This is a genomic window from Paeniglutamicibacter sp. ORCA_105, from assembly GCF_045798545.1.
In the GTDB taxonomy this organism is placed as follows: domain Bacteria; phylum Actinomycetota; class Actinomycetes; order Actinomycetales; family Micrococcaceae; genus Paeniglutamicibacter; species Paeniglutamicibacter sulfureus.
In genome coordinates, this window is sequence record NZ_JBIXLM010000023.1 from 1 (window position 1) to 57,262 (window position 57,262).

General features: G+C 65.1%; 48 protein-coding genes and 1 pseudogene. 23 read left to right on the forward strand and 26 right to left on the reverse strand.

The genetic code is table 11. The features are described from left to right. Nucleotides 1-27: 27 nt before the first annotated feature. Entirely contained in the window at nucleotides 28-1,551 is a 1,524-nt protein-coding gene (gene adh / locus ACIPUB_RS12325; RefSeq protein WP_407607641.1) for an aldehyde dehydrogenase, read from the reverse strand. A 256-nt stretch (nucleotides 1,552-1,807) separates the two neighbouring features. On the opposite strand from adh, the gene ACIPUB_RS12330 reads away from it, so the two are divergent. Both ACIPUB_RS12330 and ACIPUB_RS12335 read left to right on the forward strand, forming a co-directional pair. Next, a complete protein-coding gene (locus tag ACIPUB_RS12330) occupies nucleotides 1,808-3,508 on the forward strand; it encodes a DUF222 domain-containing protein (protein ID WP_407607642.1) in 1,701 nt (566 codons plus the stop codon). Nucleotides 3,509-3,519: 11 nt separating this feature from the next. After that, a complete protein-coding gene (locus ACIPUB_RS12335; protein ID WP_407607643.1) occupies nucleotides 3,520-3,645 on the forward strand; it encodes a hypothetical protein in 126 nt (41 codons plus the stop codon). On the opposite strand, the gene ACIPUB_RS12340 is transcribed toward ACIPUB_RS12335, so the two are convergent. Beyond that, complete coding sequence (locus ACIPUB_RS12340; protein ID WP_407607644.1) at nucleotides 3,642-4,952, reverse strand: GAF domain-containing protein; 1,311 nt, start codon at nucleotides 4,950-4,952, stop codon at nucleotides 3,642-3,644. The genes ACIPUB_RS12335 and ACIPUB_RS12340 overlap by 4 nt on opposite strands. Nucleotides 4,953-5,218: 266 nt before the next feature. On the opposite strand from ACIPUB_RS12340, the gene ACIPUB_RS12345 reads away from it, so the two are divergent. Then, nucleotides 5,219-5,635, forward strand: coding sequence for a VOC family protein (locus tag ACIPUB_RS12345; RefSeq protein WP_407607645.1), 417 nt, complete (start codon nucleotides 5,219-5,221; stop codon nucleotides 5,633-5,635). A 91-nt stretch (nucleotides 5,636-5,726) separates the two neighbouring features. On the opposite strand, the gene ACIPUB_RS12350 is transcribed toward ACIPUB_RS12345, so the two are convergent. Both ACIPUB_RS12350 and ACIPUB_RS12355 read right to left on the reverse strand, forming a co-directional pair. Beyond that, on the reverse strand, nucleotides 5,727-5,894 hold the full coding sequence (locus ACIPUB_RS12350; protein ID WP_407607646.1) for a hypothetical protein: 168 nt from the start codon (nucleotides 5,892-5,894) through the stop codon (nucleotides 5,727-5,729). Between the two features lie 66 nt (nucleotides 5,895-5,960). Continuing rightward, nucleotides 5,961-7,229, reverse strand: a complete 1,269-nt coding sequence (locus ACIPUB_RS12355; protein ID WP_407607647.1) for a carbamoyl-phosphate synthase — start codon at nucleotides 7,227-7,229, stop codon at nucleotides 5,961-5,963. An 83-nt stretch (nucleotides 7,230-7,312) separates the two neighbouring features. Between ACIPUB_RS12355 and ACIPUB_RS12360 the strand changes: the two genes are divergently transcribed. The 3 genes from ACIPUB_RS12360 to ACIPUB_RS12370 all read left to right on the forward strand — a co-directional run bounded on the left by ACIPUB_RS12360 (nucleotide 7,313) and on the right by ACIPUB_RS12370 (nucleotide 10,385). Then, nucleotides 7,313-7,642, forward strand: coding sequence for a metal-sensitive transcriptional regulator (locus ACIPUB_RS12360; protein ID WP_407607648.1), 330 nt, complete (start codon nucleotides 7,313-7,315; stop codon nucleotides 7,640-7,642). 154 nt (nucleotides 7,643-7,796) lie between these two features. After that, entirely contained in the window at nucleotides 7,797-8,027 is a 231-nt protein-coding gene (locus ACIPUB_RS12365) for a heavy-metal-associated domain-containing protein (RefSeq protein WP_407607649.1), read from the forward strand. A 75-nt stretch (nucleotides 8,028-8,102) separates the two neighbouring features. Further along, nucleotides 8,103-10,385 (forward strand): heavy metal translocating P-type ATPase, encoded by a 2,283-nt coding sequence (locus tag ACIPUB_RS12370; protein ID WP_407607650.1) that lies wholly within the window; start codon nucleotides 8,103-8,105, stop codon nucleotides 10,383-10,385. 96 nt (nucleotides 10,386-10,481) lie between these two features. On the opposite strand, the gene ACIPUB_RS12375 is transcribed toward ACIPUB_RS12370, so the two are convergent. Beyond that, nucleotides 10,482-11,456, reverse strand: a complete 975-nt coding sequence (locus tag ACIPUB_RS12375) for an EamA family transporter (RefSeq protein WP_407607651.1) — start codon at nucleotides 11,454-11,456, stop codon at nucleotides 10,482-10,484. Nucleotides 11,457-11,602: 146 nt separating this feature from the next. Here ACIPUB_RS12375 and ACIPUB_RS12380 point away from each other — a divergent pair, with 146 nt between their 5' ends. Further along, on the forward strand, nucleotides 11,603-12,157 hold the full coding sequence (locus ACIPUB_RS12380) for a CGNR zinc finger domain-containing protein (protein WP_407607652.1): 555 nt from the start codon (nucleotides 11,603-11,605) through the stop codon (nucleotides 12,155-12,157). Between the two features lie 57 nt (nucleotides 12,158-12,214). After that, entirely contained in the window at nucleotides 12,215-12,544 is a 330-nt protein-coding gene (locus ACIPUB_RS12385) for a hypothetical protein (protein WP_264271335.1), read from the forward strand. Between the two features lie 300 nt (nucleotides 12,545-12,844). Here ACIPUB_RS12385 and ACIPUB_RS12390 read toward each other — a convergent pair whose 3' ends face one another. The 4 genes from ACIPUB_RS12390 to ACIPUB_RS12405 all read right to left on the reverse strand — a co-directional run bounded on the left by ACIPUB_RS12390 (nucleotide 12,845) and on the right by ACIPUB_RS12405 (nucleotide 16,416). Next, nucleotides 12,845-13,147, reverse strand: coding sequence for a hypothetical protein (locus tag ACIPUB_RS12390; RefSeq protein WP_264271336.1), 303 nt, complete (start codon nucleotides 13,145-13,147; stop codon nucleotides 12,845-12,847). Between the two features lie 38 nt (nucleotides 13,148-13,185). Further along, nucleotides 13,186-13,758 carry a DUF308 domain-containing protein gene (locus ACIPUB_RS12395; RefSeq protein ID WP_407607653.1) on the reverse strand — a complete coding sequence of 191 codons (573 nt, stop codon included), beginning with the start codon at nucleotides 13,756-13,758 and terminating at the stop codon, nucleotides 13,186-13,188. A 34-nt stretch (nucleotides 13,759-13,792) separates the two neighbouring features. Further along, nucleotides 13,793-15,013, reverse strand: a complete 1,221-nt coding sequence (locus tag ACIPUB_RS12400; protein WP_407607654.1) for an alpha-hydroxy acid oxidase — start codon at nucleotides 15,011-15,013, stop codon at nucleotides 13,793-13,795. A gap of 68 nt (nucleotides 15,014-15,081) precedes the next feature. After that, a complete protein-coding gene (locus ACIPUB_RS12405) occupies nucleotides 15,082-16,416 on the reverse strand; it encodes an MFS transporter (RefSeq protein ID WP_407607655.1) in 1,335 nt (444 codons plus the stop codon). Nucleotides 16,417-16,561: 145 nt separating this feature from the next. On the opposite strand from ACIPUB_RS12405, the gene ACIPUB_RS12410 reads away from it, so the two are divergent. Further along, nucleotides 16,562-17,221 carry a GntR family transcriptional regulator gene (locus ACIPUB_RS12410; protein WP_407607656.1) on the forward strand — a complete coding sequence of 220 codons (660 nt, stop codon included), beginning with the start codon at nucleotides 16,562-16,564 and terminating at the stop codon, nucleotides 17,219-17,221. An 11-nt stretch (nucleotides 17,222-17,232) separates the two neighbouring features. Here the strand turns inward: ACIPUB_RS12410 and ACIPUB_RS12415 are convergent, their stop codons facing one another. After that, a complete protein-coding gene (locus tag ACIPUB_RS12415) occupies nucleotides 17,233-18,537 on the reverse strand; it encodes an MATE family efflux transporter (protein ID WP_407607657.1) in 1,305 nt (434 codons plus the stop codon). A 193-nt stretch (nucleotides 18,538-18,730) separates the two neighbouring features. Here ACIPUB_RS12415 and ACIPUB_RS12420 point away from each other — a divergent pair, with 193 nt between their 5' ends. Further along, nucleotides 18,731-19,387, forward strand: coding sequence for a hypothetical protein (locus tag ACIPUB_RS12420; protein WP_407607658.1), 657 nt, complete (start codon nucleotides 18,731-18,733; stop codon nucleotides 19,385-19,387). Between the two features lie 2 nt (nucleotides 19,388-19,389). Next, nucleotides 19,390-19,674: a transcriptional regulator gene (locus tag ACIPUB_RS12425; RefSeq protein ID WP_407607659.1), complete on the forward strand. Its 285-nt coding sequence runs from the start codon at nucleotides 19,390-19,392 to the stop codon at nucleotides 19,672-19,674. A 408-nt stretch (nucleotides 19,675-20,082) separates the two neighbouring features. On the opposite strand, the gene ACIPUB_RS12430 is transcribed toward ACIPUB_RS12425, so the two are convergent. The 6 genes from ACIPUB_RS12430 to ACIPUB_RS12455 form a co-directional block, all read right to left on the reverse strand. Next, nucleotides 20,083-21,234, reverse strand: a complete 1,152-nt coding sequence (locus tag ACIPUB_RS12430; protein ID WP_407607695.1) for an MFS transporter — start codon at nucleotides 21,232-21,234, stop codon at nucleotides 20,083-20,085. A 93-nt stretch (nucleotides 21,235-21,327) separates the two neighbouring features. Continuing rightward, entirely contained in the window at nucleotides 21,328-22,092 is a 765-nt protein-coding gene (locus ACIPUB_RS12435) for a CPBP family intramembrane glutamic endopeptidase (RefSeq protein ID WP_407607660.1), read from the reverse strand. 60 nt (nucleotides 22,093-22,152) lie between these two features. Continuing rightward, nucleotides 22,153-22,809 carry a pentapeptide repeat-containing protein gene (locus tag ACIPUB_RS12440; protein WP_302263759.1) on the reverse strand — a complete coding sequence of 219 codons (657 nt, stop codon included), beginning with the start codon at nucleotides 22,807-22,809 and terminating at the stop codon, nucleotides 22,153-22,155. 145 nt (nucleotides 22,810-22,954) lie between these two features. Next, a complete protein-coding gene (locus ACIPUB_RS12445; RefSeq protein ID WP_407607661.1) occupies nucleotides 22,955-25,150 on the reverse strand; it encodes an acyltransferase family protein in 2,196 nt (731 codons plus the stop codon). A 165-nt stretch (nucleotides 25,151-25,315) separates the two neighbouring features. Next, nucleotides 25,316-27,304 carry an ABC transporter ATP-binding protein gene (locus ACIPUB_RS12450; protein ID WP_407607696.1) on the reverse strand — a complete coding sequence of 663 codons (1,989 nt, stop codon included), beginning with the start codon at nucleotides 27,302-27,304 and terminating at the stop codon, nucleotides 25,316-25,318. Between the two features lie 87 nt (nucleotides 27,305-27,391). Then, nucleotides 27,392-29,125 (reverse strand): ABC transporter ATP-binding protein, encoded by a 1,734-nt coding sequence (locus ACIPUB_RS12455; RefSeq protein WP_407607662.1) that lies wholly within the window; start codon nucleotides 29,123-29,125, stop codon nucleotides 27,392-27,394. A 304-nt stretch (nucleotides 29,126-29,429) separates the two neighbouring features. Here ACIPUB_RS12455 and bcp point away from each other — a divergent pair, with 304 nt between their 5' ends. Next, complete coding sequence (gene bcp, locus ACIPUB_RS12460) at nucleotides 29,430-29,906, forward strand: thioredoxin-dependent thiol peroxidase (RefSeq protein ID WP_407607663.1); 477 nt, start codon at nucleotides 29,430-29,432, stop codon at nucleotides 29,904-29,906. A 105-nt stretch (nucleotides 29,907-30,011) separates the two neighbouring features. On the opposite strand, the gene ACIPUB_RS12465 is transcribed toward bcp, so the two are convergent. The 4 genes from ACIPUB_RS12465 to ACIPUB_RS12480 all read right to left on the reverse strand — a co-directional run bounded on the left by ACIPUB_RS12465 (nucleotide 30,012) and on the right by ACIPUB_RS12480 (nucleotide 34,826). After that, entirely contained in the window at nucleotides 30,012-31,541 is a 1,530-nt protein-coding gene (locus tag ACIPUB_RS12465) for an amino acid permease (RefSeq protein WP_407607664.1), read from the reverse strand. Nucleotides 31,542-31,619: 78 nt separating this feature from the next. Beyond that, complete coding sequence (locus ACIPUB_RS12470) at nucleotides 31,620-33,053, reverse strand: aspartate ammonia-lyase (RefSeq protein WP_407607665.1); 1,434 nt, start codon at nucleotides 33,051-33,053, stop codon at nucleotides 31,620-31,622. Between the two features lie 103 nt (nucleotides 33,054-33,156). Beyond that, entirely contained in the window at nucleotides 33,157-34,122 is a 966-nt protein-coding gene (locus tag ACIPUB_RS12475) for an asparaginase (protein WP_407607666.1), read from the reverse strand. Further along, nucleotides 34,119-34,826, reverse strand: coding sequence for a FadR/GntR family transcriptional regulator (locus ACIPUB_RS12480; RefSeq protein WP_407607667.1), 708 nt, complete (start codon nucleotides 34,824-34,826; stop codon nucleotides 34,119-34,121). Before ACIPUB_RS12480 ends, ACIPUB_RS12475 begins: the two co-directional genes overlap by 4 nt. A 434-nt stretch (nucleotides 34,827-35,260) precedes the next feature. Here ACIPUB_RS12480 and ACIPUB_RS12485 point away from each other — a divergent pair, with 434 nt between their 5' ends. Next, nucleotides 35,261-36,505, forward strand: a complete 1,245-nt coding sequence (locus ACIPUB_RS12485) for an amidohydrolase (RefSeq protein WP_407607668.1) — start codon at nucleotides 35,261-35,263, stop codon at nucleotides 36,503-36,505. A 3-nt stretch (nucleotides 36,506-36,508) separates the two neighbouring features. After that, complete coding sequence (locus ACIPUB_RS12490; protein WP_407607669.1) at nucleotides 36,509-38,047, forward strand: MFS transporter; 1,539 nt, start codon at nucleotides 36,509-36,511, stop codon at nucleotides 38,045-38,047. Between the two features lie 265 nt (nucleotides 38,048-38,312). Here the strand turns inward: ACIPUB_RS12490 and ACIPUB_RS12495 are convergent, their stop codons facing one another. From ACIPUB_RS12495 to ACIPUB_RS12520, 6 genes are read right to left on the reverse strand one after another with little or no spacing between them, the layout of a single operon-like run. Continuing rightward, a complete protein-coding gene (locus tag ACIPUB_RS12495) occupies nucleotides 38,313-39,521 on the reverse strand; it encodes a sensor histidine kinase (protein WP_407607670.1) in 1,209 nt (402 codons plus the stop codon). Beyond that, nucleotides 39,512-41,029: a cation acetate symporter gene (locus ACIPUB_RS12500; RefSeq protein WP_407607671.1), complete on the reverse strand. Its 1,518-nt coding sequence runs from the start codon at nucleotides 41,027-41,029 to the stop codon at nucleotides 39,512-39,514. The genes ACIPUB_RS12495 and ACIPUB_RS12500 overlap by 10 nt, the downstream gene beginning before the upstream one ends. A 9-nt stretch (nucleotides 41,030-41,038) precedes the next feature. After that, nucleotides 41,039-41,764, reverse strand: coding sequence for a LytR/AlgR family response regulator transcription factor (locus tag ACIPUB_RS12505; RefSeq protein WP_407607672.1), 726 nt, complete (start codon nucleotides 41,762-41,764; stop codon nucleotides 41,039-41,041). Next, nucleotides 41,764-43,284 (reverse strand): amidase, encoded by a 1,521-nt coding sequence (locus ACIPUB_RS12510; RefSeq protein WP_407607673.1) that lies wholly within the window; start codon nucleotides 43,282-43,284, stop codon nucleotides 41,764-41,766. The genes ACIPUB_RS12505 and ACIPUB_RS12510 overlap by 1 nt, the downstream gene beginning before the upstream one ends. Before the next feature lie 13 nt (nucleotides 43,285-43,297). Continuing rightward, nucleotides 43,298-44,920 (reverse strand): cation acetate symporter, encoded by a 1,623-nt coding sequence (locus ACIPUB_RS12515; protein ID WP_407607674.1) that lies wholly within the window; start codon nucleotides 44,918-44,920, stop codon nucleotides 43,298-43,300. Then, on the reverse strand, nucleotides 44,917-45,321 hold the full coding sequence (locus ACIPUB_RS12520) for a DUF485 domain-containing protein (RefSeq protein WP_407607675.1): 405 nt from the start codon (nucleotides 45,319-45,321) through the stop codon (nucleotides 44,917-44,919). The genes ACIPUB_RS12515 and ACIPUB_RS12520 overlap by 4 nt, the downstream gene beginning before the upstream one ends. Before the next feature lie 638 nt (nucleotides 45,322-45,959). Here ACIPUB_RS12520 and ACIPUB_RS12525 point away from each other — a divergent pair. From ACIPUB_RS12525 to ACIPUB_RS12565, 9 genes and pseudogenes are all read left to right on the forward strand, one after another. Continuing rightward, nucleotides 45,960-47,588 (forward strand): MDR family MFS transporter, encoded by a 1,629-nt coding sequence (locus tag ACIPUB_RS12525; RefSeq protein WP_407607697.1) that lies wholly within the window; start codon nucleotides 45,960-45,962, stop codon nucleotides 47,586-47,588. A gap of 1 nt (nucleotide 47,589) precedes the next feature. After that, nucleotides 47,590-48,078 carry a MarR family winged helix-turn-helix transcriptional regulator gene (locus ACIPUB_RS12530; RefSeq protein ID WP_407607676.1) on the forward strand — a complete coding sequence of 163 codons (489 nt, stop codon included), beginning with the start codon at nucleotides 47,590-47,592 and terminating at the stop codon, nucleotides 48,076-48,078. Nucleotides 48,079-48,213: 135 nt separating this feature from the next. Beyond that, nucleotides 48,214-49,308, forward strand: a complete 1,095-nt coding sequence (locus ACIPUB_RS12535) for a maleylacetate reductase (protein WP_407607677.1) — start codon at nucleotides 48,214-48,216, stop codon at nucleotides 49,306-49,308. 229 nt (nucleotides 49,309-49,537) lie between these two features. Continuing rightward, nucleotides 49,538-52,012, forward strand: coding sequence for a 7,8-didemethyl-8-hydroxy-5-deazariboflavin synthase CofG (cofG, locus tag ACIPUB_RS12540; RefSeq protein ID WP_407607678.1), 2,475 nt, complete (start codon nucleotides 49,538-49,540; stop codon nucleotides 52,010-52,012). Nucleotides 52,013-52,017: 5 nt separating this feature from the next. Further along, complete coding sequence (locus ACIPUB_RS12545) at nucleotides 52,018-52,752, forward strand: alpha/beta fold hydrolase (protein ID WP_407607679.1); 735 nt, start codon at nucleotides 52,018-52,020, stop codon at nucleotides 52,750-52,752. After that, complete coding sequence (locus ACIPUB_RS12550) at nucleotides 52,749-54,302, forward strand: flavin-containing monooxygenase (protein WP_407607680.1); 1,554 nt, start codon at nucleotides 52,749-52,751, stop codon at nucleotides 54,300-54,302. The genes ACIPUB_RS12545 and ACIPUB_RS12550 overlap by 4 nt, the downstream gene beginning before the upstream one ends. 207 nt (nucleotides 54,303-54,509) lie before the next feature. Next, nucleotides 54,510-55,529 (forward strand): 2-phospho-L-lactate transferase, encoded by a 1,020-nt coding sequence (cofD, locus tag ACIPUB_RS12555; RefSeq protein ID WP_407607681.1) that lies wholly within the window; start codon nucleotides 54,510-54,512, stop codon nucleotides 55,527-55,529. A gap of 123 nt (nucleotides 55,530-55,652) precedes the next feature. Next, nucleotides 55,653-56,237 (forward strand): annotated as a pseudogene (gene cofC, locus ACIPUB_RS12560) (2-phospho-L-lactate guanylyltransferase); the annotation flags it as partial. Between the two features lie 150 nt (nucleotides 56,238-56,387). Next, on the forward strand, nucleotides 56,388-57,206 hold the full coding sequence (locus tag ACIPUB_RS12565; RefSeq protein WP_407607698.1) for a coenzyme F420-0:L-glutamate ligase: 819 nt from the start codon (nucleotides 56,388-56,390) through the stop codon (nucleotides 57,204-57,206). Nucleotides 57,207-57,262: the final 56 nt, after the last annotated feature.

Sequence of the window (57,262 nt, forward strand, 5' to 3'; positions counted from 1 at the left end):
CCCCCCCCCCCCCCCCCCCAGGGCGGTTTAGAAGAAGCCGAGCTTGTCCTCCGAGTAGGACACCAGCAGGTTCTTGGTCTGCTGGTAGTGGTCCAGCATCATCTTGTGGTTTTCGCGCCCGATGCCGGAGGACTTGTAGCCGCCGAACGCCGAGTGCGCCGGGTAGGCGTGGTACTGGTTGACCCAGACGCGGCCGGCCTGGATGTCACGCCCGGCGCGGTAGGCGGTGTTGCCGTTGCGGCTCCACACCCCCGAGCCCAGCCCGTAGAGGGTGTCGTTGGCGATCTCGATGGCGTCCTCGTAGCCGGAGAACTTCGCGACCGAGACGACGGGGCCGAAGATCTCCTCCTGGAAGATGCGCATCTTGTTGTGGCCCTCGAAGATGGTCGGCTGCACGTAGTAGCCGCCGGACAGGTCGCCCTCGAGCTCCGCGCGCCCGCCGCCGGTGAGCACCTTGGCGCCCTCGGCCTTGCCGATGTCCAGGTAGGAGAGGATCTTCTCCAGCTGGTCGTTGGAAGCCTGCGCGCCCATCATGGTCTCGGTGTCCAGCGGGTTGCCCTGCTTGATGGCCTTCGTGCGCTCCACGACGTCGGCCATGAAGGAGTCGTAGATGGATTCCTGGACCAAGGCGCGCGAGGGGCAGGTGCAGACCTCGCCCTGGTTCAGCGCGAACATGGTGAAGCCTTCCTTGGCCTTGTCGTAGAACGCGTCGTCCTTGGCCGCGACATCCTCGAAGAAGATGTTCGGGGACTTGCCGCCCAATTCCAGGGTGACCGGGATCAGGTTTTCCGAGGCGTACTGCATGATCAGCCGGCCGGTGGTGGTTTCGCCGGTGAACGCGATCTTGCGGATGCGCTTGTTGCTCGCCAGCGGCTTGCCGGCCTCGACGCCGAAGCCGTTGACCACGTTCAGCACGCCGGCCGGGAGCAGGTCGCCGATGAGTTCCATGAGCACCAGGATCGAGACCGGGGTCTGCTCGGCGGGCTTGAGCACGATGGCGTTGCCCGCCGCCAAGGCCGGGGCCAGCTTCCACACGGCCATGAGGATCGGGAAGTTCCAGGGGATGATCTGCCCGACCACACCGAGCGGCTCGTGGAAGTGGTAGGCGGTGGTGTGCTCGTCGATCTGCGAGAGGCCGCCCTCCTGGGCGCGGATGGCGCCGGCGAAGTAGCGGAAGTGGTCGACGGCTAGCGGCAGGTCGGCGTTGATGGTCTCGCGCACCGCCTTGCCGTTGTCCCAGGTCTCGGCGACCGCAAGCATCTCGAGGTTTTCCTCGATGCGGTCCGCGATCTTGTTCAGGATCACGGCGCGTGCCGCCGGGCTGGTCTTGCCCCAGGGGCCGGCTGCGGCCTCGGCCGCGTCGAGTGCCGCCTCGATGTCCTCGGCGGTGCCGCGGCCGACCTCGCAGAAGCCCTTGCCGGTGACCGGGGTGATGTTCTCGAAGTACTCGCCCTTGATCGGGGCGACCCACTGGCCTCCGATGTAGTGCTCGTAGCGGGACTTGAACTGGACCAGTGAACCTTCGGTGTTGGGGTTGGCGTAGACCGTCATGACGACTCCTTGCAATCGGTGGTGTGGCGCTGTTCTGAATGTGAGCCTACTCACACCAACGTTGCGGCAACGTTGCATTCAACCCTTTCCACGCTGCCGGGCACCTCCGACCTGTCCCCGGCACCCGTCATGTGCCAGCAATCCACTTTGCACCATGACCCGTTTCGCCCCCCGCCACACTTGACCGCGTCCACTTTCCCCCACTTTTCCCCGTTCCGGCACCGGCCCGGGTCGTGGGAGGAGCACACTCGAGCGCATGAGGACTCCCGCCGCACCGATCCCCCCGAGGGGGCATGCACGCACCGACACCGCGATCCGCCACCTGGCCGACGCGGTGGCCCGGTTGCGTGCCGCGCAGCGGGAGCTCGACGGGCTGGAGCCGGACGCGGCCTCGGCCGCACTGCTGCTGGGCCTGCTGGAACAGGGGAACCGGGCCATCGCCTACGAGCAGCTGCGCACCGCCTTCCGGGCCGATGTGAACCAGGTGCACCGGCTGGACCCGGACACCGCGGCCGCCATCGACGCGCTGGCCACCGACCCCCGCTCCCTGGCCGAGGGAACCGCGGAGGTTCCCCCGGAGCGGATATGCCCGGGGATGGCACCGCACCGCGACACCGCTTCCTGGCTGCAGGCGCACCTGCACATCTCGGCCACCGAAGCCCGCCGCCGGATCACCGGCGGCCGCTTGCTCGTCGCACCGGCACCCACCCCGTCGGAGTCTCCCGACCATGGACAGGACCTCCGGTCGCCCGACGAACCCGCAGCCCGGATGTCGGCGCCCCTGTTTCCGCTGCTGGCCGGGGCCGCGGCCGACGGGTCCGCAGACGTAGGCACCCTTGCGCAGCTGGCCGGGCGGCTGGAGTCGTTACAGCCGCGCATCGCCGAACGCCCCGACGCGGCGAACCTGAACACCGCCATCGAGGAATCCCTGGTTCACGAGGCCCGCACCCGGGAACCGAGGCACTCCCACAAGGCCCTCGCCGACTGGGGCACCTATCTGGCGGAGAACGGCGCCCCAATCACCGACGAGGAGATCCTGGCCAAGCGCGGCATGGTCTACCGCGGTTACCGCGAGGGCTGCGACGAGTACCTGTTGCGCTGCGACCCCATCGACTCCGAAACGATCCTCGCCTTCGCCGAGGCCTGGACCAACCCGCGCTCCGACAAGCTCCCGCCCGCCTCCGCCTCGACCGGCGGTCTCGTCATAGATCCCGGCACCGGCACCGGCACCGGAAAAGACTCCGCCCCCGCCCCCGGCACCGGCACCACAGGCGTCAGCGGCCCGGGTCCCGACGCGGCGGAGTTTTCCGACGCCGCCGCACCGGTCGGCCTGCCCGCGCCCGAGTGGGCGGTGGCCCCGGGCACGAGCCCGGACCAGGTCCCGCGAAGCGAATGGGTGTGCGGGCCCCCCGCCACCGCCGACGGCACGAATACCGCGAACCCCACCGCCACACGCTGGGACACCTCGACTTGGTGGGAAGCCCGCGACCCGCGCACCACCTCCCAACTGCTGTTGGACGGGGTCATCGCCGCCATCAACGGCGCCCTGAACGGCACCGGGGTCCCCGAATCCGGGGGCCTGCGCGTGAAGGTCGGGGTGCTGATCGGCTACCGCGCCCTGCTGGGCCAGTGCGAGGACGCCGGGATCACCGACCACGGCCGCCCGGTCTCCGCCGCGAACATCCGTCGGCTAGCCTGCAACGGCGACATCCTGCCGGCGGTGCTGGGCACCGAGGGGGAGATCCTGGATCTTGGCCGCGAGGTCCGCGGCTTCTCACCGGCCCAGCGCAAGGCCCTGGCCATCCGCGACCGCGGCTGCGTGATCCCCGGCTGCCATCGTCCCGCCGCAACCACCGAGGCCCACCACGTGAAGCCCTGGCAGGAGGGCGGGCCAACCAGCGTGGACAATGGTTGCCTGACCTGCGCTTTCATCATCTGCAGGTCCATTCCGGGCTGATCACCCTAAGAATGGTCAACGGGATCCCGTACGTCATTGCCCGGGCCGGGCAGCCCCGCGGAGATCCGGAACGAAACCTGTACTGGCATCCCGAACTGCGCACCGCCGGCTACACCCCGCCGATGTTCACCGACTAAGAACGGGTTTCGAGCCGTTCAAGTGCGGCAACCACCATGGCCCGGCGTGGCGAGCGGGCGGGCAACACCTGCAACGTGGTCCCGAGGACCTCCTCGTCGTCCTGCACCTCGGGCAGCTCCAGGAAGCGAAGAAGCTGCGCGTCGCTCCCATCCTGCAGCATCCCCTGCCTCAGAGCGGCAAAGACCTCGTCTCGGATCACCTCGATGCCCGGGGCCTGCGAGCGCGGGAGGATCGGACCCGCAAAATGGGCCAACGCTGCGTCGAGGTCACCGCCTTCGATGGCAAGCAGCACCTCCCGGGCGTCACTTCGCGGCATACTCCCGAGCCGATACGGGCGAGAAAGGGGAACCAGCAGTGGATCGAATTCCGCCAGGACCTTACGCAACCTGACCATTTCCGCCCGGAGCGTTCCCACATCGGCGTCATCGGGATTGAGATGTAGCAACTCGACCAATTCCTCGCCGGTTAGCCCACGGGGATGCCAACTCAGCAACGCGAGCAGTTCCGCGTGCCGGGTGCTTAGCTCAATGATCCGGTCGCCGCGGTGCAGTTCCGCTCCGGTGCCGGAGGTCAGTCGAAGCATTGACCTCGAGACCGGCTCGGATTTCACCCGGGAGGCCGAAGAGACGATAAAAGACCTTTGCGACGGTTCGACTTTTTCCTGGTGCCAGCGCAGCTCGGACTCGGCCGCCGCCACCGCCGCTTTCAGGAGTGCCAGTGAATGTGCGGCGACGGCGTCCTCGCCGCCGGTGATGTCCACGACGCCGAGTATTTCCCCGGTGTCCGGTGCATGGATGGGAACGGCTGTGCAGCTCCAGCGTTGGGCGATGGGGTCGAAGTGTTCCGCACCGGAAACCTGCACTCCGCCTCGGGTGGCAAGCGCCGTGCCCGGCGCCGAGGTTCCCACGGTGCGTTCGGACCAATCGGCACCTGGAACAAAGGCCATGGATTCGGCATCCCGCAAGGCCTGGCTGTCTCCCTTGACCCAGAGCAGGCGTCCCGCGTGATCCCCGATGGCCAGGATCAACCCCGTCTCCCGTGCCGGTTCGAGCAGGAGCCGGTCGAAGACCGGAAGAACCAGCCGCAACGGCGAGGCGCTCCGCAATTCACGCAGGGCATCGTCGCCGAGCACCGTATGTGCGTTGGATTCGGCTGTGTCCTTGTATTCCAGGGACCGCAACCATGATTCGCGAACCACGTCGCGCAATTTCCAGGCCACGTGGTCGAGCGCCCCGATGCCCAGCGTCTCGTGGGCCGCCAGCGCACTGCGCTGCAACGCCATGGAGGCGGGAGAAATGAGAGGCATTTTTCACCTTCCGCGGGGCAAGGAGCCAAGGAGCCAAGGAGCGGAGTCTTGAACTGACACCACGGCGTGATCCCGTTCACGATTTGCTCCCAAGCTTAGGGGAGATTCCCGGTCAAATGAAGCCCACCGGCTGCCGCCACCACCATGGAGGCCACCGGATCCACCGCGCGTCCTGCCCTTGCACTGATCCCGACGCCCGAGCATCATGGGTGCGGGATGTCTTCCCGTTTCACCAAACGTCTCTTCCCAAGAAAAGGAGCGGCCCCATGGCCCGCATGATTTTCGTCAATCTTCCCACCAAGGATCTCGCCGCCTCGGATGCATTTTATGCCGGGCTGGGATTTGAAAAGAACACGGACTTCTCCAATGAGGTGGCCACCGCGTGGATGATCACCGAGACCATCTGGGTCATGGTGCTCACCGAGGAGTTCTACTCCTCGTTCCTGCGCAACGGAGACAAGCCCACTTACGGTGCCGGCCCGCGCGAGGTGCTCAATGCCATCAGCGGGGAAACCCGTGAGGAAGTCGACGAGTACTCACGCCGCGCACTTGAACATGGCGGGACCATCTACCGCGAGGCGGCGGAGGAGTTCCCGGGCATGTATTCGGTGGCATTCCTTGATCCGGACGGCCACGAGTGGGAAGTGGGCTGGATGGACATGTCATCGGCCCCCGGGGCCTAAGGAAAATATAAGGAAGAGGCAGTCGTTCCTTGCGCCCCATTGGTCGCAGGGAACGACTGCCTCGTGGTTTCCGGTGCCGGGGTCTTCAGGGTCACCCCGTGCAGGCCTCGTTGGAACAACCTGCATCGCGTGGCGCCCAATGGGCCTCGTTCTCGCCCTTGTCCTCCCACACGATATGGCGATGCTGCCCGCATCGTTCGCAGGAAGGCGCCAGGAAGGTGGCGCGCTCGGCATCCGTGTACAACTTGTAGTCACCCATGTTTTTCTCCCTTGAACCTTGCGGAACTAAAGTGCAATCACTCTACGCCCGGAGGGGAGGGGAACTCTAGGATGCCGGGTGGTGGCGCTTGAACTTGCGGTAGTGGTTTACCGTGCTCACCAGGATGTAGAACCAGCGGCGGGGATTGGTTTCCTTCTTGTAGTACAGCGGGTGGCTGTAGCGCTTGGCCGAAATGAGTTCCTCGACCCCGTTCTTCATGTCACCCGGAAGGTAGCGTCGCAAAAGCCGCAGCGGGAGGATGTTGTAGAGGTGGCGGTTGCCCGCGACCTCTAGTTCCGCTCCCCCGGACAATCCGCCGCGCAGGTACTCCTCGACGTAGAAGCGCGTGACGTTGTGGCCGGCAGCGGTGATATAGAAGTGGTTGCGGCCCAGGCGCGGGTTCAGTTCGAAGAACTTGTAGGTCCCGTCGCGCGGGTCCAGCTTCATGTCGAACATGGAGAAGCCGGTCCAGCCGAGGGCGTCGAGCAACCGGGAGCCTTCGGCAACCGCCGTCTCGTTGGGCTGGGTGACAATGGCAGCGGAGTTTCCCAGCGCGCCGGGGGCATGTTCCTCGACGATGACCCGCCCGCAGGAGACAAATCGGACCTTGCCGCTTCGGTCGCTGAAGAACGTGGCCAGGTGCATGCCGCTGTCATCGCCCGGGATCAGGTCCTGGATGACCAAGGTGCCGGCATACCCGGCGTTGGAGGCGTTGGAGATGAGCTCGGTCAGCTCCGCCAGCGAGGAGACGGTGTGGACCTTCTTCTTGCCCGCGAACTCCAGTGCACCCCAGGCCACTCCGTCCGAGGGCTTTACGATGGCCGGGAACGGCACCCCCTCGGCGGCAAGCTCCGCCTCAAGAGCCGCGGGATCCGCTGATGCCCCGGCACAGTCGTGGACCACAGTGGCCGGGTAGCTGACGCCAAGCTCGCGGCAAAGTTCGTAGAAAGCATCCTTTTCCGTGGCCCGGTCCAACTCCGCATTGCCCACATAGGGGATGGTGAACCATTCGGAGAGCTCTTGGGCATGGGTGGCGATGAAGCGGATGTGCTGGTCGGCGGCACCCAAGAGCAACAGCGGCCGCTTGGCACCGTTGTTGCCGCCGAATTCGCGTCCCAGCCCGGACACGAAGGCGGCGAACGCCGCCGGATCGTCCTGCCGGGCGAAGGGCCGCGGCACCAGGACCCGCGAGTGCTCGGTGATGCCGGTCATCACCGAGGGGACGACCACCGAAAGCACGTCGTACTGCTCGTGGAACTCACGCGCCAACGAGTACGCGCCGATGTCACCGCCCAAAATGACAGGGACGAAGGGCTGGTTCTCGTTGATCTGCATGATCCAAAACTATCAACCCGGCACAAATCGAATACCCCCTGGGGGTACTTGACTTTATACCCTCAGGGGGTATTATTTGGGGTATGGAAAACATCGCCCTTCCGATCGACGAGCATGTCGGCCACGGATACACAGCCAACAAGGAAGCGCTGCTGAAGCGTCTCAACCGCATCGAGGGCCAGGTCCGCGGCGTCAATCGGATGGTCAATGAGGACAAGTACTGCATTGACATCCTCACGCAGATCTCCGCCATCAACGCTGCCCTGCACAAGGTCAGCCTCGGCCTGGTCGAAGAGCACGTCTCCCATTGCGTCGTGAATGCCGCAGCGCAGAGCATCGAAACCGGCGACCAGTCCTTTGTGGACGAGAAGGTCGCCGAGGTCACCACGGCCGTTGGCCGACTGCTGCGCTAGGGGGGGCACACACGCTCCCTGAATCCCACACACCCAAGAAACCACTCCCTCAGGAGAAAACATGAGCGATACATCAAACGGCGGTTGCTGCGGCGGAAGCTGCGGATGCAACTCGAATGAAGGACTCACCATCACCATGCGACCGGAGGACACTATGAGCCAGAGCAACATCACCCTAAAGATCGACGGCATGACCTGCGGCCACTGCGTCGCCTCCGTCACCGAGGAACTGCGCGAAGTTGAAGGCGTCACCGATGTCGAGGTCTTCCTCTCCGCAGGAGGCACCTCAACCGCCAACGTCACCACCAACTCACCGGTGGATAACGCAGTGCTGACCCAGGCAGTCCAGGAGGCCGGCTACACCGTCGTCTCCACAGACGCCTAGGCCCACGCCCGATTGCCAACGCACGGGGCGAGCACCCAGCTGCACGGACCATCGCCCGCCCCAGGAACGGAAATGATGAGCAACGAAACCACCTTCCCCGCAAACCAACGCATCATTGAGCTGGACATCCAGGGCATGACCTGCGCGTCGTGCGTGGGACGGGTTGAGCGCAAGCTCGGCAAGATCGACGGCGTCGAAGCCCTGGTGAACCTGCCGCTGGAGTCGGCACGGATCACGGTCCCGGATTCGATCAGCGACGAACAGATCATTGCCACCGTGGAGTCAGCCGGATACCAGGCCAGCCTGAAGGCCGACAGCTATGCCGCCGCGCCTTCCCAGGCGCAGCCTGCTTCCACCGGCACTGCCGAACCACCCAACGCCCCGCGCACGGACCACACCACCGGGCACGGCGGAAACGACCTGAAGAAGCGACTGATTGGTGCCGCGATCTTCGCGGTTCCGCTGTTCATCATTTCCATGATCCCTGCGGCGCAGTTCCCCCACTGGGGTTGGGTCGCGCTGGTCCTGGCCACGCCAGTGGTCTTCTGGTCGGCCTGGCCGTTCCACCGCGCCGCCGCGATCAATGCGCGGCACCTGGCCTCCACGATGGACACACTGGTGTCGATCGGAGTGCTCGCCGCATACTTCTTCTCCGTGTGGCAATTGACGGCTGACCCGATGCTGACCGCCCACATCGGCATGCCGATGAGCGAACACCCCCTGTACTTCGAGACCGCAGGCGTCGTGGCTACGTTCCTGCTTTTGGGACGCTTTCTGGAGGCGCGCGCCAAGTCGAAGGCCGGGGACGCACTGAAGACGCTGCTGGACCTCGGCGCGAAGGAAGCCGTCGTGCTGCGCGATGGCGTCGAAACGAAGATCCCCGCCGCCGAGCTGGTGCCCGGCGACGAGTTCGTGGTGCGCCCGGGTGAAAAGATCGCCACCGACGGCTTCGTGGTCACCGGCCACTCCGCCGTGGACACGGCACTGGTCACCGGCGAATCGGTGCCCGTCGAGGTAGGCCCGGAAGACACCGTCACCGGCGCCACCATCAACACCTCCGGCCGCCTCCTGGTGCGCGCGACCCGCGTCGGAAAGGACACTACCCTGGCCCAGATGGGCCGCCTGGTTTCCCAGGCGCAGACCGGCAAGGCCCCCATCGCCCGGCTCGCCGACAGGATCTCCGCCGTCTTCGTTCCGATCGTGCTGGCCATTGCGCTGCTGACCTTCGTGTTGTGGCTGGTATTCACCGGGGACATGAACTCCGCGGTTGCCGCCTCCGTCGCGGTGCTGGTCATCGCCTGCCCCTGCGCGCTGGGCCTGGCTACCCCCATCGGCCTGCTGGTGGGTTCCGGACGCGGGGCCCAACTCGGCATCCTGATCCGCGGACCACAGGTCCTGGAGGACACCCGCAAGATCGACACCGTGCTGCTGGACAAGACCGGAACCATCACCGAGGGCAACCTCGCGGTCACTTCCACCATCCCGGCCGCCGGTTTCGATGCCGCCACGCTGCTGGCCCTGGCCGGCGCCGCGGAATCGGGTTCAGAGCACCCCATTGCCCACGCCATCGTTGCGGCGGCGCGTGCAGAGGCACCGTTGGCAGAGGCCACAGCGTTCACCTCTGCCCCCGGTGGCGGAGTCAAGGCCCGCATCGGAGACCGGACCGTGGTTGCGGGCCGGTCGAGCTGGATGCGGGAGAACGGAGTCAAGCTCAGCGAGTCAGACCACCTGATGCTGCGCGAGGCCCAGGAAAGCGGTGCCACCGCCATCATGATCGGCGTCGACGGCGCCTTCGCCGGACTGGTCAACCTCTCCGACACCATCAAGGAGTCCTCCGCGGCGGCGATTGCCCGGCTGAAGGAACTGGGACTTCGCCCGGTGCTGTTGACCGGCGACAATGCCGCGGTGGCCGCGCAGGTTGCATCCCGGGTCGGCATTGCCGAGGCCGATGTCTTTGCCGATGTCTTCCCCGAGGGCAAGGCCCAGGCCGTGCGCAAGCTGCAGGCCGAGGGCCGCGTGGTGGCCATGGTCGGCGACGGGGTCAACGACGCACCGGCACTCGCCCAGGCGGACCTCGGGATCGCCATGGGGTCGGGCACCGACGTCGCCATCGAGGCGGCGGACCTGACCATCATGGGCAACGACCTGTCCCAGGTGGCCCAGTCCATCGAGCTGTCCCGCAAGACTCTGGGCACCATCAAGATGAACCTGTTCTGGGCTTTTGCCTACAACACCGCCGGCATCCCGATCGCCGCACTCGGGTTCCTGAACCCGATGATCGCTGGAGCCGCCATGGCCGCCAGCTCCGTGCTGGTGGTCGCCAACTCACTGCGACTGCGCAGCTTCGGGCGCAAGTAGCAACGCCCGAGCCACGACGAGGCCGGTGTGTGGCGGCGGTGCTTCCCATCTGGGGCACCGCGGCTGCACACCGGCCTTGCGTGTTGGCCGCGCTGGCTACCGGCTGCGCAATTCGTCGGCCCGCACCAGCAGCACGCCGCCGACGATCAACAGCCCTCCGAGCAACTGGACTCCTGCAGGCAGCTCACCCAGCAGAAGCCACGCCCACAGCACGGCGAAAAGCACCTCGGTGAGCGAGATGAAGGAAGCAAGCTTCGAACCCAGCTTCCGGGCTGCCATAATGCCGGTGACATAGGCGATGACCGTGGAGAACAGCACGAGTCCGCCCAGTGCCACCCACCACTGGGTTTCCCAGCTGGCCAGCTTCACGGGCACGAACCTCACCTGCATGTCCAGCAGGCCGACCACCCCCAGAATCCCCATGGCCGCTGCCCCCACAAGCAGCCCGCCGGTGGCCAGCACGATCGGCGGCAGTGCGCCATCGGCTCGGGCGCTGACGAAGAAGTAGACCGTCAAACCTACGGCAGCACCCAGTCCCCAGAGCACCCCAATCGGGTCAACGCGCGTCTCTCCCGCCAGATCCAGGACGGCGACCAGGCCGGCGAGGGCCAGGAGCGCGCCACCGATCGTCATGGCCTTGGGAGTCCTGCGGTGGCGAACCCACAGAAAGAGCACGATCAGCACGGGGGCCAGGTACTCCAGCAGCAGGGCCACTCCCACATCGAGTCTTTCGACGGCCAGGAAATAGCAGAATTGGCAGGCGCCGACGCCGAACAACCCAAAGAGCAGGATCGACTTCCAGTTGCGGGCCAGCAGCGACCACTTGCCACGCATGACCAGAAGCGTGGGAACCAGCAACACCAGTGCTGCGCCTGCCATGCGCAACGTCACCGCCGCGGCGGGACTCCAGCCCGCCTCCAGCAGCGACTTGGCGAACGAACCGGACAGGCCGAAGACGGCCGACGAAAACAACGCAATGCCGACGCCGCCCAGGCGTGGGCGCGAGGACGACACCGGGACTGCCGGGGGTGACAGCTGTGCCAACTGTGTGGGGATTTCTTCTCTTGGCACGGCGATACGCTCCTAGGCAAAGTTGGCCCGACGCGCGAAGGGGGGCTTGTGGCCGCAACGACTGTCAGGAGTAAAGTTATGTATGATCATGACACTAGATCCACGGGGGTTTCCCCGTCAATCCACAGTGCACCACAGGAGTCACATTGATCTTTGCCCCTGACACAGAGGTTGCCCTGGGCACTGTCGTTGCCCTCATCAACTCATCAGACCAGGCCTCCGACGGCCTGCTCACGCGTGCCGACCTCAACGAGTTCCTCAATGAGCAGGGGTTCACCGGCTCACGGACCCACAATGACGCGGAGCTGCGCTCGGTACGCCAACTGCGCTCCCAGCTGCGCGAGCTGTGGTCCGCTTCCGAGGAGGAAGCCGTGGACAGGGTCAACAACATCCTGCGCAACGCCCGCGCCCTGCCGCAATTGGTCAAGCACGACGGGTGGGAATACCACATCCACGCCACCACGCCGGAGGCGCCCCTGAGCGAGCGCATGGCGGTGGAAGCCGCCATGGCCCTGGTGGACGTGTTGCGTTCGGGCGAATTGTCGCGCCTGCGGGCCTGTGCGTCCGAGGACTGCGAAGCGGTGCTGTTGGACCTTTCAAGGAATCGTTCGAAGCGCTATTGCGACACCGGAAACTGTGCCAACCGGGAGCACGTGAGGGCATACCGCCAGCGAAAATCCGAGCAAAAACCCGGGCTGTGAACATACACTGGAGCCAGGGCCGAAAGTGTATTTGGCCCGCCGATCGGAGGAGCCACCGTGAACAGCGAAGAAGCCCCGCAACCACACGCCGCTGACGAGTACGAAGTCGACCTGGAGAAGTCCCATGACGGCCCGGCAAGAGCCGCCGCCCGCTGGGCCGCCGCGCTGGTCAACGGGTTCTTCGGCGGAGCCGGATCCGACGCAGTCGGTGCTGCCGTCGTCGTCCACCGGATCGACAACAACGCCGAGGTGCTGCGCATCAATGCAGGCAGCATCGAGGATGCCGAGTCAATGGTGGCGATGGTCCGCTCGGACCTCGAGGAGCTGGACCACGACGAATTCCTGGATCGCTGGGGCGGGCGCGACGGCGCCGAGCCCGCGCACTAGCCCGTCAGCAGCACATCTATCCTGCGGGAAAGCCTTGCCGGCGCCTGAACCTTTGCTCGGAGCACTTGTTCATCGGGACAAGCACCAAGAGACCAAGCGCGGAAATGAAGGCGCCCGTCAGCGCCGCTGTGCGGTAGCGATGTACGTCCGGTCGCCGTGACGGACTGGGAAGAAGCCTTGTTGCGACAAGGGTTGCCAAGGAATCGACGCCCGCACTTTCTTCACCGCCACCGCTAACGCCGGTTAACCGACGATGCCGCCCGGGATTCCCGGGCGGCATCGTCCAAAAGCGTGGTTTATCTAGTTCTTCTTCTTGGGCTTCGCGTCCGGGGTTTCCGACGAGCGGTTGACTCCGGATCCGGTTCCCATTTCCTCGGGGTTTTCCTTGCCCGCCATGGTCATCACGGAAATAATCAGCAGGCACGCGACGAAGGCGACACCAAAGGCCACAAGCCCGATGTCGATACGCAACGGGTTATCCGAGCCACCGGTTGACGAAATGGTGGCAATGACGCCGGCAACGATGCCCATGACCAAGGAGAAGGAAAGGGGTGCCTTGATGCTCTGCTGCCAAGATTTTTTCTCGGCTGGGGTGTTGCCCACGAAAGGCCCTCCTACAGGTATTTGGTTCAACATTTATTCTAGCTCCAAAGCCCGGTCTCGGGTTCCTTCGCGGCATGGCGCAGGCCGAAGGCAGAGATCAGTACGAACACCGCCAGGATAATGGCGCCACCACCTGCCAGGCCGAGCAATCCGTGGGCGTCCAGGTGCAGGCCCATCAGCAGCGACGCCCCCGCGCCCAGGGACACGAAGCCGGTGACCAGCTGATCCTTGAACGGGACGAACTCGGTGCGGTGCCGAATGAAGACCACGATTTCCAGGGCGCCGGCGAGGATCCACGCGGCGGCCCCGGCGATCGCCACCACAAGGGTCTCGGGACGGAACGCCATGACCAGGCCCGCGAGGATCATGGCCACCGCGGCACCCGCATAGAGCCCGCGCACGGACTTCGGGGCGCTCGGGGCGCTGGCATAGTCCCAGAGGAACTTTGCGCTGATCACCATGAAGGCAGCCAACGAGTAGGCCAGCACCTGGTTGTTGGCGGCGGGCCAGAAGATGGACACGAGCGCAAAACCGGCGGCCGTCGCGGCGCGCCCCATCACTGGGGTGGCTACTTCGGCGGCAATGGTTGCGGGAATTTTTACTGCAGGCACGTCCACAAGTCTACCGGCGATGGAACCTCCGGCCTCATTCGCGCCCGGGCCGCCGACGGATCAGCTCCGGGCCGAGGTCGGCGATCGTGGCCGCCCCCATGAGCTGCATGTTGACCTCGATTTCCTTGGCCAGCAGTTCGATGGCCCGCGCGACGCCTTGCTCGCCACCTGCCATCAGCCCGTAGAGGTAGGCGCGGCCAATGAGGACGAAGTCGGCCCCGGCGCAGATCGAGGCGACGATGTCGGCACCGGACATGATGCCCGAGTCCAGGATGATCTCCACCCCCGCACCGACTTCGGCACGCACCTCGGCCAGCGCCTCGAAGGAGATCGGGGCACGGTCAAGCTGGCGACCGCCGTGGTTGGACACGACCAGGCCATCCGCCCCGGCGTCGACCGACTTGCGTGCATCCTCTGCGGTGAGCACGCCCTTGACGAAGAGCTTGCCGTCCCAGATGGAGCGGATCCATTCCAGGTCGGCGAAGGAGAGCGTCGGGTCGAACATCGAGTTGATCAGCGTGGGCAGGTCGGTGGCGCTGTTGGACAGCGAGGCGAACTTCAACGAGTCGGTTGTCAGGAAGTTGAACCACCATTCGGGGCGGTAGGAGGCATCCAGCACCGTCTTGAGGTTCAGCTTGGGCGGGATTACCATGCCGTTGCGGGCATCGCGCAGGCGCTGGCCGGCCACGGGGGTGTCGACGGTGACCAGCAAGGTGTCATAGCCCGCGGCCTTGGCACGCTCCAGCAGCTGGCGCGACTTCTCCCTGTCCTTCCACAGGTAGAGCTGGAACCAGCGGCGGGACTCCGGTGCCGCCTCGGCGACCTCCTCCAGCGAGCGGGTGCCCATGGTGGACAGGGAAAACGGGATGCCGGCGGCCGCGGCGGCACGCACCGCGCCGGTCTCCCCCTCGGCATGCATGAACCGGGTGAACCCGGTCGGGGCGATGCCGAAGGGCAGTGCCGAGGACGCACCGGCAATGGTGGTGGACAAATCCGCCTTCGCGGTGCCGTGCAGGATGCGCGGAACCAGCTCGATCGAGTCGAAGACCTCGCGGGAACGGCGGTAGGTCAGTTCGCGCTGGGCCGCTCCATCGACGTAGTCGAAGGCCGGTGTGGGGGTGCGCCGCTTGGCGATGGCGCGCAGGTCCCACACGTCGGCGGCCTTGGCCAGGCGGGCCGCCCTCCTGTCCAGGGTGACGGGCTCGAACTTCATTAGCGAGCGAAGTTCGGAAATCTGCGGAACGCGGCGCTTCATGTGGGGTGTCCGGCTTTCTGTGGATCGTGCGTGGGGGGGATGGTGCGTGGGGCCCGGGGAAGGGCGGGTCAGTGGTTGGCGGGCAGGCGCATGGAGATCAGCACTGCAAACGCCGAGACCAGGCAGCAGGCCAGCAGGTAGCCGGCGGCCAGGTAGGTCGCCCCGTCAGCGGCGTTGACCAGGGCCGCTGCCACCAGCGGGCTGAGCCCGGCAACCACGGCCCCGTTGGTTTCGCGCGCCACGCCGATTCCGCTGAGCCGGCGTTGGGGCGGGAAGAGGTTGGTGAGGAACGCGCCCTGAGCGCCGCTGGTGGCCGGGATGACCAGCCCGTAGCCCAGCGCGATCGCCGTGAAGGCCAGGGCGAAGCTTCCGGCGGTCAGCAGGCCGAAGATCGGGTATGCCAGCGCCGCGCCCGTGACGGAGCCAAAGAGCAGCACTTTCGGTGCCCCGAACCTGTCCGAGAGCCAGCCGCCCACCGGGGTCAACGCGACTGAAACCAGCGAACCCAGGGTGACGGCCAGCAGGGCGTCGGGCTTGGCCAGGCCGACCAGCGGGGAGGTCATGAGGCTCAGCGCGTAGACGGCCAGGATGTAGTTCATGGCGTTGTGTCCGGTGATGGAGAAGAAACCGATGAGCACCTGGCGCCAGTCGCGGGACAGCACGTCGCGCAGCGGCAGGCGCGCCTTGCTCCGCTCCCCTGCCGCCTTCTCGATGGCCCGGGAATATTCGGGTGTTTCCTCGAGCCGGTTGCGGATGTACAGGGCAAGCAGGAAGAGTACGGCGGACACCAGGAACGGGACACGCCAGGCCCAACCCAACAGCACATCTGTGCCCAGCGAGGAGACGGCAAAGAAGGCGAAGGTCGCCAGGGCGATGCCGGCCGGCGGGGTGGAGAGCACCAGCGAGGTGTAGAAGCCCCGGCGCTTGGGCGGTGCGAACTCGGCCACCAGGGTCATCGCGCCAGCCAGCTCGGCTCCCGCGCCAAAGCCCTGCAGCAGCCGCAGGATGACCAACAGCAGCGGGGCGGCGGCTCCGATCGCGGCGCTGGTGGGCAGCAGGCCCACACCCACCGTGGCCACGCCCATGAGGATGATGGTCAACATCATCGCGGGACGGCGGCCGTATTTGTCGCCGATGTGCCCCACGATGACCCCGCCCAGCGGGCGGGCAACGAAGCCCACCGCGAAGGTGGCAAATGCCATCATGGCGGCGGCCGAGGACACCGCGTCGGAAAAGAAGAGCGGGGCGATGACCAGTCCGGCCGCTGCGCCGTAAAGCGCATAGTCGTACCATTCGATGACCGTGCCGAGCACTGCGGCGAAGAGCGCGCGGCGTCCGGCCGGGGTAAGCCGCTGGCCGGCGGTGGACTGCTCGTCGAAGCCCACCTTGGGGTTTGTGGTCATCGTTGACACCCATCCATTCAAAATTCCATGAAAAATCCCTGAAAGATATTTCTAACAGGCAGGTAGTATCTTTCACAAGGGCAGGGGACGCACCGGCCCAATGTGACACGGGCGAATTGCCCGCAGCCTTCAGGGAGATTCACCGATGAGTCCATCGCTTGCCGATCGCCTGGCCGTCCAGCTGCGCGCCGCCATCCTCACCGGGCAGATCGCCCCCGGCAGCATCGTGGTCGAACCACGGCTGGCCGAGGAATACGCCGTTTCCAAGACCCCCGTTCGCGAGGCCCTGCGCCTGCTGACCTCACAGGGTCTGCTCACCGTGCTGCCGAAGAAGGGCTATCTGGTGCGCACCATGGGGCTCAACGACATCCAGGAAACCCTGGACCTGCGCATGCTCCTTGAACCCCACGCCGCGGCAGCCGCAGCCGGCTTCCTGCCCCAGCACCTCATCGTGGAGCTGCGCCAGCTGCTCGATACCCAGTCCGCGCTCTCCTCCGCCGATCCGCTGGGTGCCATGAATGCGGCCCAGCACTTCCACCAGGCCATTGCCGACGCTTCCCGCAATACACGCCTGGCCGATACGCTGCGGCACTGCTTCGACGAAACCGCGCGCGCCCACCACGTGCTGCCGGGCCTGCAACGCTACATGGGCGTCCCCACCGAGCTGGAAGAGCACGAGGCCATCTACGCCGCCATCTCCGCGGCAGATGCGCGGGCCGCGGAGGAAGCCATGCGCGTTCACCTGCGTTCGATCCGGGCCGCCATGGCCCAGCAGTTCACCGATCCCGGCAGCCTCTGGGCCTGAGTTTCCCTGGTTCAGTCGCCCAGGCGCATCCATTTGTCGTTGCGCACCCGCCAAGTGAGGGTCGCGGCACGGGCGAGCATGAAGCCCAGCCCGAACGCCACCCAGATCCAGGCGACGGCCGAGACCCCGGGGTGCTCGAAAAGCGTGACGACAAACAACATCGGCAGGTAGGCGGCCAGATTGATCATGCCGGCGAGCGCCAAATAGCGTGCGTCACCGGCACCGATGAGTACCCCGTCCAGCACGAACACCAGTCCGCAAACCGGCTGGGATGCGGCGAGGATCCAGACCCCGACCATGGTGGCCTGCCGCACCGAGTCATCCGAGGTGAACAGCGAGCCGACGAAGGGTGCAATCAGGGCCAGCACGGCGCCGGTCACCACCCCGAAGTACACGCCCCACCGGCACATCATCTTGGTGAGCAGGTTGGTCCGCCTCGCGTTCCCGGCACCCAGTTCCTTGCCGATCAACGCCTGCGCGGCAATGGCCAGCGCATCCAGGGCGAAGGCCATGAACGTGAAGATGGTGAAGACCAGCTGGTGGGCGGCGAGCGTGAGCGCGCCCTGGCCGGTGGCCACCCAGACGGTGGCCAGCAGGGCCAGGCGCAGCGACAGCGTGCGCAGCATCAGCCAGGATCCGACCTGCCCGGTGCTCAGTACTCCGCGGCCATGCGGAGCCAAGGACTGTCCTGCCCGGCGGATCCGCGGAACAAGCATCCATAGGTAAACCGCCGCCATCCCCCACTGGGCGATCGAGGTGCCCAGCGCGGCGCCTGCAACCGACATGCCCAACGGGTAGACCAGGATGAAGTTCAGCGCGATGTTGGCGGCAAAGCCGATTCCGGCCACGTACAGCGGGGTCTTGGTGTCCTGCATGCCGCGCAGTACGCCGGTCGCCGCGAGCACCAGCAACATCGCAGGTATGCCAAAGGTGGAATATTGGATGTAATCCACCGCGAACCCGCGTACTTCGCCCTCGGCGCCCATGGCCGTTGCCAACATTGGCGCACCGAAGAACCCGAGTAAGCCCAGGACCACGCCCAGGCCGAGGGCAAGCCAGATCCCGTCCCGCCCGGCGGCCATGGCCCTGCCCATGTTCCCCGCCCCGATGGCCCTCGCTACGGCGGGGGTGGTGGAATATGCCAGGAAGACCATGAGTCCCACCGCGGTCTGCAGGACAGTGGTGCCCAGGCCGGCGCCGGCAAGTTCGTTGATGCCCAGGTGTCCGATGATGGCCATGTCGGCCAGCAGGAAGAGCGGCTCCGCGATGAGCGCACCCAGCGCGGGAACCGCCAACGCCAGAATAGTTCGACCCATCCCGCGAGAGGCCTCGGGGGTGGCAACCTGTTTCCTGCCTGCTTCTTTCACCCCACCAGACTACCGGGGACGATCGCGGCCAAGATTTCCCCAGAAACCCATTGACACAAACAAGTTTGTTATGCAAACTTGTTTGCAGATCGTCTGTCATTTCACTCCATTCCCCCAGGCACCGCGAAAGAAAGGCAACACCATGAACACGAACCCGGCCCCTGACTCCGGCCAACAGCTTGATCCGCGCGCTGCACTGGCGGCAATCAACCAGACTGCCGCGGCAACGCGCGCTTCCATTGAACCCAACGTCGCGCTCATCTACTTCGTGTGGGCCGTCGCCTACCTGGCCGGATACGGACTACTGCACGGCGCGACATTCGGCTGGCTTCCGCTGGCCTACACAACCGCGCTGGTCATCGGCGGGATAATCCTGCTTGCCGCCGTGGCCTACACCGCGGTTCTCGGCATCCGTTCCGGGTCCCAGGTGCGTGGTGATTCAAAGTTCGCGGGCATGGCCTACGGAATGAGCTGGATGGGCGGCTTCGCCACCACAGCCGTATTCAGCATCGCCTTCGCCAGGCTCATGCCGGACTCCGCGCAGCTGGCGACCGGCTGGCTGATCAACGCGGTGGCCATCCTCGTCGTGTCCCTGATGTACATGGCCGGGGCCGCAATCTTCCAGGAACGCGACATGTTCATCCTCGGAGCCTGCTTCACCGCGCTGAACATCGCCGGGCTTGTCGCCGGACCCGGGACCTTCATTTCCATCTTCGCCGTCGGCGGCCCGATCCTCTTCATCGCCGCCGGCATCATTACTCTGGTTCGCCGCCGCGCTTCCTCCCTGGCGGCGAAGTAGCCATGGCCGAGTTGGATCCACTCATCCACGCCGACGCCCGGTTGCGGATCATGTCGGCGCTGAACACCCTGGGGCCAAAGGAATCCATGGCGTTCCCCAAGCTTCGCGAAATCCTGTCGATGACCGCGGGCAACCTGTCGACGCACCTGCGCAAGCTGGAGGACGCCGGGTATGTCTCGCAGGACAAGGTCATCGAGGGCAGAAGCCCGGCCACCTATGTCGGCATCACCGCCCGGGGCGTCGCGGCCTTCGAAACGTACAAGGCCCAGCTCATCCAACTGCTCTAGCCGCGCGCAACCCGGCCGGCCGCGGGCGGCACGTCACGAATCCCCGCCCCTGCACCGATCGCGCCCCGGGACGTGCCCCGAAGTGCGGAGGCAGCCCATGCGCTTTCCCCCTGCAATGCAGCAAGTCCCGTCCATTGCTGGACGGGACTTGCCGTTAACTACTCAGAGACGATGCCCTAGATCGCAGAAGCGATCCAGATTACCAAGGCAACGGCGACGAGAACGCCTACGATTGTCCATACAAGGTTGCTTCCACGCATGTGGCCCACTTCCAATCTCTTCGTTGTTACTTCTCAATATGGGTATAAAGAGAACTTCTTTAGCATAACGGGTGGCGGCGCCGGAGCCATCAAGATTTGCACGGACTCGCCGGGAAACCCGTCGTCGGGCCTGCTTTCCCCGCCAAGCCTAGGCGTGCCGACGCAGGCCCCCGAGTGCCAGGAGAGCCGCCAGCGCCAACAGGGAAAACACCGAAACCACCAACCCCGGCCAGTTGGCGGCGTTGAACGCCAGGCCGATGGCCCAGCCGAAGAGCGAAGACCCGGAATAGTAGGCCAGGTTGTACAGGCTGGCCGCCTGTGCCCGTCCCCCGACGCCGAGCATCGGGATCCAGCCGCTGGCCACCGAGTGGGCGGCAAAGAACCCGGCGGTGAACACCAAAAGCCCCGCGACGATGGTCGGCAGGAAATCGGCCAGTGTCACCACGAGGCCCGCGGCCATCAACGCGATGGAAGCCAGCAGCACCGGCAGCCGCCCGAAGCGCGCCACCATCGCCCCGGACTGGCGTGATGACCACGTGCCCGACAAGTACGCCACGAACACCAGCGATGCCAACGAAGCGGGAATCAGGAACGGCGGGGCCTCGAGGCGAAAACCGAGATAGTTGTAGACGGCCACAAAGCCGCCCATGAGCAAGAATCCCTGCGCGTACAGCACCAACAGCTGGCCCTTGCGCAGGTTCATCCACAGCTTTTTCCACAGGGGAATCCGGTTCGGACTGCGCCAGGGCACGGGAGTGAAACCGCGCGGCTTGGGAGCCACCGCGATGAAAACGCCCGCGGCGATGGCTGCCATCACCGACACCACCAGGGTGCCCAGGCGCCAGGAAACAAATTCACTCAGCGGCCCGGCCACCAGGCGTCCGGCAAGCCCGCCGAGGGTGGTCCCGGAAATGTAGGTCCCGGCGGCAACCGCCGAGTGCAGGGGCGACACCTCCTCGGAGAGGTACGCCAACGCCACCGCGGGGATCCCGCCCAGGGCCAGGCCCTCGACGAAACGCAGGGCCAGCAGCCATTCGAAGCCAGGGGAAAATGGCACCGCCAGCCCCAGCGCCACGGCCGCCGTCACGGCGATGGTCATGGCGCGCAGCCGTCCCATCCGGTCGGCCAGCAGCGACCAGAAGAGCACCGAGGCGGCCAGGCCCAGGGTCGCCGCGGAGACCGCAAGTGCCGCATCGGCCTCGCTCACCGACAGGTCGCGGGCCAGTTCGGGCAGCACGCCCTGGACCGAGTACAGCTGGGAGAAGGTTGCGACCCCGGCGGCGAACAGCGCCAGGATCATCTTGCGGTAGCCGCGGCTGCCATGGGCATGGCCGTGCCAGTGCGCTGAATCTCCGGGAACGCTACTCACGTGTGCGACGGTCTTTCGTTGGGTCTACTGCTGGAACAGCGGCAACAGCGTATAGGACAGGATCAGCGCCACGGCGTTGTTGAAGACGTGCAGGACGTAGGAGTAGGCCAGCGACTTTCCGGTGACAACGTAGGCGAGCGACATCATGATCCCCAGCGTCGTATAGGGAATCGCGCTGGTCAGGTCGAAGGAACCGGATCCGATGAAGTGCAGCGAGGTGAAGAGCACCACCGAGATCGGCACGCAGACCCAGACGTTAAGCTTGCGGCTGAGCTTGCCGATGAGCAGGTGGCGGAAGATGTATTCCTCCACGAAGGGACCCAGGATCACGGTGACCACGAACATGGTCGCGAACGGCACCGACCGGGTCATGCCCTCGATGGCCAGCTGGTTTTCGCTCTTGACCGGATTCCCCATGGAAACCAGCACGATGGCGCTGATGATCAGGGACCCCAGCCAGCCCCCGGGGACCATCAGGGTCTTGGCCCACGGGTTGTACTTGAACGTGGCGAATGAGGAACGCAGCGCCTCGAAGCCCATGATGATCGCCCCGGTGAACACCACGACGTAGATGATGAGGTTAACGCCGAATTGCGCCGAATCCTGGTCCTTGAAGGCCTCGACGAAACCCGGGACCAGCGCCAGCAGTCCGCCGGCACCCAGGACGAAGAGCACCAGGTAGGTGCCCAGCACCACCAAGTCCCCGCGCCGCATGGGCCCGGCCTCGAAGACCGGTTGCCGCTTGCGCGGCAGCGGGGCGTATGGGTATGGGACGGGAGTTTGCTGCATGGTTTCCAGCCTACCGAGCGTTCCCAGGTCCGGAATCCACTTCCGCGCACCGCACACTTCTCACTCGACGCGAAGGCCCAGTTCGTTGGCCAGGATGGGGGCCAGGTCCAGGAGCTGCTCGTAGCTCACCGTGGCTCCCTTGAGCGCAGTGATTCCGGAGAGGGTGCGCAGGCGCGCCCCGCGCAGGTCCACGTCCTTGAGCTTGGCGCCGTTCAGGGCAAGGGTGTCAATGGTGCAGTCGATGAAGGTCACCCGCTCCAGGTTGGCGCCTCCCGCGTCGAGCTCCTCGATGTGCACGTCGCGGAATTCCACGTCCTTGATCCTCGCGCGGCGCAGGTTCAGGTAGCCGAGCTTGGCCCGCTCGAACTTCACCGAGCGGAACGTGGCTCCGTAGAGCTCCGCCGAGCCGATGCGTCCACCGACCACGGCGGTGTTCCACCATCCGGAGTCGGGTGCCTCGAGTACCGGTGCGTTGACTTCCTCGATGCGGCAATCCCCGAAGGTCACCCTGGCCATGGGCGCGCCCTGCAGTGAAACCGAGCGGAAGATGCATTCGGTGAAGACCGCGTCCTCCAGGTCCACCCCCGCCGCGTCGTCGGATTCGAAGAGCAGGCCCTCGGCGCGCCCGTCGGTTTCCAACCCGGTCAGGTCCCCGGACCCGGTGGTTGCCGGTTCCTTGAAGGCGGGCAGACGGGGGGCTTTCACGGATGCAGGCATGGGCATCATTTTATGCCGCGCACCAAGCTCGCACCGGGCAGGGGCGTGGGTCGGCGCACGTTGGCTTTCTCACCACGGTGACAGCTTGACGGGAGGTCCGGCGCAGTGTCGACGCGACGGTGGAGGGGGTTCCCCGCCGACGGCCCTAGCCGCCGGTGCCGAAGACCGGGTCTTGCTCCAGTTCCCTGGCGAGCATGGGCGCCAGGGACGCCGAGAAGTCGTGGGACAGGTGTGACTGGTCGTAGTAGGTGATCAGCGAGCCAATGACGGCGAAGCAGGTCTCTTGCGAGCAGATGGAATCGGTGAGGTCCGCGCGCACGATGCCCCGTGGCGCGGCATCGCTGTCCAGCGCCTTTTGCAGGTTCTCCCTGATCGACAGGCCCTCTTTGCGGGCTACCGCGCAGGCCAGCGGTTCACCGGGGTTCGAGGCCACGCAGGTTGGCACGTTCACGTTCCCCAGGCGCGGCACCTCGTGGATCACCGCGACCGACTTGCCGGCATCGACCCAGGATTGCCACAGGCTGGTGAAGCCCTCGGTGGCCGGGTCGGCGAATTCGTAGCCCGGGGAGGAGATCCAGGAGCGCTTGTTGCCCTGCGCGGCAACGATCACCGCGTCGATGTCCCGATCCGCCGCGAGCCGCGGACCCAGGGCACGCACCGATTCGGTGCACAGGCGCTCGGCCGTGCCGCTGATCTTTTCGGAGCCCTTGAGCGCAGCCACCGACGGCGAGCAGCCGGAGCGGATGTGGGTCACCAGTTCCCAGTCGCGTTCCTTGGCGATTTCCACCAGCGCCGGCAGCCAGGCCGAGGCGTGCGAGTCCCCCACCACTGCAACGCGCAGCTTGGGGTCGGCGGTGTTGCCGAGCCTGCAGCTGGATTCGCCCACCTGCAGGGTGTCGGTTTCACAGCCCGGGAACAAGGGGCTGCGCACCTGCTGGGAGACGGCAACCGCCGAGGGCCAGGGTGCGTAGTCCGAGGCGACGGGCAGGCAGTCGGCCGTGTTTTCCAGGGTTCCGGCTCCGTAGCACGTGGAGCTGGTGTCCATCCGAGGCAGGTTCGCGCTTTGCGCCGACGCGGTGGTGCCCGCCCACGCGATCGATGCCAGCAGCATCATCCCGGCCAGCGCAAAGACCAGCGCGTTGCGCACCGGCTTCAGCATTTTCCCAAAGCGCAGCGGGTCCTCGATCAGCAACTGCGATAGCCAGGCCAGCAACAGGGCCAGTCCCAGGATGCCTGCCTCGTGGTACCACTTCGGTTCGGCGTGCAGCACGAACGGGGCCACGATGATCAGCGGCCAGTGCCAAAGGTAGGCCCCGTAGCTCACGTCCCCGACCCGGCGCATGGGGCGGATCGAGAGCCAGGCGGCGTGGGAGAACCAGCGCATTCCGGTGCCCTGCGTGCCTGCGGCGGCGAGCACCGCGGCTGTGCCGAGCACCGGAACCAGCGCCATGGTTCCGGGGAAGCGGGTTTCGGTGGGGATCAGCAGGGCACCGGCCAGCAACAGGGCGAGCCCGCCCCACCCCAACAGCGCGCCGCGGAGTCCCCCGACGCCGCGGTTCACGCAGAGCAGCGCCACCACGCCGCCGGCGGCAAACTCCCAGGCCCTTCCGGCTGTGTCGAAGTAGGCGGCCGAGGGGTTCGCGGCGGTGACCCAAAGCCCGTAGGCGAAGGAAAGGAGCATGATCGCGCCGATGGCGACCAGGAAGAGCCGGCGGGTGCCGGGCCCGGAGAAGCCACGCCGGTCGATACTTGCCCGCGGCACCAGCTTTCCCGCCACGAACGCGGCGCCCAGGATCAGCAGTGGCCAAGCGAGGTAGAACTGTTCCTCCACGGAGAGCGACCAGTAGTGCTGCACCACGGTGGCCATTTGCCCGGCGGCGGAGTAGTCGGTGGCGTCGGCCACCAGCGCCCAGTTCTCAATATAGAACCCGGCGGCGGCAACATGCTTGAACATGGTTCCGTGTTCGGTGGCGGGGATGAAGAAATACACGAGTGCGGCGCTGGCCAGCAGCACGGTGAAGGCCAGGGGCAGCAGCCGACGGATGCGCCGGGCCCAGAAAGTTGCCAGCTTGATGGTCCCGGTGGCGCGCATTTCCCGGAACAGGTGCGCGGTGATCAGGTAGCCGGAAATCACGAAGAACACGTCCACGCCGATGAATCCGCCGGTGAGCGCGCCGGGGCGCAAGTGGTGGATGATGACCATCAGCACGGCGATGGCGCGAAGCCCCTGGATGTCGGTCCGGAATCCCATCGAGGAGCCGTTGGAGTTGATCCGTGGACCGTCCGCGGATTGGGTCTGGTGCGGGGATAGCTGAGGGGCGGAACCGGTTCGAACTGTCACTCGGGCTAGCCTATCCCACCTCCCGAACCCTCGATCCGCCGTTCCACATCAAGTTGATACCTGCAGCAAATGACAGTGGCCCCGAAGGGCGCGATCCTTGGGATCCGCACCCTTCGGGGCCATCTGCGAGTTGACAGCGCCCGGCGCGCTACCGGCGCACCATTTCTAGCCCTTCAGCTCCGCTTCGGCGTCCTGTTCAAGGGCGGGCTCGCTGCCCTCGAGCACCGGGGCGCCGCCGGGAGCGGGTTCCGCGTCGACGTCCTCGGCAGGGCCGGCGAACTGCGACTGGTACAACCGGTAGTACGCACCGCGGGCGGCAAGCAGCACCTCGTGGTTGCCCTGCTCCACGATCTTGCCCTCTTCCATCACCAGGATGGTGTCGGCGTCGCGGATGGTGGAGAGTCGGTGAGCGATCACGAAGCTGGTCCGGTCGCTGCGCAGCGCCGCCATGGCCTTCTGCACCAGCAGCTCGGTGCGGGTGTCCACCGAGGAGGTCGCCTCGTCCAGGATCAGCAGCGACGGGTTGGCCACGAACGCGCGCGCGATCGTGATCAGCTGCTTCTCGCCGGCCGACACGTTGGTGCCTTCCTCGTCGATGACCGTCTCGTAGCCCTCGGGCAACGCACGGACGAACCTGTCGACGAAGGTGGCCTTGGCCGCCTCCATGACCTCCTCGTCGGTTGCCTCCAGTCGCCCGTAGCGGATGTTCTCCAGGATGGAGCCGCCGAAGAGCCAGGCGTCCTGGAGCACCATGCCGACCTTGGAGCGCAGGTCCGCCCGGCTGATCTGGGTCACGTCCACCCCGTCCAGGGTGATGCGCCCGGAGTTCAGCTCGTAAAAGCGCATGACCAGGTTCACCAGCGTGGTCTTCCCCGCGCCGGTGGGTCCGACGATGGCCACGGTGTGGCCTGGGTGCGCCTCGAAGGACAGGTCCTCAATGAGCGGCTTGTCTTCCGAGTAGGAGAAGGTGACGTGCTCGAATTCGACGTGGCCGTCGGTGCGCGCCGGCAGGGACGCGGTCACGGTGTCCTCGTCCTGCTCGTCGGCATCCAGCAGCTCGAAGGTGCGCTCCGCGGAGGCCACGCCTGACTGGAGCATGTTGGCCATGCCGGCCATCTGTCCCAGCGGCTGCGTGAACTCGCGCGAGTACTGGATGAACGCGGTCGCGTCGCCCAGGGACATCTGCCCGGACGCCACGCGCAGCCCGCCGACCACGGCAATGCCCACGTAGGCCAGGTAGGAGATGAAGTTCATGACCGGGAAGATCATGCCGGAGACGAACTGGGCGCCGAAGGAAGCCTTGTAGAGCTCCTCGTTCTTCTCGTGGAAGCGGTCCAGCATGTCCTGCTCGCGCCCGAAGACCTTCATCAGGTCGTGGCCGGAGAAGGACTCCTCGATCTGCCCGTTCAGCGCTCCGGTGTTCTTCCACTGCGCGGTGAACAGGCCCTGGGCGCGGGAACCGATGACGCCTGCCGCGACGGCCGAGAGCGGCAGCGCGATCAGCGCAATGAGCGCCATCTGCCAGGAGATGATGAACATCATGATGACGATGCCGATCACGGTCAGCAATGACTGCACCAGCTGGCTGATCGCCTGCTGCAGCGCGTTCTGGATGTTGTCCACATCGTTGGTGACCCGGCTGAGCAGATCCCCGCGCTGGCGGGTGTCGAAGTAGTTCAGCGGAAGGCGGTTGAGCTTGGTCTCCACGTCGCGGCGCAGGCCGTAGACGACCTTCATGACCAGCCGGTTCAGCAACCAGCCCTGTGCCCACATGAACAGCGACGCCACGAAGTACATGGAGAGCACGATCAAGATGTAGCGGCTCAGCAGCGGGAAGTCGATGCCCACACCGGGGATGAGGTTCATCTTGGACATCATCTCGGCCAGGTCGTTCTGTCCCGAGGCACGCAGCCCCTCGATGACCTGGTCCACCGGCACGTTCGCGGGCATCTGCCCGCCGATGGCCCCGGCGAAGATCACGTCCATGGCCTGGCCCAGGATCTTGGGCGCGATCACCGAAAGCACCACACCCGCTGCGGCCAGCAGCAGGACCACGGCCATGCCGACCTTCTGCGGGGCCAGCAGCCCCACGAGGCGCTTGGCCGAGGGCCAGAAGTGCTTGGCCTTGCGGACCGGGAGCGAGTCGCCGAACATGTCGGAGGCCCCGGCCGTGTCGAACTCGTCGATCTCGTCGGTCGGTTCCACGACCGCCGTTGTTTCCTTCTTGGTGCGTTTTGCCATTTAGGCCACCTCCTCCACTGCCAGCTGGCTGGTCACGATTTCCTGGTAGGTTTCCGAGGATTCCAGGAGTTCCTCGTGCGTTCCGCGGGCGACGATCTCGCCGTGGTCCAGGACCAGGATCTGGTCGGCGGCGGTGATCGTGGAGATGCGCTGGGCGACGATGATGACCGCCGCATCCTTGGTGGGTTCCTTTAGCGCTGCCCGCAGGTGCGCATCGGTTGCCACGTCCAGGGCGGAGAAGGAGTCGTCAAATAGGTAGATCTCCGGCTTCGCGGCCAGGGCACGGGCGATGCACAGGCGCTGGCGCTGTCCTCCGGAGACGTTGGTGCCGCCCTGGGAGATCTTCGACTCGAGGCCGTCCTCGCGGGCGGCCACGAAGTCTTCGGCCTGCGCGGTGCGCAGGGCGTCCCAGAGGTCCTCGTCGCTGGCGTGCTCCGCACCGAAGCGCAGGTTTGAGGCAATGGTTCCGGAGAAGAGGTAGGGGCGCTGCGGAACGGTGGCCACGGCTGACGAAATCTGGGCGCGGGTCAGCTGGGTGACGGGTGTCCCGCCCACCAGCACGTGGCCTTCCTTCGCGTCGTAGAGCCGCGGGATCAGGTTCAACAGCGTGGACTTGCCCGAACCGGTGGACCCGACGATGGCCGTGGTCTCGCCGCGGCGTGCGGTGAAGGAAATGTCGTTGAGCACCGGTGCCTCGGCACCCGGGTATCCGAAGGTGACGTTACGGAACTCGATGGTTCCCGGGGCGTCCATTTCGGCGACGTGCTCGTGCTGGTCGGTGAGCGACGGGGTCAGGGTGGTGACCTCGTCGATGCGCTCGGCGCAGACGATCGCGCGGGGAATCATCATGGCCATGAAGGTTCCCATCATCACCGCGATGAGGATCTGCAGGAGGTACTGCAGGAATGCCGTCAGTGCGCCGACCTGCATGTCGCCGGTCTCCACGCGCTGTCCGCCGAACCACAGCACGGAGGCCGTGGCGATGTGCAGGATCATGCCGATCAGCGGGAACATCAACACGAAGAGGTTGCCGACCTTCACTCCGACGCGGGTGAGCTTGGCGTTGGCCTCCTCGAAGCGCTCGGTCTCATGGGGTTCGCGCACGAAGGCACGCACCACGCGGATGCCGGTGATCTGCTCGCGCAGCACCCCGTTGATTCCGTCGATGCGGTCCTGCATCTGGCGGAAGAGCGGCATCAGGAAGATGACCAGGACGCCGACGACCACCAGCAGCACGGGCACGGAGACCCAGACCAGCCAGGACAGGCCGACGTCTTCGCGCAGCGCCATGATGATGCCGCCGATGCACATGATGGGTGCCGAGACCATGAAGTTCAGGCCCATCAGCACCAACATCTGTACCTGCTGCACATCGTTGGTGCCGCGGGTGATCAGCGTTGCGGCGCCGAACTTGTTGACGTCCTGGGCGGAGAACCCGGTGACGGCGTCAAAGACGGCATGGCGCAGGTCGCGGCCGATGGCCATGGCGGTCTTCGCCCCGAAGTACACAGCGGCAATGGCCGTGAGCACCTGGACGAATGCGACGGCAAGCATCACGCCGCCGGTGCGCCAGATGAAGTCGGTGTCGCCCTTGACCACGCCGGTGTCTATGATGCGGGCGTTGAGGCTGGGAAGGAAGAGTGTGGCGATGGTGGTGGCGAGCTGGAAGAACAGCACGGCGGCAATCCACCACTTGTAGGGTTTCGAATGTCTAAGTATGAGCTTTAAGAGCATCAGGCAGTGTCCTCATGATTTTTTAGCCGCCTGAATCCACCATGGTTTGGTGGCCCCGCGAGGGCGGCAACGCGGCATTTTTCAGCCAAGCATTGGTCACTCTACCCTCGATGTCCCACGGTTTGACCCTCCCTAAGACTGATTTTTTCCGGGGCCGTACATCGCAGGATGTAGGGGTGAAAGGGCGACGACAACCATCATGCCTTGCAACGCACGGTTTTTCCCGATTCCCTTTCGGTGTCCACACGAAAACCCTAGGCTGGGAAACGACATCAATAGTTTGCTTGATCGAATGGAGAATTTCATGTCCTTGCTTTCAACACCTTTGGCCTCCGGCGATCGCGCCCCGGGATTTACCCTGGCCGATGCCCGAGGCAGGGAGGTCTCACTGGGCGACTATGCGGGCAAGAACGTTGTCGTGTACTTCTACCCCAAGGCGGCGACGAAGGGATGCACAACGGAGGCCTGCGATTTCAGGGACAACCTCAACTCGCTGCGGGCCGCTGGCTATGAGGTCCTGGGCATTTCCCCGGATAAGGGCGATGCACTGGCCTCGTTCGCCGAGGCCGAGTCACTGAATTTCCCGCTGCTCTCGGATCCCGATTTTGCGGTGGCCACTGCCTATGGTTCGTATGGGCAGAAAGAGGTCAACGGCAAGAAGTTCTCCGGCACCCTGCGCAGCACCGTGGTGGTTGACCCGGACGGCAGGGTTTCCCTGGCCGAATACAACGTGGCGGCCGACGGACATGTGGCCCGGCTGCGCGAGGAGCTCGGGGTCTAGGAAGCCACCCGCGCGCGGCTCCGCGGCCCTGGGGCCGGTGCCACCGCAGTCAAAAACGGCGGCACCGGCGCGGATCGTGTCCGCGACGGTGCCGCCCCCGGATTCCTACTCTGAGTCGGAAGCCCCGGTGACAGAGAACTCGTGGTTCTCCGTCGGGTCGGAGAGCGCATCGGCGTTCGCCCGCGCCGCGGCAATGTCCCGGATGCGTCCGCGCGAGGCATACCAGCCGATCATCAGGGCCGGGATGATGACGATGATCGAGGCAACGGTCCAGGTGCCCACCGGCGAGTCGAAGGCCATCAACACGATGACCGCCAACAGGAAGGCGAGGGTCAGGTACCCGGTGTAGGGCGCCCCGATCATCCGGAATGCCGGACGCGCCGCGCCCCCGCGCTTGGCCAGTCGGTAGAGCGCCAGCTGGCAGAGCACGATCATGCCCCAGGAGGCGATGATGCCCAGCGCCGCCATGTTCAGCACGATCTCGAAGGCATTGGCCGGAACAATCGCGTTGAGCACCACGCCGAGGCCAGCCACCGCGGCAGTCAGCGCGATGCCGCCGTAGGGCACACCCTGCTTGTTCAGCTTGGCGGTGAAGCGCGGAGCGGATCCGGCCAGCGCCATCGAACGCAGGATGCGCCCGGTGGAATACAGGCCCGCGTTCAGCGAGGACATCGCCGCGGTGAGCACCACCAGGTTCATGATCGAGTCCATGCCGGAAACTCCGATGGATCCGAAGAACGTCACGAACGGGGACTCGCCGGCCTTGTAGGCGGTGTAGGGCAGCAGCAGCGAGAGCAGCACCAGCGATCCGACGTAGAAGACGGCAATGCGGATGATCACGGTGTTGATGGCCTTGGGCATGACCTTCTCGGGATTCTCCGTCTCGCCTGCGGCGGTGCCGATCAGCTCGATCGAGGCGTAGGCGAACACGACGCCCTGCATCACCACGACCACCGGCAGCAGGCCGTTGGGGAAGAACCCGCCGTTGTCGGCGATCAGGCTGAAGCCGACTTCGTGCCCGGGAATCGGGGACCCGAAGATGACGAAGTAGATGCCCACCGCCAGGAACCCGACCAATGCGAGGACCTTGATCAGCGCGAACCAGAACTCGAGCTCGCCGAAGACCTTCACCGAGACCAGGTTCAGCCCCAGCACGATCAGCAGCGCCGCAAGCGCCCACACCCACTGCGGGACCGAGCCGATCCACGGCACGTACTTGGCGAAGAAGTTCATGTACAGCGCGATCGCGGTGATGTCCACGATGGCCGTCATGGCCCAGTTGAGCCAGTACAGCCAGCCGGTCACGAATGCTGCCTTCTCCCCGAAGAATTCGCGCGCGTAGGAGACGAAGGAGCCCGAGGAGGGGCGGTGGACGACCAGTTCGCCCAAGGCGCGCAGGATCAGGAACGCGAAGAACCCGCACACGGCGTAGCTGAACATCAGGGCCGGGCCGGCACCCGCCAGCCGTCCGCCCGCACCCATGAACAGACCGGTGCCGATGGCGCCGCCGATGGCGATCATCTGGATCTGGCGGGATTTCAGTCCCTTGTGCATTCCCTTGTCCTCGGCGGTCAATGCCGAGTTGGGAGTGTCGGGTCGGTGCGTGGTGCGGGTTTCTGGGATTTCACGTGTCATGCGCAGGTGCCTCTCGGGGAGTGTCTGGGGGCTTGCTCAAGGGTGGAACGGGTTGAAACGGTGGGAACGCTTGGGGGCTTATTCGCTGAGGTTGGCCAGGCGCTCGGGACGCAACAGCTCGTTGAGCTGCAACTCGGTGAGCAGCCCGTGCTCCAGGACCAGTTCGGCCACGCCGCGACCGGTGGAAAGTGCCTCGATCGCGATCTTCGTCGAGGCTGCGTAGCCCAGCTGAACAGTAAGCGCGGTGACCAGGCCGATGGAGTTCTCCACTTGCTGGCGCAGCTTGTCCTCGTGGGCGGTGATGCCCACGATGCACTTGTCGGCCAGGGTGATGCAGGCGGCCTCGAGGTGGCGCATCGACTTGGTCAGGCTGTGCACGATGATCGGTTCGAAGGCGTTGAGTTGCAGCTGCCCGGACTCGGCGGCCATCGTGATGGTCACGTCGTTGCCGATGACCTCGTAGGCCACCTGGTTCACGACCTCGGGGATCACCGGGTTGACCTTGCCGGGCATGATCGAGGACCCGGACTGCACGGCCGGCAGATCGATCTCGCCCAGCCCGGCGCGCGGACCGGAGGAAAGCAGTCGCAGGTCGTTGCAGACCTTGGAGAGCTTGACCGCCACGCGCTTGAGCACCCCGGAGAGGTGTACGAATGCGCCGACGTCGGCGGTGGCCTCAATCAGGTCGAAGGCCGTCTCCAGCTTCAACCCGGAGATCGCGGCCAGGTGCGTGCAGGCCAGGGACGAATAGCCGACCGGCGCGTTCAGCTCGGTGCCGATGGCGGTGGCGCCCAGATTGATTTCGTGGATGAGCAGCGTGGATTCGGCCAGGCGCGCGCGGTCCTCACCGAGGGTGACGGCGTAGGCGTTGAACTCCTGGCCCAGGGTCATCGGCACCGCGTCCTGCAGCTGGGTGCGTCCCATCTTGACCACGGTGCGGAATTCCACGGCCTTGGCCGCGAACGCCGCCCCCAGGTGCTCCATGGCGGCGACCAGCGAGGTGGCGCCGAAGATGGTGGCCACGCGCACCGCGGTGGGGTACACGTCGTTGGTGGACTGGCTGAGGTTCACGTGGTCGTTGGGGTGCAGGTATTGGTACTCGCCCTTGGCGTGGCCCATGATCTCCAGGGCACGGTTGGCGATGACCTCGTTGGCGTTCATGTTCGAGGAGGTGCCGGCGCCGCCCTGGATCACGTCGACCACGAACTGCTCGTGCAGGTTCCCGGCGATGATTTCGCGGCAGGCCTCGATGATGGCGGTGGCGCGGGTTGCATCGAGCAGTCCCAGTTCCTGGTTGGCCTGGGCGGCGGCCTGCTTGACCATGGCCAGGGCCGTGACCAGGTGCGTGTTGGTGGACAGCGGCTGGCCGGTGATCGGGAAGTTCTCCACGGCGCGCAGCGTGTGCACGCCCCAATATGCCTCCGCGGGAATGTCACGGTCCCCGATCAGGTCGTGTTCGCTGCGGACTGCGCGGGGTGCGGCAACCTGCAAGGTGGTGGTGGATTCGGACATGGCTCTCCTAGGGGTGGCGGTGAGGCGGATGTGCATGGGGGGGTGGAAGTTTTTGGGCGCGCGCCAGCGACCGCGGGCTTGCGTGAAGCGGGTGGACGCGGTGCTACGGGAAGGGCAGCCCGGCCAGGGTGCCGACGGGCTTTCCGCCGCCGAGCACGGGGAGGTGGTCGAATGCGGCCAGCTCGGCCGGATCCAGTCCCAGGGCCAGGAGCGCGGGAACAGCGGCGGGCATCCGCGCCCGGTCTCCTCCGTCGGAGATCTTCAGCGCCACTGCGGCGCCATCGGGCAGGGCGATGAGCTGGATGCCCTCGAACCCGTCCTTGGCCAGCACTCCGGGGAAGGCCTCCATCAGCGCGGTGACGTCGCGTCCCAGCCCGGCAACCATCACGGGGTGAGCGCGCATGGCGGCCGCGACCTCGTGTTCGGCGGTGCCAGCCGGTGCGGTGACAAGTTTGCCGAAGGCCCGGGCCATGGAAGCCAGGGAGAGTGCGAAGACCTCGGTGCCGCAGCCGTCGGTGCTCGCCACAGTGGTTGGCTCGCCGGTGAGTTCCGCGACGACCTCGCGGATGAGGGTGGGCAGCGGGTGGTCATGGTTCAGGTAGGTCTCGGTGTCCCAGCCGTTGAGCAGGCAGGTGGCGAGCATCGCGGCGTGCTTGCCCGAGCAGTTCTGCGCCAAATGGGTGGGGCCGTTGCCTTCCCGGAGCCAGGCCCGCTGTTCGGCCACTCCATAGGGCAGATCGGTGGAGTTGCGCAGCGCGCCGGGTTCCAGCCCGGCGTCGGCGAGGATCTTCGCGGCCAGGTCGCGGTGATCGACGGAGCCCGAATGGCTGGCGGAGGCCAGTGCCAGCTGCTCGGCGGAGAGCTGTAGTCCGGCGCGCACCATGGCAACTGCCATTAGTGGCTTCAGGGCCGAGCGCGGATACATCGCAGCCATCGGCTCGCCGCGGGTGAGCACGGTCCTGCCATCGGCGCCCAGGGCGATGAGAGAACCGTAGTGGACGCTTTCAACCAGCTCGCCGCGGGTTTGCACGGCCAGCGGGGCGTGGGCCGGGAAGGTGGAAGTGCTCATGCGGTTTCTGCTCCGAGGATCTTGGTCAGCGCTTCGTCGACCGCGGCCAGGTGCCCGGCCATGGCCTTGCCCGCCGCGGCGCCGTCGCGCGCCTCGATGGCGGCGAGGATCTCGCGGTGTTCGGCGTGCGAAGGGTGCTGACGGCCGGTGATGAGGTTGATGGTCTCGGACTGGTTGACCATGGCCTCGCGGATGTCGCCCACGACCCGTTCAAAGACCCCGTTGCCGCTGGCCGCGGCGATCGTGGCATGGAAGCTTGCATCGAGGGCTACCCACCGCTGGGCGTCGTCCTCGTCCTCCATGGCTTCGATGATGCCGCGCAGCTCCTCGAGCTGGTCGGCGGTGGCGCGGATGGCGGCCAGTTCGGCCGCGGGGATCTCGATGTGCGGGCGCGCCTCCATGAGGCTGCGCGCGGAGAACTTGCCCAGCACCAGGTCGTCGCTGGCCTTGCCCGCGATGACGAAGGTTCCCTTGCCGGTGTGCGTCTCGGTGAGGCCGAGGGCGGCGCAAGAGCGCAAGGCCTCGCGGACGACCGAACGGCTGACCGCGAATTTTCCGGCGAGCACCGATTCGGAGCTCAGCTTGTGCCCCACGGGCAGCTCCCCGGACTCGATGGCATCGCGGATGGCCGTGAATACGGCCTCGGCAGCACTCACCCGGACTATGGGCTGCGGTCCGGCCGTCCGGCTGTCTGACAGGTTCATGTGTTGAACTATGTCACTCCTCACAAAGTGCTGTCAAGACGCCGATCGGGCACCTCCGACATGGCCCATTCCCGCACGTCGCCAGCGCTGCCGCAAACGCCCGGGTCAACCCATGGATTCCATTGCCGCACCACTCGCAATTGCAGCCACAACCCCGTTTTTCCGGGCATAAGGAAGCGCCTGGCCGAAGGGTGCCGGGGCTGGTCGACCTGCGTCTCCGCCCTCGATTCCAGGATCGAGCGGCACCGCCTCCGGGCCGGGACAACTTCGGCGGCCTGCAACCGACTGCCCGCCGGGCACCGAACAGCCGATGAATTCCGCGTCATGACATGGACATGGGCTGACCTGCGGGGATACGTTGAATATCCGGATTCGCAGCCAGGTATCGGCATCCCGCAGTGCCTGCGCGCGGCCAGAACGGAAAGGCGTTCCCCGTGGTTGACCCCGCACTTTTTGACTCCCTGGACGGCCAGCTTGAATGGCAGCGAGAGCTCTACAAGCACTTCCACCGCAACCCGGAGCTCGGCCTCCAGGAGCACCAGACAGCCGCACGCCTCGAGACCGAACTCGCGGCCCTTGGCTACGATGTACAGCGCATCGGCGGAACCGGGGTAGTCGGGGTGCTGGCCAACGGCGAGGGCCCCGTGGTCCTGGCCCGAGCCGACACCGACGCACTACCGGTCACGGAGGACACGGGGCTGGAATACTCCTCCACCGTGGACGGCGTTATGCACGCCTGCGGCCACGACATGCACATGGCCACGCTACTGGGTGCCGCAAAGGTGCTGGCCGACCACCGCGAGGCCTGGTCCGGCACCCACGTCGCCCTCTTCCAGCCCGCCGAGGAAACCGCCGCCGGCGCGAAGGCGATGGTTGCCGATGGCCTGGTGGACAAGGTGCCGCACCCGGACGTCGCGCTGGCCCAGCACGTCATGCCGGTGGAGGCCGGACTCGTCGGAACGACCGCCGGGCCGATCCTCTCCGCCGGGGACAGCCTGAAAATCACCGTCCACGGCCGCGGCGCCCATGGTTCGATGCCGCACAACGCGGTGGACCCCGTGGTGCTGGCCGCCTCGATCGTGCTGAGGCTGCAGACCATCGTGTCGCGCGAAACCATGCCCGGGCAGTTCGCGGTGGTGACCGTCGGATCCTCCAACGCCGGGACCGCGGCCAACATCATTCCGGCCAAGGCCGAGCTGCGCCTGAATATCCGCACCTACGACCTCGCGCTGCGCAAGCACATCATGGCCTCCATCGAGCGGATCGTGCGCGGCGAATGCGCCGCCGCCGGCTCGCCCAAGGAACCCGAGTTCGAGTACTACGACCAGTTCCCGCTGACCGAGAACGACGCGGAGGTGAACGGGCGCGTGACAACAGCCTTCACCGATCACTTCCCCGACGGACAGGTCTACCAGGCCACCCCGGCCACCGCCTCTGAGGACTTCAGCACCATCCCCGACGCGTTCGGCGCCCCGTACACGTACTGGACCGTTGGCTGCGTCCCGGCCGACACCTACCGCAAGGCCGTGGCAAACGGCACCGTCTCGGCCGACATCCCGGCCAACCACTCCCCCTTCTTTGCGCCCGCCATCGACCCGACCCTGGAGACCGCCACCCGCACCCAGGTTCTCGCAGCCCTTGCCTACCTGGGCAAGAACCAACAAAGCAAGGAAGGCTAGGCCATGGGAACCACAGCAAACGCACCCGCCGCCACCACCTGGAAGCCGAATGACAAATGGCTGCTGGGTATCGTCCTGGCCGTCATCAACTTCTGGCTTTTTGCCCAGACACTGCTCAATGTCATCCCCGGCATCCGCGGCCAGCTCGGCGTCGAGGAGACCCTGGCGAACCTCGCGGTGTCCATCACTTCGCTGTTCTCGGGAATCTTCATCGTCGTGGCCGGCGGCCTGGCCGACCGGCTCGGCCGGGTCAAGATCCTCTACGCCGGCATCTGGTTGTCCATCGCCGGTTCCCTGCTGATCGCCCTGACCCCGGAAAACCTCGGCGCCCTGACCAGCGCCATGCTGCTCGGCGGACGCGTGATCCAGGGCCTGTCCGCCGCCTGCATCATGCCCTCCTCGATGGCATTGGTAAAGACCTTCTACGAGGGCAAGGACCGCCAGCGCGCCCTGTCCTTCTGGTCGATCGGCTCCTGGGGAGGCTCGGGTTTCTGTTCGCTCTTCGGCGGGCTGATGGCCACCAGCGCGCTGGGCTGGCGCTCGATCTTCTGGATCTCCGTGGTCCTGTCGGTGGTGGCGCTGTGGCTGCTGCGCGGCACCCCAGAGTCGAAGGCCGAGGCTGATCCGGCCGCCAAGCAGCAGGGCTTTGACTGGGGCGGGCTAATCGCCTTCATCGTGCTGCTGGTGTCCATCAACATCTACATCTCGCAGGGACCGGCCCTGGGCTGGCTGAGCCTGGGCGGACTGGGGCTCATCGCCCTGGCCGCGGTTTCCGGACTGGTCTTCCTGTACATCGAGACGCACCGCGCCGGCGCCTTCGTGAACCTGAAGCTGTTCTCCAATGGCACCTTCACCGGCGCCACGCTGTCCAACTTCCTGCTCAACGGTGCGGCAGGCACGCTGATCGTGTCCCTGGGACTGGTGCAGATCGCCGCAGGAATGAGCTCCCTGCAGTCGGGCTTGCTCACCCTGGGCTACCTCGTCGCGATCCTGGCCACGATCCGGGTGGGCGAAAAGCTGCTGCAGCGCTTCGGGCCGAAAAAGCCGATGCTGTGGGGCTCGATGATCACCGGCGTCGGCATCCTGATGTGCTCGATGACGTTCCTGTACATCGACCAGTACATCGTGCTGTCCGTCATCGGCTTCACCCTCTTCGGCGTGGGGCTGGGCTTCTACGCCACCCCGTCCACCGACGCCGCACTCTCCAACGTCCCGGACGCCCAGGTGGGTGCCGCCTCGGGCATCTACAAGATGGCATCCTCGCTGGGCAACGCGATCGGTGTGGCCATCTCCGCGGCGCTCTACGTCGCGGGCCAGGCGGTCAACCCGGAACTCATCTCCTCCTGGGGACTGTTCATCGGGCGGCAGGACAACGTGGCGCTGCGCTTCGGCGGGGCCATCGGCCTGCTGTTCAACGTGCTCATGGTGGTCATCGCGATTGCGGCGATCATCGTCACCGTCCCGTCCGAGCCCAAGGACCGGGTGCCGGAGGCCGAACCCAAGGAACCGCACGACGTCGCTCCCCCGGCGTTCGGCAACTAGATGACTACGTCCCAATAAGTGCCGAGGACCAGACGGACCCCCAGATCATTTTGAACTGGGGGTCCGTTATTTTCGAATGGAGGCGGACAAACGGATCCTTGATCGTGACAACCACTAACCAGAAATCTGGCTGTGTACAGTGCGAGCAGCGGGGCTATCACATCGAGCATTGGGTGGGACTTGTGGCAGGCTGCCAGTGGATTCCCTTCTGTCTCGCCGCTAATACGCAGGTAGTCACCGGGTGCCAACTGTCCAGTCGTACCCGCTAGTCATCCGAATACCTCTGAAGCTTTGGAATCCGTAAGGTGATCAGCGTTCCTTCGCCCGGTGCAGTATCAATGATGAGGTGGAACTCGTCGCCGAAGGCCCGCCGCATTCTGGTGTCCACGTTGAGTAGGCCTACGTGGTGACTATCAGAGTTACCGGCAAGGACGGCCCTTAGCCGGTCCGGGTCCATACCCGAGCCATCGTCCTCGATGGTCACGACGGTCAGGGCACCTTTCTCGTGCGCCGTGATTTGGATATGGCCGTCGCCTTCCATTGACTCAACGCCATGGCGGATGGCGTTTTCCACCAACGGCTGAAGACTCAAGTACGGGATTCTCGCAGACAGGGACTCCGGGCTGATCTGGAGTGTCACTTTGAGTCTGGAGCCATACCTCGCTTCCTGCAGAAGGACATAGCTTTCGATTGCCCGGAGCTCGTCTGCCAGCGATGTGAAGCGTCCGGCCTTTCGGAAGGAGTACCTGGTGAAGTTGGCGAATTCGATCACCAGTTTCCGTGCACGGATTGAATCCGTGAGGATGAAGGTTGCGATGACATTGAGCGCGTTATAAATAAAGTGGGGGCTGATCTGCGCCCGGAGCGAGTCCAGCTCCGACTCTTCGAGCTGCGATCGCGCCTGCTTTAGTTCCAGCAGACCCAGTTGAGCCTCAATTAACCGGCCCGTGTCAGCCAGTGCCCCTGCCTGTCCGGTACCCAGGCCAGTGCCCCATGCGCAAATGGTTCCAACCAGCCGGCCTTCCACGCGGACCCCGATCGCCGCGTATGATTTTTGCGGGCAATAAGGGTCACTGCAGCTGCTCCCGTTGTCTTGTTTTTCGCGGTGGCGGTGCATTTGGTTGCGGTCCGTTTTCAATTGTCGTTCCGCGATTGCTCGCACAGAATCGAGCTCGTCGGCCGCTACACCGTGAGATCCCACGATACCGCCCAAATCCGTGATGGCAACGGCATCCACCTGTAGAAGAGTGACTAGGCGGACCGCCAGCCGGTCGGCCTTGCCAGGCTCAAAGGCGGTGCGGAAGTAGGGCAACAGACTCGATATCGTGCTCAACGTAGCCGGTTCAAAGTCATTCGATGTTGGCCGACCCCCGCGTTTTTTCACCGACAAGAACACGGCCGTTGCGGCCAAGCCAAGCACCAGAAAGCCGATCATGGCCAGCACCAGATCCCCTGGCGCATCATTCAGTTCCATGTGTTGTCCCGCTTTCGATGGCGATTGGCCGGGAGCGCTTCAAAGTCCGGTCGGTGGATCTGCCGCAGGAATCGTTCAACCCGTGCAGGATCCATGGGTCCGTCTCGGAGGGATACGGCAATCATGATCAAGAAGGACGTTGGCACAGTCCACGCCGCAGGCTGCGCCAACAGCGCTGACACCGCAGGCATGAAAACGGCAGTGTTTCCGATGATCGTATGGGCCACAAGCGCCGAGACGACAAGAAACCCGCCGCAAATCATCCCTGCGGCTGCTCCCATTGGCGTAAGGCGCCGCCACCAAATTCCAAGGATAAGCATCGGAAAAATCGTGGAGGCCGAAAAAGCGAAAACCAGCGCCACCGTTTCCACCAGCGACACCGAGGATGTGAACAACGAAACCGTCAGGGTGCCTGCACCGGAGATCACGGCAGCCCATTGGAACCCGGCAACATCGGAGTGGAAGAACTCCTGGCTCACAACGGCAGCCAGAGCCACGATCAGTCCGGAGGTTGTGGCCAGGAATGCACTGAAGGCCCCCGCGGCGACCACTGCTGAGAGGACGAGACCCGTTACGCCTTCGAGCAGGCGTTCGGGCAAGATTAGCACCAGGGCGTCGGCATCACTTTGCCCGATGGCCGGCCTAAATGCCCGTCCCAGGATCCCGTAACTGATCGGCAGTAGATAGAATCCACCGACCAGGCACAAGACGATTGTTCCGGTTCTCCTGGCGGAGCTGCCGTCAGGACTCGTGTAGAACCGGGCCAGGACATGTGGGAGCCCTATGGTTCCGAGGACCAGGGCAGTGAGAAGCGACGCGGTGCGGTACGGGCTGGTCTCCCCCGAATCCCCCGGAAGATGTTCGAAGGCGGTGCCGACTTCAGCTAAACCGTCTTCGCGTCCCATTATGGCAAAGAGCATGAAGGCCAGGGGAAAAGCCAAGGCAGCAACCTTGAACCAGAACTGAATGGCTTGCACAAAGGTTATGGATCGCATTCCCCCTGTCACAACCGTCAAACAGACCACGGCAGCCACGGCAGCGGATCCTGTCCAGCCCGGCAATTCTGTCGTCACTTGGACTGTCAGGGCGGCGCCGTGCAACTGCGGCACTACGTAGGTACCGCAAATCATAATCGAGGCGATGGCGGTGATCCGCCTTAGTCCCATTGATCCGAACCGGGACTGGGCAAAATCTGGAAGCGTATACGCGTTGGAGCGGCGCAAGGGTGCTGCCACAAACATCAGCAACAGCAGGAATCCCGCGGTGTACCCCAATGGGATGAGCAACGCGTCCTGTCCAGCCACCGCTATCAGACCTGCAACCCCGAGGTAGCTCGCGGAGGCCAGGTACTCGCCGCCGATCGCCGAGGCGTTCCACCAGGGTCGGGCGGCCCTGGAGGCCACGTAGAAGTCACTGGTGGTGCGTGAGACGTTCCGGCTATAGGCTCCGATCAGGATGGTCAGCACCAAAATCGAGATCAGGCCCCACAGCCCGGCTGCGTTACCCACGGCAATCCCTCATCGTCCCCGCCGTAAACGTGTGCGCTCCAGCATTCCACGGACCAGCGGCAGGCTTCGCCGACTCACCGGCAATTCAACGCCACCCACCCAGACGATCCCCTTAGTGGCACCGAGCCTCACATTGGTGATGTGCTGGGCGGACACGAGATACGAACGATGGATCCGAAGGAAATCCTCTCCCCATTGCCGTTCGAGTTCAGTCATGGCAATACGCACCAGATACGACGTGTTCTCGGTGTGGAGCCGGATATAGTCACCGCGGGCTTCGGCATAGAGTATGTTCTCCCGCTTGATCACCCGATTGGTTCCCAAATGCCCGACCGTCACCATCGGCTGGGCTTCGTCGGCTTCCTCGCGCCCGTCACAAAGCCGGCGGACGGACTCCACGAGCCTGGCATCGTCTACAGGTTTCAGCAGGTAGTCGAACGCCTTCAGATCAAACGCCTCGAGGGCCTTCGTTTCGTCCGCGGTCACAAAGACAACGGCTGGTGGGTTGGCAAAACGGTTGATCATCCTGGCAATGTCGATGCCGGACAGCGATGGCATGTGGATATCCAGGAATACTGCGTCAACCGCATGCTGTTCCAAGGCGCGTATGGCCTCTACCCCACTGGAGGCCGAGTAGATCTGCGCGATCCTCGGATCTCCCTCCAGCATGCGAACTAGGCCCTCGAGGGCTGGAAGTTCATCGTCCGTGACGAGAACATTGAGTCGTCTGACCATTATTCCATTCTAGGTTGAAGCGGAATCGATCCGGCAGCTATGGAATCCGACGATGCACGGAGAATGTCATACATCCAGTGCCAAGGTGAGGCCGTTTCGAAGGCCGCGCTCGCAGCCATGACGTCCACGTCGGCGTTTCGGCGGCCCATGATCTGCATACCCACGGGGAAGCCGCCGGTCATGCCGACCGGGACCGAAGCGCTGGGGTGCCCGACGTAGTTCGTCAAGTAGGTCATGCACCATCCAATGAGTGGGTCAATGGCCTCCCCGTTGATCAGCGACGGGCCCTCCGTGAAGCCGTCGTCACTGTTTTCCACCGGCATGCAGGCAAGGGTCGGGGAGATGATGAAGTCATACTTCTCGAAGGCGTCCGCAAACTTCTCAAACACCACCGAGCGGACGGTTTGATCGTCGATCAGCTGCCTGGTGGACATGGATCTGGCCACTTCGACCCAATGCATCATTTTTTCGGGCAATTCCTCCGGGCACAGTTGCTCGACATCTCTTCCAGCAGCCTTCAGCCCGTCCAGGGCAGCCATGGTGCCCAGCGCCGTAATGCGACTCCACACGTCACTCAAGTGGCTTTGGGCATACGGGAGGCCAAGGTCAACATGATCCACCGTCGCGCCGAGACCCTCGAAGATCCTGACCGCCCGGGCAACGACATCTGCAACCTCTCGCTCCACCGGAAAGACCCCGTAGTCCATGGTGAATCCGATGCGTTTTCCCCTCACGCCTGCGCTCAGGGCACCGGTGAAATCCACCTTTCCCGTCAAGGCCGAGGGGTCCTTTCGGTCAAAGCCCTGCAGAACGTCCATGACCAATGCGGAATCTGCGACCGACCGAGTTATCGGTCCCTCGAAGAAGTACATGCTTGGACCAAAGCTGTTCGGACTTGACGGGAACGGCGCACGCCCGGGCGAAGGCTGAAAGCCGTAGGTGCCACACCACGCGGACGGGATACGGATGGACCCTCCCACGTCCGTGGCACCGGCCACGGGCACCATCCCGGCCGCAACGGCAGCGGCACTGCCGCCGGAGGATCCTCCGGCATTGAATCGGTGATCGAACGGGTTGCGAGTGGGCCCGAAGGCCTTGCTGTCGGTGGTTCCTCGAAAACCGAAGACCGCACTATTGGTGGTGCCGATGAGGATGCCGTCAGCCTCTTCGAACCGTCGGGGGTAGTTCGTGGATCTCTTGGCACGCCAATCCCGCAACACGCTCAGACCGCTCGAGGTCGGCCACCCTTCCTTCGCACTGAAGGTGTCTTTCGTGAGGGTGGGGACGCCCGCCAACTCCCCGATTTCTTCTCCCGCAACGATCCGCTCTTCAAGTGCTCGGGCCCGCGTCCTGGCGTCCTGGAACCCCTCGAAGACGACGGCGTTGATCTGGGGGTCGCTTTCCTGGACCCGTTGGATCGCGGATTCGACGGTTTCCCGTGGGGAAATTTCCTTGCTCTTCACCAGTGATGCCAACTGCACGGCACTGAGCTCGTCCAACTCTGGGGATATGTTGTACATTGCTTAATCCTTTCTAGTGGTCCAGTGCTTTTTCGGCTCCCGCGCCAGTCAAGGAGCGCACTTCCATTTCGGCTGCCTTGTAGGGATCTTCGCGGGTCTTATCAGTGACAGACCCGATCCATCCGAGGAAGAACGCCAGGGGGATGGAAATGATCCCGGGATTGCTCAGCGGGAATATCGCGAAATCCACGCCTCGTATGAGCGACGTGTCCGTCCCGGAAAATACGGGCGAGAGTACGATCAGCAGGATCGAACTTGCGAGTCCTCCATACATGCTCAGCACTGCGCCCTTGGTCGTAAACCGCTTCCAGAACAGGGAGTAGAGAATGGTGGGCAAATTGGCGCTTGCCGCCACCGCGAAGGCCAAGGCGATGAGGAATGCGACGTTTTGGTCTTTCGCGCCAATTCCGCCAACAATTGCCAGTATGCCAATGACCACCACGGTTCTCCTGGCAACCTTGACCTCGCTGCCTGAATCGACCTTTCCCTTGCGGATGACACTGGCGTAGATGTCATGTGCAAACGACGCTGCTGCAGTGATGGTGAGCCCGGCAACCACAGCGAGCAGGGTGGCGAAGGCCACGGCGGAGATGAATCCGAGGAGCAGGGGCCCGCCGAGTTCAAAAGCGAGAAGGGTAGCTGCCGAATTGACCCCTCCGGGGGCCGCGAGGATCTGTTCGGGCCCGATGAGCGCGGCGGCGCCATAGCCAAGAACCAGAGCGAAGACATAAAAGAGGCCAATCATGAAGATGGACCACACCACCGACTTGCGGGCCTCCTTGGCCGTTGGGACGGTGTAGAAACGCATCAGGACGTGCGGGAGGGCAGCGGTCCCCAGGACCAGCGCGATGGCCAGCGACACGAAGTCGAGCCTGCTTGCATCACTGGCGCCGTACTTGTTGCCGGGCTCGAGCAATGAAACCCCGTTTTCTCCGGCCATGGTGACCGCGGAACCCAGAAGTTCGGAGAAGTTGAAACCATAGATTCCCAGCACCCAGACTGTCATGACCCCGGTCCCACCAATCAGCAGTGCAGCCTTGATGATCTGCACCCAAGTGGTTCCCTTCATGCCGCCGATCAGGACATACATGATCATCAGCGCACCAACGACGGTAATGACAATGCCCTGTCCGAGATCGTCCTTGATGCCGAGCAGCAGTGAGACCAGCGCCCCGGCTCCGGCCATCTGCGCGAGCAGATAGAAAAAGCAGACGGCCAGTGTTCCGATGGCTGCCGCGAGACGTACGGGGCGCTGCCGCAACCGGAAGGAAAGCACATCCGCCATGGTGAACTTTCCGGTATTTCTCAGCATCTCGGCCACCAGCAGCAAGGCGACAAGCCAGGCAACGAGGAAGCCCACGGAGTAAAGGAAGCCGTCATAGCCGTAGACGGCGATGGCTCCCACCACTCCCATCAGTGAAGCGGCACCCAGGTAGTCTCCCGTAATGGCGAGCCCGTTCTGGCCGCCGGTGAAGGACCGCCCTCCGGCGTAGTAGTCTGCAGCGGTTTTGTTGTTCTTAGATGCCCTGATCACGATGAACATGGTGGCAAGAACAAAGACCCCAAAGATGCTCAGGTTCAGAATCGGGTCGGCGTTCGCCGTGGAAGCCGATGCATTCAGATGTACGACGTTCATGGCTTTTCTCCTGAAATCTGTGTGATCGTTCCCGCAACTTCTGCTGCGGCGCCGTCAGTCTGCAGCTCCAGTGCGTTCCTGAGCTTTTCGGCGGCAGGGTCGAGGACGCGGTTGGCGTAGGAAACGTAAACGAGCGTGATGATGAACGTGGTGACGAACTGGAGGAGACCGAACACCAATCCAGTGGTGATGTTCCCGAAGACTCGGATCGACATGAAATCGTGCGCGTAGGCGGCAAGGTACATGTAAAGGCCGTACCAGGCTAGGAATCCGATGGCCACGGGGAAGACGAAGCGTCGCTGCTTTCGCTTCAGAAGCTGAAACTCGGGCGAGTTTTGCATGGCAAGGAAGTCGGGGGCACCCGGCCCCGTGACCTCCGCATGTTCTGTATGCCTTGACATGAAACCATCCTTCTGTTCCGGGTGATGGCATTCGAAGGTCCAGAAACATTCAAGCCATTCACTGTGATTAGAACCACTTTTGCCGCCGGTGGGATCGAATGGAATAGCCGCAGAGGGCCCGCATTGCCTTCCGGCAGATGCTTTGCGACGAGAGGGGCAATAGCCTCGACGAGCGGATGAGCGGCTCGCGTCAGCAAGTGGCCGCCCCCAACTTCCCGCGCCTGAGGTGAACCAGACGGCCGGTAGCGCGCCTCGTTCCCGCCCACACCGCTGCGCATTGCAGCGGATGCATTCAAGTGGCGAACCTCGAGTGGTCCACGGCATTGAGGGGGCCAAGCGGTCCGCCCGGGCAACCCTCCGCCCTACCGCAGCGAGCGCCATCGCCCTTTGGCCGCCTACGACCCATGCGGCCAGTGCAACTTAGCCCGGGAGCGGCCCCGCCGCAACGGCCCGAGGCACGATAGGTCCGCCGGGCGCTTCGGGAGGGGAGCTCCACATCACAGGCAAATTGGTTGCGCTTTAGCAACCAATTCCATATAGTTGATCTCAATCAACCATATTCCTGCCGTTTTTGGAGCCCTCTTTTGTCCCAGACACCCACCCCCACGAAGGCGGAACCGGAAAAGTCCGAATCGGGCATGACCCACCGCCAGGTGATGCAATCACTGACCGGCCTGCTCATGGGCATGTTCGTCTCGATCCTCGCCGGAACCGTGGTCTCCACCTCGCTTCCGGTCATCGTCTCCGACCTGGCCGGCGACCAGACCTCCTACACCTGGGTGGTCACCGCGACCCTGCTGGCCACCACCATCTCCACCCCGATCTGGGGCAAGCTGGCCGACCTGGCCAACCGCAAGCTGCTGCTGCAGCTCTCCCTGCTGGTCTTCGTGATCGCCTCGGCCATCGCCGGCTTCTCGCAGGACACCAACATGCTCATCACCATGCGCGTGTTCCAGGGTCTGGGCGCCGGCGGCCTGACTGCGCTGACCCAGATCGTCATGGCCGACATCATCTCCCCGCGCGAGCGCGGCAAGTACATGGGGCTCTTTGGCGCCGTCATGGCGCTGGGCACCGTGGGCGGCCCGCTGATCGGCGGCTTCATCACCGACGCCATCAACTGGCGCTGGAACTTCTTCATCGCCCTGCCCTTCGCTGCCATCGCGATCATCCTGATCCAGAAGACCCTCCACCTCCCTCTCCAGGCCAAACGCAAGGTCTCCATCGACTACGCGGGCATCGTGCTGCTTTCCGTCGGCGTCTCGTCGCTGCTGATCTGGGTCTCCCTGGCCGGCAAGGACTTCGAGTGGGCCTCGGCGACCACCGCATGGATGGTCGGCGGCGCCGTTGCCGCCCTGGCCGCCTTCGTGATCGTGGAGTTCAAGGCCTCCGAGCCGATCATCCCGCTGAGCATGTTCAAAAACCGCACCTTCACCCTCTCGGTCATCGCCTCGATTTCCGTGGGCGTGTCGATGTTCGGGACCTCGGTGTTCCTGGCCCAGTACATGCAGCTGGCCCGCGGCGCCAACGCCACCCAATCCGGGTTGATGACCATCCCGATGATGGCCGGGCTGCTCATCATCTCCACCATCGCCGGGGCGATGATCTCCAAGCACGGCAAGTGGAAGGCCATCATGGTCATCGGCTCGGTCCTGCAGCTGGCAGGGCTCTACCTGCTGGGCACGATCCACTACGACACCAACTTCGTGCTGGTCTCCGTGTACATGTTCATCCTCGGCGCGGGCCTGGGCATGGTCATGCAGAACCTGGTACTGATCGTCCAGAACGCCGTCACCCCGGCCGAGATCGGCGTGGCGTCCTCCGGCATCGCGTTCTTCCGCTCCCTGGGCGGAACCATCGGCGTCTCGGTCCTCGGCGCCCTGATGGCCACCAAGGTCGCTGACCTGATGGGCTCCAAGAGCGCCGAACTGGGCGCCGCGATCGCTGCCCTGGGTGAGAAGGGCAAGGACCTGGCAGAATCGCTGGCCTCCGGAAACATCCCCGCCGTCCACTCCCTGCCCGAGTCGGTGCGCACCATCATCGAGTCCTCCTACGGCGACGCCGTTGCCCACGTCTTCATGGTGGCGGCCCCGCTGAGCATCCTGACCATCCTCGCGGTGGCCTTCATGCCCAACCTGGAGCTGGGCAGCCAGACCCGACATCAGCGCGAGGAAGCGGAGGCCGCGGAGCGGAACCTGGCCGAGGTCAGCGAGGCCGCCATCGCGGCGACCCCGCGACCCGCGGACGAAGACACCTCGGCCCGCCACTGACATGGACGCCCTGGTCGATCCCCTCGCCGTCGCGGCATCCGCACCGGCCGATGACCCCGTCATGTCCTCACTGATCGACGGGGTCGAGCACCAATTCGCGACGATGTTCGTCAACGCCCGCCACAGCATCCGCTCCAGGGCAGAGGCCATCCACCCGGAGCTGCACCCGCTGGGATTCAAGGTCCTCACGATCCTCTCCCGCTCGGGCCCCCGGCAGCAGGGGGCCCTGGCCGAGGAGACGGAGGTGGACAAGGCCATGATGAGCCGGACGATCAAGCAGCTCGAGGCCTTGGGCCTGGTGGAGCGGAGCATCGACCCGAACGACGGCCGCGCCCTGCTGGTGGCCATGACCACCGAGGCCCGGGCCCGCTTCGATGCAACGCTGGCCAATGCCCGCCGCGTGCTCCACGACCGGCTCGCGGAGTGGGAACCCGGCGAGGTCCGCCGCTTCACCGACCTGCTGGCCAAGCTGAACGACTCGGGCATTTAGCCCCATCCCCCATCCACGTGGTCCCTGGTCCCGGAATGAAGATCTTCCGGGGCCAGGGACCACGTGCGTATCGGGTAGCGTTTCAGTCAGCGCCACCGGTCCCCCTTACGGGATCCCGAACCAAGGAATACCCCCATGGGATTGCTCTTCAGCCACGACACCCTGCCCCAGCGCGTGCTCTTCGGCACCGGCAAGGCCGCCGAACACCTGGCCGCGGAGGTGGCTGCATTTGGCTCCTCGCGGGTCATGATGATCGCCGGGCGGCGCGACGCCGACGCTGCTGCCGGTCTTTCCGCCCGACTCCCGGTGGCACTGCACTACTCCGACATCGTCCAGCACGTGCCGATCGAAAGCGCCGAAAGGGCCCGCGCCGCCGCCCGGGAGCACCGCGTCGACCTGCTCGTGTGCCTCGGGGGCGGGTCCGCAGTCGGCCTGGCCAAGGCCATCGCCTTGGACACCGGATTGCCCGTCATCGCCATCCCCACCACCTATGCGGGATCCGAGGCAACCAACGTCTGGGGCCTGACCGAGGACGGCCGCAAGAAGACCGGTGTCGACGCCCGCGTGCTCCCTGCCACCGTCATCTACGATGCACAGTTCAGTCTCTCGCTGCCCGCGGGGCTCTCGGTCGCCTCGGGGCTGAACGCCATGGCGCACTGTATCGATTCGCTGTGGGGGCCGCGTGCCGATCCGATCAATGCGGCACTCGCCGCCGAGGGTATCCGCGCCCTGGCCACCGGCCTGCCGGACATCGCCGCGGATCCGTCGGGGATCGACGGCCGCGAGCAGGCACTCTACGGCGCCTACCTGTCGGCGGTAGCCTTCGCCTCGGCGGGTTCGGGCCTGCACCACAAGATCTGCCACGTGCTGGGCGGGACCTGGAACATGCCACACGCCCAGACCCACGCCACCGTGCTGCCCTACGTGTTGGCGTTCAATGCGCCGCACGCGCCCGAGGCAGAGTCCCGCATTGCCGCGGCATTCGGCAACCCCACCGCCATCAGCGGGCTCAACGCGCTGCGCGAACGGCTAGACGCACCGCGGGCGCTGAAGGATTACGGATTCGACGCGGCGGACATCCCGGAGGCGGTGTCACTCATCCTGCCGCAGGTTCCTGCCAACAACCCGCGGACCGTCACCGCGGAAAACCTGACGGAGCTGCTCACCGCCGCCCACCAGGGCACCCCCATGTCGGCCGTATCGATCGGGCTTCCACCCTCGGAGTCATGATGCGGGCGTAGGCCTGCTGAACGCCACGGCCGAACCGTGCGCCTCCATACCTTCGAACTCCCGGCGTTGCCCGTCGTGGCGCCCGGTACAACCGCGGCGCTAGTTAGTGGCGCGCGCCACGCGCGTCTCACTCCAGACGCCATTTTCCACTTCCCTCACAACCCGGGATAGCCTGAACAGAATCAGGGTGTGTCACGGCTCACCCTCCGATCGATTGTGAGGCGATTTCATGACCCCGAATGCATATTCGCTGCCCCAAACGTTGCCTGTCGGCGTTGGCTATGATCTGGACGTTGAAGCGCGGAACGCCGAACTGCTTGATGCGGTCGATCGGGAATACTCGGGCTCCGCAACCCAGGGCTTGGGTGCCCGTCTCACTGCCGTCGAGATCGAATCGTTGCTGCTGGCGCGCGGAGATTCCCTGGAAGCCATGTTGCTGCTCGCTTCACGGATGCGCGACGACGGTCTGGAACGCGCGGGCCGTCCCAAGACCCTCACCTTCTCAAAAAAGGTGTTTCTGCCCATCACCAACCTCTGCCGAGACAGGTGCCACTACTGCACTTTTGTGCAGTCTCCCGGACAGCTCAAGAAGCAGGCAAAACCGCTATACATGTCGGCGGACCAGATCGTGGCCATCGCTGCCCAAGGGGCTGCGATGGGATGCAAGGAGGCCCTGTTCACCTTGGGCGACCGCCCCGAGGATCGCTGGCCCGAAGCACGTGAATGGCTCGATTCCCGCGGATACGAATCAACCTTGCACTACGTCCGGGACATGGCAGAACTCGTCCGGCAGGAAACGGGGCTGCTTCCGCACCTAAACCCGGGCGTCATGACGGCAGCCGAGCTCGCATGGCTGCGGCCCGTGGCTCCCTCCATGGGAATGATGCTGGAGACCACGTCCCATGAGCTGTGGGCGGTCAAGGGCAGGGCGCACTATGGATCCCCCGACAAGGAACCCAGCGTCAGGTTGCAGGTCCTCGAGGATGCCGGGGTCGCCAGGGTCCCGCTGACCACCGGGATCCTGGTGGGCATCGGAGAAACCGATCGCGACCGGGCAGAATCGCTGCTGGCCATCCGCGATTCCCACCTCAAGCATGGCCATATCCAAGAAGTCATTGTCCAGAATTTCCGGGCCAAGCCGGCCACGGCCATGCACGGCGCACCGGACCTGGGCTTCGTCGAATACCTCGCAGCAGTGGCCACCGCGCGCCTCGTGCTGGGATCCGATGTACGCATCCAGGTTCCACCAAACCTAGCCGACGACGCTTCCCACGCGCTCCTGGTCCGGGCGGGTATCGATGATTGGGGCGGCATCAGCCCGCTGACAGCGGACCATGTGAACCCCGAACGCCCTTGGCCCTCGATCGCAAACCTCGAAGAAAAGACCGTGGCCGCCGGATACGCACTCCGTGAGCGGTTGACGGTGTATCCCGACTACATCCACGAGGCCTCCACATGGATCGATCCACGCCTGCTGGGATCGATCGCACCGCTCGTGGACACACCTAGCGGCCTGGCCACCGAACAGCGTCCCCCCGCGGCGCAGAAACCCCGCCCGGAGGTGGACCGGGGCTCGAGCGCACCCGGTGCCCGCAACACTGGTGGCCGCACGATGCTGGGCATCCCCACGGCACCCGGCACAAGCGTCCAGGCGGCGCTGCACCGGGCCGAGGTGGCCCCCGCGGCGCTCAGCGAGGATGACTACGCACTGCTGATGGCCGCGCAAGGGGATGACCTCGACTGTTTAGCGGCGCTGGCCGACAACCTCCGCCGGTATACGGTCGGCGAGAGCATCAGCGTTGTGGTCAATCGGAACCTTTCCTCGGCCCTCCTGGCCGCGACCGCACGCCCCGGGAGCATTACCCTCGGCGACGTGCAGGATGCCGTACGTGACGCGGCGAGCCTGGGGGCAACGGAACTCTGTCTCCAGGGCACCATTCCGGCAGACCAACCCGCAACGCTGTACCTCGATGCAATACGGTCGATCCGGGAGGCGGCGCCAGGCATGCACATCCACGCCTACCGCCCCGCCGACGTCGTGGACGGAGCGCGCCGACTTGGCCTTGCGGTCGAGGACTACCTGCTTCGGCTGAAGGATGCAGGCGTGGATACCGTCCCGGGCACGGGAGTGAAGCTGCTTGACGAAGAGCATCGCTCGCGGGTCGCACCCGAGGATCTCGCCACCCCCGAGTGGGTGTCAACGATGTCGGCGGCCCACCGCACCGGATTCAAGTCGACCTCCGTCATGGTGTACGGGTTGGGTGAAACCGCCGGACAACGCGTCGCCCACCTCAATGCCCTGGTTGGAATCCAGGAACAGACCGGCGGTTTCAACGAGCTGGTGCTCATGGAGGCCCAGGGGTCGGAGCAGTCCCTGGTCTCCGGGCGCTCCCGGCTGGATGAACACCGGGCGGTGTTTGCCGTATCCAGGCTCATCACCCATGGCTCCATCAAGCACATCCAGGCACCCTGGACCCGTCTGGATACCGATACCGTCGTGGAAATGCTGCGCTGCGGGGCCAACGACCTGGGCGGAACCCTGCTCGATGGCCGCGTCGTCCCTTGGGCCGGAGCTGAACACGGGCGCGAACTGACCTGGGACACCATCCGCGCGATGGAACGTCGGTTGCTCCGGCCCGTCCGCCGGCGCACCACAAGCTACGGAACGGTTGACGGCACCGGGCCCGCCGTCAGGCGGGGTTGATCGGCGTGGACCACCCCATCGTCTCCGTGGGATTCGGGGAAGATTACTTCTCTACAACGTCCCCAGTGATTGCCTCGATGCTGGCGCGCACGCACGAAACCATCCACGTTGATCTCACCGCATCGTCCCCGGACCTGGAGGAAATGGTCGGCCGCATCCACGAAGCCGTCCGTTCCCTGGCAACCAGGGGGGTTCGTCCGGCCATTCTCGGTTACGGACTGGGCAGTTGTGCTGCGCTGATGTTCGTTGCCCGAAACCCCGGGGCAGGCCGCTGCCTGGCGCTGGTTGCCGGGTGGATCAGGCCGCCCGCGAAAATGCTTGAACTGGCATCTCTCTGGCACATGACCGAACAGGAGGGAGCCGGGAGTGCCCGGTGGGGCGTACGAAGCGTGGAGCTGGTCATGAAACACGCTGAAAACTGGGACGCACCTAGCCAAACCGCGAACATCCCCCTGATTGCCTCTGCGCTTGGCCGATGCGGCACCGTGGACCTGGCCGGACTGCTGGAACAAGTCGAAATCCCCACGCTCGTTGTGGGGTGCACCCGGGATGAGTTTGCCACCCTGGCGCAAAGCCGATTGTTGTTCGGTGGCATTGAGAACGCCCGGTACGTCGAAATCGATGCGGGCCACGCCGTGCTGAGCGAAAGGCCGTTTGAATTGCTGGATCATCTGGAACGATTCATGGACTTTCCAACGGAGTTCCCTCCCGGGAGCGTCCTTGCCCCGGAGCCGGCATGAGCTCGGCACCTGTCGATCCTCCGCAGGCCTTGGCCATTATTGGAGCGGGATTTGCCGGGATCGGACTGGGCATCCAGCTCCGACGAGCCGGGTATCGGGATTTCACGATCTTCGAACGCCGGGACCAGGTCGGCGGGACGTGGCACGACAATGTATATCCCGGCGTCGCCTGCGATGTCCCTTCCCACTTGTACTCCTACTCTTTTCGCCCCAACCCTTCGTGGAGCAGGTTCTACGCCCATGGCGCCGAGATCCAGCAGTACCTGCACGACGCGGTTCGCGACGAGGGGCTGGGCGCACACCTCCGGCTGGGCGTCGACGTCGAGTCGATGCACTGGAACGAGGCCGACCGGCTCTGGGAGATCACCGCGCAAAACCGTGTCCAGCGGGCCAGGATGCTGGTCGTTGCCTGCGGGCGGCTGAGCGAACCGCGGTTCCCGGAGGTTCCGGGGGTGCAGCTGTTCCAGGGCCCGTCCTTCCACTCCGCCCGATGGGACCAATCCTTCGACCCCCGCGGACGGCACATTGCCGTCGTCGGCTCCGGCGCATCCGCCGTGCAGCTGGTCCCCCATTTGGCCGAAACCGCCCGTCGGGTGAGCGTCCTTCAGCGCACCGCGCCCTACATCGTGCCCCGCAACGACCATGCGTATGGCACCGCCGAACAACGCATGTTCGACCGCCTCCCGCAGACCATGGAACAGCTGCGCGCACGCCTGTTCTGGAGACAGGAGGAGGGTTTTGCGGCGCGGGCGCTGATCCCCGAAGCGCTCAAGGCGGCGCGGGTCAGGGCATTGGGCCATTTGTCCAACCAGGTGCACGATCCGGACCTGCTGGCCCGCTTGACCCCGGCTTATGAACTGGGCTGCAAGCGGGTGCTGCTCTCCGATACCTATTACCCCGCCATGCAGGATCCAAACGTCACCCTGGTCTCCGCGGCGCTTGAACGGGTCGAGGCCCATGCGCTGGTGGCGGCGGACGGCACGCGCGTCGATGCTGATGCGGTCATCTATGCGACGGGGTTCCAATCCACTCGCCAGCCGTATGCCACCCGGGTGCGCGGGGTGGGCGGCGTGCTCTTGTCCGAGCAATGGGCCCGGGGAATGCATGCCTTTGCCTCCACCGTGGTTCCGGGATTCCCGAACATGTTCGTGGTCAACGGGCCCCATGCCAGCCTCGGGCACAATTCCGCCGTTGTCATGATCGAAACGCAGGTCAAATACATTCTCGGAGCCCTGGAGCACTGGTCGCGCACCGATCGACGTCCGCTGGACGTGTTGCCGGAGCTCGCCGAAACATACGATTTGCAAATCCAGGACCTGAGCAAAGACACCGTCTGGATCCGAGGCGGCTGCAACAGCTGGTATCTGGATGAAAAAACCCGGCGACTCAGCCTGATCTGGCCCGGCCCCGCGGCAGATTTCCGCAGACGCAACGGAATCTTCAACCCATACGACTTCTCCAGGTCCGGCCCCGATGCGCAACCCGCCTCGGAGCCAACGGTCCCCGGCACCAGGACGAGCGAGGGCCCATCGGTGGCGGCGCAGCCATGACCCCAACGATTTGCAGGAAAGATCCATGATCCATGCCCGCTCCACCGCCTGTTCCCACCAACGGCAGCATCCACTCCCCCTAGGCAAAACTATGATAATGAAATATATTAATAAATATCCTTCAGAAGATTTCGCCACGGTCGCCCCGGGGGATCCAGCTCCACCGAAACAGCGAAGAATGACACGAAACAGAAAGGAACGTGCGGCATGAAGAGGATCACGGTGTTGGCCGGAGGTGTTGGCGGCGCGCGATTTGTGCGGGGCCTTCTTTCGCATCTTTCCGAAACCCATTCCGCCAGCGGACAGGACGGCCCGGGGGTCGAAGTGACCGTCGTGGCAAACACCGGCGACGACATGTGGCTCAACGGACTTCGCGTATGCCCCGACCTGGACACCCTGATGTACACGTTGGGCGGGGGCATCGCCGAGGACCAGGGGTGGGGACGCACCTCCGAAAGCCGCAGGACTTCCGGCGAAATAGCGGCCTACGGGCGCGGCTGGAGCTGGTTCACCCTCGGAGACCTGGATCTGGGCACGCACATCGTCCGCACCGATCTACTGCGCGAAGGCGCAACGCTGACCGAAGCCACCGAATTCCTGTGCCGACGATGGAAGCCGGGCGTAACGCTTCTACCCATGAGCGACGACCCTGTGGAGACACACGTTCGCCTCGCCGAAGCCAGGGACGAGCACGAAGCCGGGAATCTCGTCCACTTCGAAGAATGGTGGGTCCGCTACCGGGCCGCCGTGCCGGCCAGTGAATTCGTGCAGGTCGGGCTGGAAACGGCGACCGCTTCCCGGGACGCGATCGAGGCGATTGGTTCCGCCGACCTCATCATCATCCCGCCGTCGAATCCCGTCGTTTCGGTCGGAACCATCCTCTCGGTCCCCGGAATGCGAGAGGCGATCAGACAGACTTCCGCCCAGGTGGTGGGCGTTTCCCCGATCATCGGCGGAACAGCGGTGCGCGGCATGGCGGACCAATGCCTGGATACCATCGGCGTACCGTCAACCGCCCTGGACGTCGCCCTGCATTACGGCGCCAGGACCGAGGGCGGCTTGCTGGACGGCTGGATGGTCGATTCCAGCGACGAATGGGCAGTGCCTGGGCTGGCCGGGGCCGGTATCCGGGCCGCCGCCGTTCCCCTGTGGATGACCGACGTTCCGACAACCGCAGCCATGGCCCGTGCGGCAATCGAGTTGGCCGGAACCACCGTGCCTTCCTGAGAACCCGATCCGGGCCATCCGGCTTCCGGGCCGTGACGGCAGAACATCAGCAACACCAGCGGAAAGGAATATCCCGTGCAGTTTCGAACCACGCGTGCACTGCCCGTGCAGCCTTGGACCCTGGTGGTCCCGTTCAAGGGCGGGACGGCCGCAAAGAGCAGGCTCGGAAATGCCAGCGAGGAATTGGGCGGGCTGGAGGCCGGGCTGCGCAGGCGGCTGGCGCTCGCCTTCCTCCAGGACACGCTGGCGGCCATGGCCGCCGTTGACGATGTGGGCTGCATCGTTGTGGTTTCCTCGGACCCGGACGCGGCCCATGGCGTTTCCGGGATTTTCGTGGTCGAAGACCCCGGAAACGGCTTGAATGCCGCAGTCGCTTCCGGCATCGAATGGGCGCGGACCCGCAATGCCCACAGCCCGGTTGCGGTCTTGACCGGTGATCTGCCGTGCCTTCGCCCCGACGATCTGGCTGCCGCCCTGGACATGGCCCGCGGGGTTCCGCTCGGACTGGTGCCCGACCGCGAGGGCACCGGCAGCACCATGATTTCCGCGCTGCCCGGGGTTCGGGTGTCACCGCACTTCGGGCTCGATTCGTGTCGCCTTCACCGGTTGGCCGGACACGCGCTCCTTCCGGTTTCCGCCATTTCCACCATCCGCCACGACGTCGACACCACCCCGGACCTGCTTCGGGCACTGCAGCACGGCGCCGGGGAGTCCACCGAACTCGCGGCGACAGCCGGAGGCCTTTGGGTCTCCGGTAACCGTGCCGCCGATGCAGAAGGCATTTTTCCACCGCCGGTCCGCTCCGCACAGGCCGATTCGGCCAGCAGCTTCGCTTCTTCCAATTCCGAAGGGATATCCGTGTCCAGCCTGCTTATCTCCGCTCTTGCGGGAATATCCGAAATCCAACCCGGGGACGACTTGGCGCTTACCATCGGCAACGCCGTCGCCGACGCCCCAGAGGGCATCCGCGACGGAGACATCCTGGTGGTCACCAGCAAGATCGTGTCCAAGGCCGAAGGGCGCCATGTCAACGCGGCCAACCGGGAGGACGCCATCACCGCGGAGACCGTTCGGCTCGTGGCCAGCCGCAGGCATCCCGGCGGCCTGACGCGAATCGTTGAGAACCGGCAGGGATTGGTTCTGGCCGCGGCCGGCGTTGACAACAGCAACACCCCGGACGGAACAATCCTCCTGCTGCCAGAGGACCCCGATGCCTCTGCCCATCGGCTATGCATTGCGCTGCGTGCCCGATTCGGGGTGGCCCTGGGCGTGGTTCTTTCAGACACCCTCGGACGCCCCTGGCGCGAAGGCCAAACCGATGCAGCCATCGGTGCCGCCGGACTGCGTGTGTTGGAGGACTACCGGGGCACCCACGACGCCCATGGCAATCTGCTGTCCGCGTCAGCCGCCGCGGTAGCCGACGAAATCGCCGGCGCCGCGGATCTGGTCAAGGGCAAGTCCAGTGGTCGGCCCGTGGCATTGGTGCGGGGATTGGGGCACCTGGTCCTGGCCGACCTCGGTGCTTCCGAACCGCATGCCACCGCGCGAGCCCTCGTGCGCCCGGCCGAACTGGACATGTTCCGGCTCGGCAGCGACGAAGCCTACGCCCAGGGCTTCGCCGACGGGCAGGCTGCCGCCAGCCTCCTTGAACCGTCCGAATCGGGCATTTCGCACTAGCCACGGCCCGGACGGCCACCAAGAATTCATGCCCCGACGCGCACGGTTTGCCGGTC

Excerpts from the sequence above, each read along its gene's own strand:
- adh (WP_407607641.1), bottom strand. The coding sequence starts at position 1,551 with ATGACGGTCTACGCCAACCCCAACACCGAAGGTTCACTGGTCCAGTTC.
- ACIPUB_RS12330 (WP_407607642.1), top strand. The coding sequence starts at position 1,808 with ATGAGGACTCCCGCCGCACCGATCCCCCCGAGGGGGCATGCACGCACC.
- ACIPUB_RS12335 (WP_407607643.1), top strand. The coding sequence starts at position 3,520 with ATGGTCAACGGGATCCCGTACGTCATTGCCCGGGCCGGGCAGCCCCGC.
- ACIPUB_RS12340 (WP_407607644.1), bottom strand. The coding sequence starts at position 4,952 with ATGCCTCTCATTTCTCCCGCCTCCATGGCGTTGCAGCGCAGTGCGCTG.
- ACIPUB_RS12345 (WP_407607645.1), top strand. The coding sequence starts at position 5,219 with ATGGCCCGCATGATTTTCGTCAATCTTCCCACCAAGGATCTCGCCGCC.
- ACIPUB_RS12350 (WP_407607646.1), bottom strand. The coding sequence starts at position 5,894 with ATGGGTGACTACAAGTTGTACACGGATGCCGAGCGCGCCACCTTCCTG.
- ACIPUB_RS12355 (WP_407607647.1), bottom strand. The coding sequence starts at position 7,229 with ATGCAGATCAACGAGAACCAGCCCTTCGTCCCTGTCATTTTGGGCGGT.
- ACIPUB_RS12360 (WP_407607648.1), top strand. The coding sequence starts at position 7,313 with ATGGAAAACATCGCCCTTCCGATCGACGAGCATGTCGGCCACGGATAC.
- ACIPUB_RS12365 (WP_407607649.1), top strand. The coding sequence starts at position 7,797 with ATGAGCCAGAGCAACATCACCCTAAAGATCGACGGCATGACCTGCGGC.
- ACIPUB_RS12370 (WP_407607650.1), top strand. The coding sequence starts at position 8,103 with ATGAGCAACGAAACCACCTTCCCCGCAAACCAACGCATCATTGAGCTG.
- ACIPUB_RS12400 (WP_407607654.1), bottom strand. The coding sequence starts at position 15,013 with ATGAAGCGCCGCGTTCCGCAGATTTCCGAACTTCGCTCGCTAATGAAG.
- ACIPUB_RS12405 (WP_407607655.1), bottom strand. The coding sequence starts at position 16,416 with ATGACCACAAACCCCAAGGTGGGCTTCGACGAGCAGTCCACCGCCGGC.
- ACIPUB_RS12410 (WP_407607656.1), top strand. The coding sequence starts at position 16,562 with ATGAGTCCATCGCTTGCCGATCGCCTGGCCGTCCAGCTGCGCGCCGCC.
- ACIPUB_RS12415 (WP_407607657.1), bottom strand. The coding sequence starts at position 18,537 with ATGGGTCGAACTATTCTGGCGTTGGCGGTTCCCGCGCTGGGTGCGCTC.
- ACIPUB_RS12420 (WP_407607658.1), top strand. The coding sequence starts at position 18,731 with ATGAACACGAACCCGGCCCCTGACTCCGGCCAACAGCTTGATCCGCGC.
- ACIPUB_RS12425 (WP_407607659.1), top strand. The coding sequence starts at position 19,390 with ATGGCCGAGTTGGATCCACTCATCCACGCCGACGCCCGGTTGCGGATC.
- ACIPUB_RS12430 (WP_407607695.1), bottom strand. The coding sequence starts at position 21,234 with ATGATCCTGGCGCTGTTCGCCGCCGGGGTCGCAACCTTCTCCCAGCTG.
- ACIPUB_RS12435 (WP_407607660.1), bottom strand. The coding sequence starts at position 22,092 with ATGCAGCAAACTCCCGTCCCATACCCATACGCCCCGCTGCCGCGCAAG.
- ACIPUB_RS12440 (WP_302263759.1), bottom strand. The coding sequence starts at position 22,809 with ATGCCTGCATCCGTGAAAGCCCCCCGTCTGCCCGCCTTCAAGGAACCG.
- ACIPUB_RS12450 (WP_407607696.1), bottom strand. The coding sequence starts at position 27,304 with ATGTTCGGCGACTCGCTCCCGGTCCGCAAGGCCAAGCACTTCTGGCCC.
- ACIPUB_RS12455 (WP_407607662.1), bottom strand. The coding sequence starts at position 29,125 with ATGCTCTTAAAGCTCATACTTAGACATTCGAAACCCTACAAGTGGTGG.
- bcp (WP_407607663.1), top strand. The coding sequence starts at position 29,430 with ATGTCCTTGCTTTCAACACCTTTGGCCTCCGGCGATCGCGCCCCGGGA.
- ACIPUB_RS12465 (WP_407607664.1), bottom strand. The coding sequence starts at position 31,541 with ATGACACGTGAAATCCCAGAAACCCGCACCACGCACCGACCCGACACT.
- ACIPUB_RS12470 (WP_407607665.1), bottom strand. The coding sequence starts at position 33,053 with ATGTCCGAATCCACCACCACCTTGCAGGTTGCCGCACCCCGCGCAGTC.
- ACIPUB_RS12475 (WP_407607666.1), bottom strand. The coding sequence starts at position 34,122 with ATGAGCACTTCCACCTTCCCGGCCCACGCCCCGCTGGCCGTGCAAACC.
- ACIPUB_RS12480 (WP_407607667.1), bottom strand. The coding sequence starts at position 34,826 with ATGAACCTGTCAGACAGCCGGACGGCCGGACCGCAGCCCATAGTCCGG.
- ACIPUB_RS12490 (WP_407607669.1), top strand. The coding sequence starts at position 36,509 with ATGGGAACCACAGCAAACGCACCCGCCGCCACCACCTGGAAGCCGAAT.
- ACIPUB_RS12495 (WP_407607670.1), bottom strand. The coding sequence starts at position 39,521 with ATGGAACTGAATGATGCGCCAGGGGATCTGGTGCTGGCCATGATCGGC.
- ACIPUB_RS12505 (WP_407607672.1), bottom strand. The coding sequence starts at position 41,764 with ATGGTCAGACGACTCAATGTTCTCGTCACGGACGATGAACTTCCAGCC.
- ACIPUB_RS12510 (WP_407607673.1), bottom strand. The coding sequence starts at position 43,284 with ATGTACAACATATCCCCAGAGTTGGACGAGCTCAGTGCCGTGCAGTTG.
- ACIPUB_RS12515 (WP_407607674.1), bottom strand. The coding sequence starts at position 44,920 with ATGAACGTCGTACATCTGAATGCATCGGCTTCCACGGCGAACGCCGAC.
- ACIPUB_RS12520 (WP_407607675.1), bottom strand. The coding sequence starts at position 45,321 with ATGTCAAGGCATACAGAACATGCGGAGGTCACGGGGCCGGGTGCCCCC.
- ACIPUB_RS12525 (WP_407607697.1), top strand. The coding sequence starts at position 45,960 with ATGACCCACCGCCAGGTGATGCAATCACTGACCGGCCTGCTCATGGGC.
- ACIPUB_RS12530 (WP_407607676.1), top strand. The coding sequence starts at position 47,590 with ATGGACGCCCTGGTCGATCCCCTCGCCGTCGCGGCATCCGCACCGGCC.
- ACIPUB_RS12535 (WP_407607677.1), top strand. The coding sequence starts at position 48,214 with ATGGGATTGCTCTTCAGCCACGACACCCTGCCCCAGCGCGTGCTCTTC.
- cofG (WP_407607678.1), top strand. The coding sequence starts at position 49,538 with ATGACCCCGAATGCATATTCGCTGCCCCAAACGTTGCCTGTCGGCGTT.
- ACIPUB_RS12550 (WP_407607680.1), top strand. The coding sequence starts at position 52,749 with ATGAGCTCGGCACCTGTCGATCCTCCGCAGGCCTTGGCCATTATTGGA.
- cofD (WP_407607681.1), top strand. The coding sequence starts at position 54,510 with ATGAAGAGGATCACGGTGTTGGCCGGAGGTGTTGGCGGCGCGCGATTT.